Below are 46,097 nucleotides of genomic sequence, written 5' to 3' on the forward strand. Positions count from 1 at the left end.
GCCGCGCGGCGGAGAGGGTCGGGCCTCTGGGGCGACGTCGCGGGGACGGGTGCGCGGGAGGCTTGCGGCATGCCGATGAAGCTGAACGCCCTGCCCACCGTGCCCCGTTGGGCCGCCCTCGCCGCCCATGCCGTGCCGTTCGTCGTGCTGCCCGCCGGTCTGTGGCGGCTCGCCCTGGCGTTCGGGCTGCCGGTCGTCGAGAGCGGGTCGCGGTTCGCTGATCCGGGGCCCGGGCTGGTCGCGTACATCGTCGGACTGACGGTCGTCTCCGAGCTGCTCGCGTTCCTCACGCTCGGGCTCGTACGGAGCTGGGGCGAGGTGTTCCTCGGGCGGCGGGTGAACCCGCGGGCCGCCGCCGGCGCCGCGCTCGCCGGAGCGGTGGGGCTGTGCGCGCTGGGCGGCTGGTCGGCGTACGCCGAGTACGCGGACCTCGGCGACGGCATGGCGATGACCACGGGCCAGTCGGCGCTGTTCTACGGCTGCTATCTGCCCCTGCTCGCCTGGCCGCCGCTGCTCGCGGCGGTGGCCGTCGCGTACTACCGGCGGCGGACCGCCCCCGCCCCCGCCACGGGCACGGGCACGGGCAGGGGTTGAGGCACGGACAGAGGCAGGAGCTGGGGCTGGGGCACGGGCAGGGGCGCTCAGTAGGGCGCCGGGCGGCCCCTCGCGTCCTCGTGCGTGTAGAAGAGGTAGAACGCGGCGAGGAAGGTACAGCCGGCCACGATCAGACCGAGCATGGACGACGAGAAGACGCTGTGGTCGGAGAGGCTGAAGAGGAAGCCGATCGCGCAGCCCGCGAGGGCTCCCCAGGCTGCCGCGCGGAATTCGCGCCGGAGCACCCGGCCGTAGCGGCGGAGCGCGTAGACGGCGACCGCGAGGACGACGCCGCTGATGAGGCCGAGCCAGAACTGGCCCCAGCTCGGCTCGCCGCCGCGCCGGGCGTTGGTGGGGGCGTAGAACCCGTACGCGATGCCGAGGAGGACGGGCAGACCCCAGCCGTGCGTGCTCAGCTGCTGCCTCCGGGGCTGCCTCCGGGCGGGTCGTACCGCTGCGTGTGCGGCCATGGCGGAGACTCCTTTCCCGCGCCTGCGCCCCGCGCCCGGCTGCGCGCCCGGCGCCGGGCGTCCTGCACCCTCCAGGGCACACCCGGGCCGCGCGCCCCGCAAGTGGATCAGCCAGGAGGGCGGGGCGGACAGGGCCTCACCCGTACGGGCCAGCAGAAGGTCCGCGACCGGACACATCGCTCCCACGATGAGCCCATGAACCAGAACACCGCATCGCACGCCGTACGACTCGTCCGCCGCCAGCGCCCAGATGACGAAGACGGAAACGCCGGCGAAGAGGCGACGACGCGAGGTGGCGGCGTATGAGGCGCGCGCCCACTGCGGCCACGACACCCACTGCAGCCACCACGGCCGCGGCGGTCACGGCGGTCACGGCGGCCAAGGCGGTCGCGGCGGCGCTGCTCGCCGTCCTCGGTCTCCTCGCCCTCACCGGTTGCGAGCAGACGAAGGAGAAGGCGGGGAACATCGTCGCCTCCGCCACCGCCGCCGCGCAGGAGAAGATGAACCAGATCAAGAACGGGGTCGACGCGAAGGGCGACGTCAAGGCCGGGCCGACGTCCACGGACGGCGACCGGACCGTCGCCACGATCACCGCGACCAACCCGAAGGACTCGACCGCCGACTACACGATCTGGGTCAACTTCCGCGACAAGGACGGCAATCTGCTCGACGCGGTCGTCATGAACATCGACGACGTCGGCGCCAAGGCGGCCAAGACCGGTACGGCCCGGAGCAATCGCTCGCTGTCCGGCGCCACCAAGGCGGAGATCGTCCAGGCCGTCCGGCACTGAGCCGTCGGAACCGTTCGCGCTGTCCGCACCGTACGGGCCGTACGAGCCGCCCGCGCCGTACGAGCCGTACGAGCCGCCCGCGCCGTACGAGCCGTACGAGCCGCCCGCGCCGTACGAGCCGTACGGGCCGCCCGCGCCGTACGGGCCGTCCGACCGTACGGATTTCCCGAACTGCGCGCCGGGCGTCCATCGGCCACGCTGGAGGGCATGGACAACGACGAGATCCTCCAGAACATCGGCGCCCTCGTCGAGGAGGAGCGCGCCCTGCGGCAGCGCACGGGCGGCCTCCTCGACGAGGAGCGGTCCCGCCTCGCCGAGCTGGAGGTCCGGCTCGACCAGTGCTGGGACCTGCTGCGCCAGCGCCGCGCCAAGGCCGAGTTCGGCGAGGACCCGGACACTGCGGCCGTCCGCCCGCCGAGCGAGGTGGAGGGCTACCGCAGCTGATCCCGCTCGGCCGGGCTCGTAAGTTGGGCACATGGGGAAAACCGCCCGGACCGCACGGGCCAACCGGACCGCACGGACCGGCCGAACCGCACGGACCGGCCGAACCGCACGGGCCAACCGGACCGCCCGGACCGCAACGACCGCACGGCTCGCGCCACCCGCCTGGCTCACCGCCGGCCTCCGCCCGCAGCCCACCCCCGTGCCGTGGGCCGCCGTCCTCCGCGCCGCCGTCGCGCTCGCCGCGCCGCTCGCCGTCGGGATGGCCACTGGGCACACCGCCTACGGCGCGCTCGTGTCGATGGGCGCCCTGTCCGGCGTCATCGGCGACACGGCCGACGCCTACCGCATGCGGGTCTTCAACATCGCCGTACCGCAGCTGTTCGGCGCGCTCGGCGTCACCCTCGGCACCCTCGTGCATGGCGAGGGCTGGGCCGCGGTCGCCGCGCTCACGCTCGTCGCCCTCGTGTCCGGGATGATCTCGTCGATCGGCGCGGTCGCCTCCGTGTCCGGTCTCCTCCTGCTCCTCAACGCGGTCGTCGGCGCCGGCCTGCCCCTCCCCGAGCCCTGGTGGAAGGCGCCGCTGCTGCTCGCCCTCGGCGGTGTCGTCGTCCTCGTGCTCACGCTCCTCGGCTGGCCGTTCCGCGGCGGGCAGCCGGAGCGGGCGGCGGTGGCCGGCACGTACCGGGCGATCGCCGAGCTCCTGGAGGCGGCCGGCAGCGAGACGTACGACGAGAAGCGGCAGGCGGTGACGGCCTCGCTGAACCAGTCGTACGACCTCGTGCTCGCCCGCCGCGCCCGCCAGCACGGCCGCGCGCCCACTCTCGTACGGCTGCTCTCCCAGCTCAACGCCGTCATCCCGATCCTGGAGGCCGCGCCCGCCGCCCACTTCGCGGCCCGCCGCTTCCACCGCCCGCTGGCGCCGGCGATCCCGGCGGCGGTACGGGCGCTGGCCGACGCCGTCGAGGCCGCGAAACCGCGCAAGCACGCGCCGCCCCTGGACCTGCCCGAGGCCCGCCGCCCCTCCGAGAAGGCCGTGGACGCCGCCGTACGGCACGCCGCCACCGTCGTGCACCAGGCCGAGCCGCGCCCGTACAACGTGGACGACCGGCTCGGCCGCCCCGCCGCACTGCGGGTACGGGTGCGGCGCGCCGCGCGCGGGGTGCTGCTGTCCGGGGCGTCGTGGCGCTACGGCCTGCGGCTCGCCCTGTGCATCGGGCTCGCGCAGGCGCTCGTCTCGCTGATCGCCGTACCCCGCTCGTACTGGGTCGCGCTCACCGTCACCTTCGTCATGAAGCCCGACTTCGGCTCGGTGTTCTCGCGGGCGGTGCTGCGCGCGCTCGGCACGGCCGGCGGGCTGCTGATCGCCGCGCCGGTGCTCGCGGCGGTGCCGCGCGGGTGGTGGGACGTGCCGGTGATGATGGTGCTCGCGGCGCTGATCCCGGCGTTCTCGGCGAAGGGGTACGCCTTCCAGACGGCGGCCATCACCCCGGTCATCCTGCTCCTCTCCGACCTCCTCAACCGCCAGGGCTTCCACCTCGTCCTGCCCCGCCTCTACGACTCGCTCATCGGCTGCGGCATCGCGCTCGTCGCCGGCTATCTGCTGTGGCCGGAGTCCTGGCACACCCGGGTCGCCGACCGGCTCGCGGACGCGGTCGAGGACACGGCCTCGTACGTGCGCCTGGCGTTCATGGACGCGGACAGGGACGGGGACAGGGACGGGGACAGGGAGGCGGACGGGGCCACGGCCACGGACAGGAACAGGGCCAGGGACGCGGAAAGGAACAGGGCCAGGGACCAGGGCGACACCGCGGCCCGGCACCGGGCCCGCCGCAAGCTGTACCGGGACATGTCGGCCGTGCGCTCGGAGTTCCAGCGCGCGCTGACCGAGCCGCCGCCGGCCGGTGACCTGGCCGCCGCCTGGTGGCCGCTGGCCATCGCCGTGGAGCGGATCGTGGACGCGACGACCGCCGCCCGGATCCGTGTCGACCACGGCGCGCCCGCGCCCGACCCGGCCGAGGTCGCCGCCGTGGAACGGCAGTTGCGGGAGCTGGCGGACGGACTGCGGTCCAGCGATGTCCTGGAGGAGGTACGGGCGGACCTCGGCGGAGACGAGGACGGGGCGCTCGAACCGCTGCGCCAGGAGGTACGGGCGGCTCGCGCCATCGCGACCCCGGGCGCGCGCGAATAGGCCCGCCCGGTAAATAAACGCGACCAAAGGGGCGTACGGAAGCGGTTACCGGCGGTTGCGGAACCGAACCCTCCCACTGCCGTTACCGAAACTCACAGGTACGACTACGATGCGCTCGAATTCACCGTGATCCACGACCCTTTCCAGCCACAAGCCTCCCCCCAAACGTCCCCGTGGCACGGTCACTTCACCCTGCGTTCCCCCCTCCCCCCTCTCTCCCCCCTCCCCCCACGCGCCCCGAGGACTCACCGCATGCGCACACCGTCCGGCAAAGGCACCGGCAAAGGTCCCGGCAGAGACACCGGCAGAGACACCAGCAGAGGCACCGGCAAAGGTCCCGGCAGAGGCCCCGGCAGAGGTCTCCAGCCCAACGCCCTCGGCACGTTCGACACCATCACGATGGCCGTGGCCGGCAGCGCCCCCGCGTACTCGCTCGCCGCGACGACCGCCGTGCTCTTCGGCGCGGTCGGCCTCGCCGGACCCGCCTCGCTGCTCTACTGCGCGATACCGATGCTCGGGATCGTCCTCGCGTACGCGCGCCTCGGCAGGCTCGACGTCAACGCGGGCGCCGCGTACTCCTGGGTGGGCCGCACCCTCCACCCGTGCCTCGGCTTCCTGTCCGGCTGGGCGCTGGTGTTCGCCGCGACCGTCTTCATGGTCGCGGGCTCGCTGCCGGCCGGCACCCTCACGCTCTCCCTCCTCGCGCCGCGGCACGCCGACAACACGGCGCTCTCGACCGCCGTCGGCGCCGGCTGGTTCCTGATGATGCTGCTCGTCGTCCTCGGCGGCGCGCGGCTGACCGTACGGGCGCAGCTGGTGCTCTCCGGCGTCGAGACGGCGATCCTGATCGTCTTCATCCTCGGCGCGCTGGCCCACCACGGGCACGCCACCGCCTTCGACTGGTCGTGGTTCGGCCTCGGCCACTTCGGCGGCGCCTCCGGCTTCGCGTCGGGTGCGCTGATCGCCGCGTTCTACTACTGGGGCTGGGACGTCACCAGCAACCTCAGCGAGGAGACGCGGGACAGCCGCCGCACGGCGGGGCTCTCCGCGCTGGTCGGCGTGGGCACGGTCTTCGTCCTCTTCGTGGCGTTCACCGTCGCCGTCAACGTGCTGCTGACCTCCGAGCAGATCGAGAAGGGCGGCGCGAACGTGCTCGCCGTCCTCGGCGAGGAGATCTGGCCCGGTGTCGGCGGCAAGATGCTGATCCTCGCCGTGCTCCTGTCGACCGTCGCCACCCTGGAGACCACCCTCATCCAGGTCACCCGCACGCTCTTCGCGATGGGCCGCGACCGCACCCTGCCGTCCGCGCTCGGCCTCGTACACCGCCGCTGGAACACGCCGTGGGTCGCCGTGCTCACCGTCGGCGCCGCCGCGCTCGTCCTCTTCGCCGCCTCGGCCGCCGCCGACTCGGTGCAGGAGGTGCTCGGCGACGCGGTGAAGGCGATCGGCCTCCAGATCGCGTTCTACTACGCGCTCGCCGGCATCGCCGCCGTCCTCGCGTACAAGAAGCTGCTGCTCGCGTCCGTGAAGGACTTCGTCCTGGGCGGGCTGTGGCCGCTGCTCGGCTCCGCGTTCATGATGTGGGCGTTCGTCGAGTCGCTGAGCGAACTCTCCGTGAGCGCGCTCGTCATCGGACTGGGCGGGCTGGTCGCCGGAGTCGTACCGCTGCTCGTGTACCGGCGGAAGGGCAGCGCCTTCTACCGTCCGGCCCGGCTCGACGCGGGCGCCGCGCTCGCCGCCGCCGAGGCGTTCACGTCTCCGCACTCGCCGCGCGCCCGCCGCGCGGACGAGTCACTCGCCACCGACTTCTGACGGACAGGCCGACGATCGGCCCGTAGACCTGTCCGCCGGCCTGTTGTTCTCTCCATCCATCCGTCCGTCTATCTATCTATCTGTCTGTCTGTCTGTCTCTCCGTCCGTCGGTCTTCGTTCGAGAGGGGGTACCGGGATGGCCGCTCTGCGCCGCCGCTCGGCCCGGCAGGGCCGGGGGTTCGTACCGGACTTCGACCCGGACTTCGGCGACCGGGCGCTCACCGAGGCCCGGCACGACATGGTCATCGGGCGCTGGCAGGGCGTGCGCGACCTGCTGGCCGCCACCGGCGACGACTGGGCGCGCCGCACCCACCGGCTCCGCCTGCTCTCCCACGCCGCCGCCGGCAGCTCCACCGTCGAGACCTGGCGGGCCGCCGAGGCGGGCAACCCGGACGCCGCCGTACTGCGCGCCGCCACCGAGGTCGTCCGCGTCTTCGACACCGCCATCGCCGCGGGCCGCGGCGCCACCGTCGACCGCGGCCGCATCGACGCCGCCGTCGACACCTGCCTCGCGGCCGCCGAGGCCGCGCCGCCCGACCCCATGCCCTGGGTGTCGCTGCTCTCCGTCGCCCGGCTGTACGAGGGCGGGGTGCCGCGCCGCGAACTGCGCCGCTGGTTCGACGAACTGCGCCGCCGCGACCCGTACAACCTCGAGGGCCACACCCAGGTGCTGCGCTACTGGTCGGCCCGCTGGCACGGCACCCACGGCGCCATGTACGACTTCGCCCGCGACGCCGCCGGCGTCGCCCCGCCCGGCTCCCCGCTCCCCGTCCTCGTCCAGATCGCCCGCGTCGAGGAGTACCGCTACATCGTCGACGGCGCCCTCGGCCGCGGTCCCGTCCGCGGCTTCGACCAGCACTGGAAGCACGAGCTGGCGGTCACCGAGCTGCGCAGGACCCACGCCCGCTGGATCGGCGGCCGCGGCCCCGGTGCGCCGGTCGCCCCGGAGGAGGTCGCCGAACTCAACTACCTGGCACACGCGGCCTGTTACGCGGGCCAGGTGGAGATCGCCCGGGAACTGCTCGGCCTGCTCGGGGCCCGGGCGGCGTGGGTGCCGTGGGTGTATACGGGGGAGCCGGCCGAGCAGTTCGTACGCTTCCGGGAGGGCCTGGGGGTGGGGCCCGGAACCGGCCAGGGAGTTGGCCCGGGGGCGGGCTGATGAACACTGGGCGACTGGGGCCGCCCGGGTCGTAGGGGCCGGAGAGGGCGGCCGCTAACCTTACGTGTCCGCCCTGGCCAGGGATGAAGGACACATACCGCACCCAACCCAACCCAACTCATGCGAAGGGGTTCGCCCATGGGTATCCGGAGCTTGCTGCGCAAGGTTTTCGGCCGCGACCGCACGACGACCGCGACCACCCTCGAACCCCCGACCGCAACCGCCTCGGTTCCGGCCCAGGGCACCGCGCCGGCGACGCCGGAGGCGGAGGCGGAGGCGGAGCCCGTGGAGGTGGCGGCTGCGGCTGCGGCTGGGACCACGACCGCGGCCGCGGAGCCGGCGCTGCCGTCCCAGTCGGCGGCCGAGCGCGCGGCCGAGGACCTGGTGGCGGCGGCGTTCGACAACCCGCAGATCCCGCAGGCACGGCGGGCGGAGTCGGAGGCGGGGCCGGAGTCGGCTGAGGCGGAAGTGGCCGAGGCGACGGAGCCGGCGGAGACCACGGTCACGGCTGAGGCGGAGGCGACCGTCACGACTGAAGCTGAAGCTGAGGGTGTGGCTGAGACGGCGTCCGACGCCAAGGCGGAGCCGGAGGAAGCCGAGGCCACCGTCGTGGCCGAGGCCGACGCCGAGGCAGAGGCGTCGGTGACGGAAACCGACACGGAGCCGGAGCCGGAGCCGGCTGGTACGCAGCCGACTGCGGACGTCGCCGAGTCGGACGCGGCTGTCGAGGCGGAGGCAGCGCCGACGGCCGAGGCCACGGACGAGGCCGAGGCCGCCGCCGGCGCCGACGCCGAGGCGAGCGCGGAGCCGACGGTCGTCGAGTCGGACGCGGACGAGGCGGCGACTGCGGACGTGGCGGAGACGGAAGCCGTCGCCGAGACTGCCGCCGACCCGGCCGCCGCCGCTGACGGGGAGGCCCCCGTTGCCGAGCCGACGGCGGACGCCCCGGAGGCAGCGGCCGAGGCAGCCGTCCAGGCCGCCGTGGACCCCGCCGAGTCCGATGACGAGACGCCGGCCGCGGCCGAGGCCACGGCGGAGCCGGAGGCCGAGCCCGTCGCCGCATCGAGCGACGAGACCGCCGCGGACGCCGCTGTGTCCGAGGAGCCCGCCGCGTCGCAGGCGGCCACGGCGTCCGGGGCCCCCGACGCCGCGGAGACCACGGCAGAGGCGGAGGCAGAGGCGGAGGCCGAGCCCGTCACCGCGGCGGACACCGCCGCGTCCGAGGACGCGCCCGCTGAGGAGCCGCCGGCCGCCGACGACGTCGAGGCAGCCGCCGACGCCCCCGCGTCGGAGGAGCCCGCGGAGCCGCAGCCGCAGGCGGAAGCCCTCGTCGCGGCAGCCGCCGAGCCGGCCGCCACCCCCGCCCAGCCGGAGGCCCAGCCCATCGCCGAGGCCCCCGCCCAGCCGGACGCCGAGCCCATCGCCCCGGCGCAGCCGGAAACCGAGACCCCGGCCGACGCCCCCGCCCCCGCGCTCTCCCTCGCCCGCGTCAAGGCCGTCGCGCCCCACCTCGTCGACGCCTACAAGGCCGCCGGCGCGGTTCTCAAGAAGCAGGGGCTGAGCGGGGCGCGTGCCGCCGTCTACCTCGTGGTGGACCGGTCCGGGTCGATGCGGGCGTACTTCAAGGACGGGTCGGTCCAGCGCCTGGCCGAGCAGACCGTGGCGCTCGCCGCGCACCTCGACGAGGACGCCGCCGTCACCACCGTGTTCTTCTCGACGGAGATCGACGGCACCGCCGTCCTCCGCCCCGCGGACCTCACCCCCACCCGCATCGAGGAGATCAACGCGACGCTGCCCCGGATGGGCCGCACCAACTACGACCGCGCGATCGAGGAGGTCCTCGCCCTCCACGAGAAGAGCGAGGACCCGGGCCGCCCGGCGCTCGTCGTGTTCCAGACGGACGGCGCGCCGGAGTCGAAGACGGCCGCGACGCAGGCGCTGACGGAGGCGGCGGACCGGCCGTACGCGACGCACTGGCGGTTCACGGTGTGGGGCGAGGAGGAGACGAAGGCGTTCGACTACCTCCGTAAGCTCGCCACCCCCCGTACGGCTGTGCACTTCGCCGGCCCGACGCCGGTCGAGACCCCGCACGCCGCGTTCTACGGCGCCGTGCTCGCCGACTGGTCTCTCTGAGCGGCGCTGACCACCCTGATCAGCCTCAGCAACGCTGACCAGCACTGATCATCCGGACCCGGGGCGGGGCCGAGGGGAGCGCCCCTCGGCCCCGCCCCGGGTTTATCCGTGTGAGAGGGACTCGCCCCGGCCGTTAAAATTCGCACCATGGCGGCCACTGGATCCGAGAAGCAGGGCTCGAAGGCGTTCTACGTCACGACCCCCATCTACTACGTCAACGACGCTCCTCACCTGGGCCACGCCTACACGACCGTCGCAGGCGACGTGCTCACCCGCTGGCACCGCCAGCGCGGTGAGAAGGTGTGGTACCTCACCGGCACGGACGAGCACGGTCAGAAGATCATGCGCACCGCGGAGGCGAACAACGTCACGCCCCAGGAGTGGTGCGACAAGCTCGTCGAGGAGGCGTGGAAGCCCCTCTGGGAGCACCTGAACATCGCGAACGACGACTTCATCCGCACCACGCAGAAGCGTCACACCGACCGCGTGCAGGAGTTCGTGCAGGACCTGTACGACAAGGGCGAGATCTACAAGGGCGGCTACGAGGGCCCGTACTGCGTGGGCTGCGAGGAGTACAAGCTCCCGGGCGATCTCATCGAGGCCGAGGACGGCACGAAGCTGTGCCCGATCCACAAGAAGCCGGTGGAGATCCTCAAGGAGGAGAACTACTTCTTCAAGCTGTCCGAGTACGGCCCGAAGCTGCTCGAGTTCTACGAGGCGAACCCGGGCTTCATCCAGCCCGAGTCGGCTCGCAACGAGGTCGTGAACTTCGTCAAGCAGGGCCTGCAGGACCTGTCGATCTCCCGCTCGACCTTCGACTGGGGCATCCCGATCCCGTGGGACGACAAGCACGTCATCTACGTGTGGGTCGACGCGCTCCTGAACTACGCGACGGCGGTCGGCTACAACGAGAACCCGGCGAAGTTCGAGGAGACCTTCCCGGCCAACACCCACCTGGTCGGCAAGGACATCCTGCGCTTCCACGCGGTGATCTGGCCGGCGATGCTGATGGCGCAGGGCCTGCCGGTCCCGGGCCGGGTGGCGGCCAACGGCTGGCTGATGGTCGGCGGCGAGAAGATGTCGAAGTCGAACCTGACCGGCATCAAGCCGCAGGACCTGACCTCGCACTTCGGCGTGGACGCGTACCGCTGGTACTTCCTGCGCGCGATCGCGTTCGGCAGCGACGGCTCGTTCTCGTGGGAGGACTTCTCCGCCCGCTACACCTCCGAGCTGGCCAACGACTACGGCAACCTCGCCTCGCGCGTGGCGGCGATGGTCGGCAAGTACTTCGGCGGCGAGCTGCCGGCCTCGACGGCCGACGGCGACGCGGAGAAGGCGATCCAGGAGGGCCTGGCGAAGGCCGTGGCCGTCGCGGACGAGAAGATCGGCGAGGAGCTGGACTTCCAGGGCGGCATCCTGGCGATCTTCGACTTCGTGAAGCAGGTCAACGGCTACATCACCGAGCAGGAGCCCTGGAAGGTCGCGAAGGACGAGTCCGAGGAGGGCCGCGCCCGCCTGGCGACGATCCTCTACACGGCCGCGGAGTCCCTCCGCGCCGTCGCCGTCCTGCTCAACCCGATCATGCCCGAGACCTCCCAGAAGCTCTGGGACTCCCTCGGCGCCGAGGCGTCCCTGGGCGCCCTCGCCGCCCAGCCGGTCCAGGACGCGGCCACGTGGGGCAAGCTCCCGGCCGGCGCGACGGTGACGAAGGGCGCGGTCCTCTTCCCGCGCCTGGAGGACCCGAAGAAGGACTGACGCCGCAGCGCGTATTCGTACGAAGGCTGCCGCCCCACGCAGGGACGGCGGCCTTCGCCGTGCCGGAGGCCGCCGGCCCCGGGTGGCCGAACCCCGCCGCTCCGCCTCACGCCCGCCCTACGGTGCGCCCCATGTCGATTCCGCAGCCGCCCCCGGGCCCGCAGCCCCCTCCGCACCCCGCGTACGGCCCCGGCCCCGCCCCCGCGCATCCGCCGTACCCGAATCCGAATCCGAATCCGCACCCCAACCAGGCCCCGAACCCGTACCCGCACCAGGCCCCGTACCCGTACGCGTACCCCTATCCGCCCCCGCAGAAGAAGCACCGGACCGGTCTGACCCTGGGGATCGTCGCCGCGTCCATCGTCGGAGTCGGGCTGCTCTCCTGGATCGGCAACGGCGGGCTCCGCGACACCGCGGGCTCCGGCTCGCGGTCCGGCTCCGCCGCCCCGGCCGCGACGCATCGGCTCGTCCTGCCGAAGACCCTGCTCGACGGCCGGTACACCCTCACCGACGACCGCTCCGAGCAGACCACCGCCGAGCTCGCGGGCGCGAGCGAGGCCGTCATCGAGGATCCGAAGGGCGTGCTGGGCCAGTACACGACCGCCGGCGAGAACGGCGCCGGCGTCCTGATCGTCTCCGGGCTGTACGGCCGCATCAAGGACCCGGACCTGGCCAGGGAGAAGATGCTCAAGGGCGCCCACGAGGCGGCCGGCACCACGGTCCGAGTCCCCCCGAAGGACGTCACTCCGCCGGGCGCGGACACCACCGTGACCTGCCAGGTCCTCTCCACCGAGCAGTCCGGCGGCGGCCGCGCGACCTACCCCATGTGCGCCTGGGCGGACGACAACACCAACGCCTCCGTCGTCGAGACGACCAGCCGCACGGCCGGCCTGGACCCCGACTCGATCGACCTGACGGCTGCCGCCCGGACCGCCCTCAAGGTCCGCGAGGAGACCCGGCGCCCGCTGAACTGACGTACCCGTCGAACAGTTTCAGCCAAGGCGATTGCAGTCGGGAAGTACGGCGTGTGAAGATCGCGCAGGCGTGCGAAGGGGAGGGTTCGTGACACGGAGCGAGTTCGCGGCGCTGCTCGGTGAATTCCGGCGTACGGCGGTGCTGGTTCCCATCGATCCGTACGGGAGCCCGTGGACGGCCGAGCAGGGCGGGGTGCGCTGGATCTGCGCGTTCTCGAACGAGTCGGCGCTGGCCCGCTTCGCGTACGCACAGCAGGACGCGGCCCGCGAGTGGGAGTACCGGACGATCCTCGGCGCCCGGTTGCTCGACGTCCTCGTGCCGAGGCTGGCGGAGGCGGGCGTCCCGGCAGGCGTGGCTCTGGACGCGGGGAGCGAGGACGGGATGCTGTTCCCGCCGGTCGAGGGTGTCGTGCCGGAGGCGGCGGTGGCCCGATGACGGATCCGGATCTGAAGGCGTCCGGCGAGGCGCTGAAGCTGATCGCCCAGGGCATCGACAAGGCGCACGGCGAGCTGAAGGACCTGTCGGTCGGGCAGCAGGCGATCACCGGCCGCGGTTTCGAGCGGCTCGCGCTGACCGGCGTTCAGCTGGGGCACCAGGGCCTTGCCGAGCAGTTCGAGACGTTCTGCGACCGGTGGGGCTGGGGCGTGCGGGACCTCATGCAGAAGGCGAACGTCTTCGCGGCGTCGCTTGGGCTGACCGCCGGGGCGTTCGCCGAGCAGGAGGAGTACATCAAGGGCACGTTCAAGATCGTCACGAACGCGGTCAACGGCAACCCGCACCTCTCCGAGGACGAGGTCAAGGAGAAGAGCTGGGCCGAGATCCGCGACCAGTCGCCGTACGACGGGGCCGACTGGAGCCCGGAGTCGTTCCGCGACGCCCAGGGCCGGGTCGAGCAGACCTGGCGGGACACCACGTACGACGTCGGGGACGGGGTCATGGACTCCGCGCGGAACGCGGGACTGATGGACCCCGGGGCACGCGAGCGGGTGGACGCGCGGATGCGTGAGCAGCTGGAGCCCACGGAAGAAGCGGTCCGCCGGGCGCAGGAACCGAACTGGGGGGATCGCTGAGCCGTGGCCGGCTGGGGGGAGCTGTTCGACAAGGGCGCCGACATCGTCGGCGACGGCATCGACTGGGGCAAGCGGAAGGTCGGCGAGGGCGTCGACAAGGCGACCGACGCGGTCGGCTGGGGCCTGGAGCAGGTGGGCGCCGACGGCTGGGCGGACAAGGTCGAGGACTGGGGTGACGGGGCGGCGTCGTGGCTCGGCGCGGAGGTCGGCGAGGCACAGCTCGGCCAGACCGACGAGCCGGACGAGCTCGTCCACGGCAAGACCGGCGACATCACGGCCGCGGTGACCAACCTCCGCGACTTCCAGTCCGCCTTCGACAGCGTTGGCAACGGCCTCAAGGGCCTGGAGGCGACCGACCGCTGGAAGGGCGAGGCCGCGCGGGCCTTCCAGGAGAAGTTCCGGGCGCTGCCGCCGGACTGGCTGCGCGCGGCGGACGCCTTCGGCGCCGCGGCCGGCGCCCTGGAGACGTACGCGCACACGGTGACCTGGGCGCAGGGCAAGGCGCGCGAGGCGATCGAGCTCCACCAGCAGGGCGAGGCCACCTCCAGGGCGGCCGTCGACGCGTACAACAAGAAGGTCGACGCCTACAACGCGGCCCGTACCGGCGAGAACCCGTTGCCGAAGCCCGGCGAGTTCACCGACCCCGGCGAGGCCCAGCGCGCCCGCGCCCGCGAGATCCTCGCGGATGCCCGCCGCCAGCGCGACGAGGCCGCCGAACGGGCGAAGGGCGCGATCTCCGCCGCCCTCGCCCACGCCCCGGCCGAGCCGTCGGCCGCGGACCGGCTCCGCATCGACGCCATGGACTACGCCGTGGGCCAGGGCACGGAGCTGCTGCACGTCACGGGCGGCGCGGTGAAGGGCGTCGTCGGCCTCGCCAACTTCGTCCGGTCGGTCAACCCCCTGGACTCGTACAACATCACGCACCCGGCCGCCTACTACGAGAACGTCAGCATGACGCTGGCCGGGATCGCGTCGACGGCGGCGCACCCGGACCGGGCGCTGAAGAACTCGTGGGAGGCGTTGAAGAGCGACCCGAGCGAGTTCTTCGGCCGACTGCTGCCGGAGCTGATCGGGACGAAGGGCCTGGGCGGGCTGAAGTCGCTGAGCCGCCTGAAGCAGGCGGAACGGCTGGAGGAGCTGAAGCCGGGCGGGAAGGGCACGGCGTCGGCGGAGCACGCGAAAAACCCGGAAGCCGCCGGCCAGCCGCGCAAGGATCTGAAGTGCGAAGGCGACCCGGTCGACATGGCCACCGGCCGGGTGGTCCTGCCCCAGACGGATCTCGCACTCCCGGGAGCTCTGCCCCTGCTGTTCACCCGGCACTACGAATCCTCCCGCCGCACGGGCCGCTGGTTCGGCCCCACCTGGGCGAGCACGCTCGACCAGCGCCTGGAGATCGACGCGGAGGGCGTCGTCCTGCTCTGCGAGGACGGCAGCATCCTCGCCTTCCCGCACCCGGCGCCGGGGGTGCCGGTGCTGCCGACGCACGGCACGCGCCGCTGGACCCTTGACCGGGACGCGTCGGGCGACACGTACACCGTCACGGCCCCGGAGACCGGCGTCGTCCGCCATTTCGCTGTTGTCGGCGAGGGGGACGAAGCGACGCTGGTCCAGCTCGACGACCGCAACGGCAACTGGATCAGCTTCGGGTACGACGCGGAGGGCGCGCCCACGGAGGTCGTCCACCACGGCGGCTACCGGCTCCGCCTGACCACCGACGGACCACGTGTGACCGCGCTGCACCTGGGCGACCAGGAGGTCCGGCGCTACGGCTACGACGCGGACGGCCATCTGACCTCCGTCGCGGACTCCACCGGCCTGCCCACGCTCTTCGGCTACGACGAGCACGGCCGGATGACGTCGTGGACCGACACCAACGGCTATCGCTACGACTACGAGTACGACGAGCGCGACCGCTGCGTCTGGCAGTCGGGCCGGGACGGCGTGATGGCCGGACGTTTCACGTGGAACATCGGTGAATCCGGCAACGGCGAGACCACGTACACGGACGCCCTCGGCCGTTCGACCCGCTTCGAGGTGGACGAGCGGGCCCGGATCACGGCGGAGACCGGCCCGGACGGGGCGGTCACCCGGTTCACGCACGACGGCCGGGGCCGGGTCCTGTCCCGTACCGACCCGCTCGGGCACACCACCCTCTTCGCGTACGACGAGGAGGGACGGCTCGCCTCCGTGACCCGCCCCGACGGCCGGACCATGTCGGCGGAGTACGACGGGCTCGGCCTGCCGGTGAAGGTAACGCGCGCGGACGGGACCAGGATCCGGCAGACGTACGACGAACGCGGCAACCGCACCTCGGTGACGGACCCTTCGGGCGCGCGGACCGAGTTCACGTACGACGACCGTGGCCGGCTGGTGGCCGTGACGGACCCGCTGGGCGCCGTCACCCGGTTCCGTACGGACGCGACGGGCCTTCCGGTCTCGGTCACGGACCCGCTGGGTGCGACGACGACGTACGAGCGCGACGTCTTCGGCCGTACGGTCGGCATCACGGACGCGACGGGCGCGCGGACGAGGCTGGAATGGACGCCCGAGGGCCGTCTGGCCCGCCGGGTCGCCCCGGACGGGTCCGCCGAATGCTGGACGTACGACGGCGAGGGCAACTGCCTGACCCACACGGACGCCGTCGGCGGGACCACCACCTTCACCTACGGCGATTTCGACGTCCTCGCCTCCCGCACCGACCCGGACGGCACGCGCCACACCTTCACCCACGACGCGGCGCTCCAGCTGACGCAGGTCAGCAACCCACAGGGCTTGTCCTGGAGTTACGCATACGACGAAGCGGGCCGCACGGTCGCGGAGACGGACTTCGACGGGCGGACGCTGTCTTACGCGTACGATCCGGCGGGCCGGCTGGCCTCCCGTACGAACGCGCTCGGCCAGACGGTCACCTTCGACCGGAACGCTCTCGGCCAGGTCGTCCGTAAGGACACGGACGGCGCGGTCACGACGTACGAGTACGACATCTTCGACGAGCTGGCGTTGGCGGCGGGCCCGGATGTCACGCTGACGCGCCTGCGGAACCGGCACGGGCGCCTGATCTCGGAGACGGTCAACGGCCGCACGATCTCCTTCACTTACGACGCGGCGGGGCGGCGGACCGGCCGGAGGACGCCGGGCGGTGCGGTCAGCGCGTGGTCGTACGACGCTACGGGCAGGCGGTCGGACCTGACGACGTCGGGTCGGTCGTTGACGTTCACGCACGACGAGCTGGGCCGCGAAGTGTCCCGGACCGTAGGCGACTTCGCGCACCTCACCACCACCTTCGACGGGGTGGGGAGGCTGACGTCGCACGAGGTGAGGGGCCGGGGCGGCCGCCTCCAGCACCGGGCGTACCACTACCGCCCCGACGGCGGCCTCGTCGGCATCGACGACCAGCTGGCCGGCCCGCGCCGCTTCGACCTCGACGCGGCGGGCCGCGTGACGCGGGTGTCTGCCGACCGGTGGACCGAGCGGTACGCCTACGACGAGGCCGGCAACCAGACCGACGCGTCCTGGCCCGGCCCGGGCACCGAGGCGGCGGGCCCGCGCGCCTACTCGGGCACCCGCATCACCCACGCGGGCACGGTCCGCTACGAACACGACGCGCAGGGCCGCGTCGTCCTTCGCCAGAAGACCCGCCTCTCCCGGAAGCCGGACACCTGGCGCTACACGTGGGACGCGGAAGACCGGCTGACCTCCGTCACCACCCCCGACGGCACGGAATGGCGCTACGTCTACGACCCTCTGGGCCGCCGCGTCGCCAAACACTCCCCCACGGAGACCGTCCACTTCACCTGGGACGGCACCACCCTCTGCGAGCAGTCCACCGATACCCTCACCCTGACCTGGGACCACGCGGGCCTGCGCCCCCTCGCCCAGACGGAACACCGCCGCGACACCGACGAGACCCGCTTCTTCGCCATCATCACGGACCTGATCGGCACCCCGACGGAACTCGTCGACGAGTCCGGCGCCCTCGCCTGGCGCGCCCGCACCACGCTCTGGGGCACCACCACCTGGACCCGCGACGCGACGGCCTACACCCCCCTCCGCTTCCCCGGCCAGTACTACGACCCGGAATCAGGCCTCCACTACAACTACTTCCGCTACTACGACCCCGAACCGGGCCGCTACCTCTCCCAGGACCCCCTGGGCCTCGCCCCGGCCCCGAACCCGGCGACGTACGTCCACAACCCGCACACGTGGAGCGACCCGCTGGGGCTGACGCCGTGCGAGCAGCCGACTCACAAACGTCTGCCAAGCCGGAGCGCCGCATTCAGGGAGGCCAAACGAGACCTGGGGCTGCCTATGTCCCAGCAGCCATACGAGATACGCAAGGTCCCCATGACCACGCGCAACGGCCAGCAGATCATGACGGACGATCACCGTCCGGTGATCACACGCGAGTACCTCTTCAAGCGGGAGGACGGCAGTCGCGTCATCATCCAGGACCACTCCTTCGGCCACTACTACGACGAAGGCGGGGTGGGGGATCAAGGTCCACACCTCAACGTGCGACCCTTTGAGGACCCGCGCAACGGGCATGTGCCGGGCACAGCGCTCCACTACGAGTACTGACAGGTGACTGCGATGACCTGGATTTCTCTGCTCGCGGATGCGGGCGGCCTCGACCACATCTACAAGGGGCACCCTCCTACGCTCACCTCGGTCCGGCTGCACGCCGTAGAGATCAGCCGCGAAGGACCGTCTTTGAGCTTGCGGTTCGATCTCAGCGCGTATCCGGAAAATCCGCCGGCCAAATGGGCTGCGCAGGGATACAACACCGTGCAGGTGACGTTCGTTATGGGAGGGCTGCGAGATGTATTGCTGGACGGCTTCGCAACCGATCCGGTTGTCGACATCACCCTCGATGGCGCCGACGGGGTGACGCTGGAAATCCACGCGGACGTGGTCCGATTGCGCGCGGTAGCGGACGCGGCTTACGTCAGCCACATCTCCGCCTATTGCGCCCACCACCATTGACGAGCACGTCAATCTGGCCGGGTCGTGTCGCAGTCTCGAACGACTCGGCACCCCGCGACCTCCCCTCTGCCCTTGAGGCACTGCGGAGCGTTGCGAATGGGGAGGTTCAGCCTGCGGCCAAGGTCCCTTGGATCACGCGAAGGCCCTCCCGGAGGTCGACCGTCATTGGCACGCCCGCGCTGAGCGACGTCGTCAGAGGCCGTGCCGGCGCTTCCCACCTCCGTCGCTGTGCACCGCGAACCCTCGACCCGCCGACACCGCCGCGCCAGTCCGGACAACAGTGGACAAGCTCCGGGCAGTCGCCCTTCCCACCGAAGCTCAACCGCTTGGGCTTCGGTGGTTCGGGTGGTCCCAACTACCAAGGACGACAGGTGAAATGACCCCCACCAAACCCACCCTTTCCCGCCCGCTGCGGGGTGATCACTCCCTCGGGTGAAATATGCCAACGGGACTGGCGGGAGGGCAGGTTGGTTGATCTACGCTCAGCGCACACAGGCAGCACATGCCCCAGACACAAGTCGGCCCCCGCCGGGACTAGCGATCCCAGTGCGAGGGCCTGACCAACGAGGAAGCAGTACCTTCCCGATGGATAGCCAGAACACTAGCGTGCGCCCGCACGCCCCGTCCCGTCGCGCGCGGAAAAACCACCCTCCGGTGGAGGCGTGGTCCACGACAACACCCGGCACTCCAGCCGCTTCACGGTCGTCGGCAACCATCTCGCCCAGCACGCCGAGCTCTCGCTCGTCGCGATCGGGCTGGCCACGCACATCCAGTCGCTGCCGACCGGTGCGGCCGTCGACATCAAGAGTCTCGCCGGGCGCTTCCCGGAGGGCACGACCCGGATCGCCGCCGCGCTGCGGGAGTTGGAGGCCCACGGCTATCTGCGGCGAACCCGGGAGCGTACGGCGAGCGGGCGGATGATCACGCGCACGGTCTCCTGCAACCAGCCGGGTCGGAGCAGCAACGACACGCGCGGCGAACCGCCGCCCGAGCCAAGGCCCCGCCGACACCAGCCGAAGGAGCCGCGGCGCCGCGCCCTGCCCGCCGTACCGCAGCCGGCATGGCCGGCTCCCGACCTGATCGAGACCGCGCACGCCGTCCTCGGCTGCCTCCGCCTCCAAGACCGCCGGCTGCTGCTCTCCGCCGCCGACACCGAACACCTCATCCCCGGCGTCGTGTCCTGGCTGGAACGGGACGTCTCCTCCGAGGCCGTCCACCACGCCCTGACCTCCGACCTCCCACGCGAGCCCCTGCGCCGCCCCGCCGCCCTCCTGGCCCACCGCCTCGCCGACCGCCTCCCGCCCGCGCCGCCCTTCCGCGCCCCGGAGCCGCCCCCGCCCGTCCGCCACCCGCTGCAGAACTGCGACCGCTGCGACCGGGCCTTCCGCGGCCCGACCCCCGGCGAATGCCGCCCCTGCAAGAACAGGAAAGAGCATGGTCAGCTCACCCCATGAAGCGATGCACCGCATCTTCCAGCACGATCCTCACCTCTTCAGCCGTCTGTCGGACGTGCTCGGGGTTCCCCTCCCGACCACCGTCGAAGCGGTCGTCCTGACCACCGACGTCACCGAGACCCGTCCTGCCGAGCGCCGCGTGGACACACTCCTGCGGCTCAACAGCACACGAGAAGGGTCGCTTCTCCTCGCCATCGAGGCGCAACGGAAGAAGGACCCGGCCAAGCCGGCGACCTGGGCGTACTACACCGCGTATCTGTGGACGAAGTACGGATTGCCGACTGCCCTGCTGGTCGTGTGCCAGGACCGGGCCACGGCCGAGTGGGCTGGACAGGCCGTGGCCGCCGGGCCGTCCTACATGCCCACCCTCACCGTCCGGCCGCTGGTCGTGGGCCCGCACAACATGCCCGTCATCACCGACCCGGCCCAGGCTCGTGCGGACCTGGTACTGGCCACACTGTCGGCGATCACGCACGCGGGCGATCCGGACATCGGTGCCATACTGGAGGCACTGTCCACCGCGCTGCGGGACGTTCCTGAGAACGTCGCCGACCCGATCGTCGAATTCACCGCACAGGGTCTGGGCAATCGCCCGGCCATGGAAATCTGGAGGAATCTGGTGGCCGCGGACCTCTCCTTCTACAAGTCGTACCTGTCCGAAGAGATCCGGGACGAAGGCCGGACGGAAGGGCGGGCGGAAGGCAAGGCGGAAGGCAAGGCGGAAGGCCTGGCCCAGGGCAGCGTCGACGCCATACTGATCATCCTGGAGCAGCGCGGCCTCGACGTCCCCGACGACGTCCGCGAACGCGTCACGGGCTGCGACGACCCGGAGGTGCTGCGCCGCTGGGTCGCGCGCGCCGTCACCGTCTCGTCCGCCGAGGAGATCTTCGAGGACAAGGACGAGTAGTCCCTCCCGCGCGTACGAAAGGGGCCCGGGCCATACGTTCACACGTACGGCCCGGGCCCCTTTACATCCGAATGCTCAGACGCGTCAGCCGCGCGCCGCGTCCGGGTGCACCGCCTCCGTCACCGGGCGGCCGCCCTCCACGACCTTCGCCTCGGCCGGCTTGCGCAGGGCGATGTGGAGCTCGCGCAGGCGGGCCTCGTCGAGCTCGGTCGGGGCGCCCATCATGAGGTCCTGGGCGTTGCCGTTGAGCGGGAAGGCGATCGTCTCGCGGATGTTGGGCTCGTCGGCGAGGAGCATGACGATGCGGTCGACGCCCGGGGCGATGCCGCCGTGCGGCGGGGCGCCGAACTGGAAGGCGCGGAGCATGCCGGCGAACTCGGTCTCGACGACCTCGCGCGGGTAGCCGGCGATCTCGAACGCCTTGAACATGATGTCGGGCTCGTGGTTCCGGATGGCGCCGGAGGACAGCTCGATGCCGTTGCAGACGATGTCGTACTGCCAGCCGAGGATGTCCAGCGGGTCCTGGGTCTCCAGGGCCTCAAGGCCGCCCTGCGGCATCGAGAAGGGGTTGTGCGAGAAGTCGATCTTGCCGGTCTCCTCGTCCTTCTCGTACATCGGGAAGTCGACGATCCACGCGAAGCGGAAGACGTTCTCCTCGAACTGGCCGGCGCGCTTGGCGGCCTCGACCCGGACCGGGCCCATGATCTTGGAGACCTCGTCGAACTCGCCGGCGCCGAAGAACACGGCGTGGCCCTCGGCCAGGCCGAGGCGCTCGGTGAGGACCTTGACGTTCTCCTCGGTGAGGAACTTGGCGATGGGGCCGGTGAGGGCGCCGCCCTCACCGACGCGCACCCAGGCCAGGCCCTTGGCGCCGAGGGAGACGGCGAAGTCGCCGAGGCCGTCGAAGAACTTGCGCGGCTGGTCACCGGTGTTCGGGACGGCGAGCGCGCGGACGTGCTTGCCGGCGAACGCCTTGAACTCCGACTTCTCGAAGACGTCGGTGATGTCGACGAGTTCGAGGGAGGTGCGCAGGTCGGGCTTGTCGTTGCCGTACTTCAGCATCGACTCGCGGAACGGGATCCGCGGGAACGGCGAGGTGACGTGACGGCCGCCGCCGAACTCCTCGAAGAGCTCGGTCATGAGCTTCTCGATGGGCTGGAAGACGTCCTCCTGCTCGACGAAGCTCATCTCGACGTCGAGCTGGTAGAACTCGCCCGGCGAGCGGTCGGCGCGGGCGTCCTCGTCGCGGAAGCAGGGCGCGATCTGGAAGTAGCGGTCGAAGCCCGAGATCATCAGCAGCTGCTTGAACTGCTGCGGGGCCTGCGGCAGCGCGTAGAACTTGCCGGGGTTCAGGCGGGACGGGACGACGAAGTCACGGGCGCCCTCGGGGGAGGTCGCGGTGAGGATCGGGGTCGCCATCTCGTTGAAGCCGAGCGCCACCATCTTGGAGCGGATGGAGGCGATGACGGCGGAGCGCAGCATGATGTTCCGGTGCATGCGCTCGCGGCGCAGGTCGAGGAAGCGGTACTCGAGCCGCCGCTCCTCGTTCACGCCGTCGTCGGTGTTGATGGTGAACGGGATCTGCTGCGCCGCGCCGAGCACCTCGACCTCGGCGGCCTCGATCTCGATCTCGCCGGTGGCCAGGTCCGGGTTGACGTTCTCGGCGCCGCGGGAGACGACCTTGCCGTCGACGCGGACGACGGTCTCCTTGGTCAGCTTGTCGAGGACCTCGGCCGCGGCGGTGCCGGGGCGGGCGACCAGCTGGGTGATGCCGTAGTGGTCGCGCAGATCGATGAAGAGGATGCCGCCCAGGTCGCGCCGATTGTGCAGCCAGCCGCTCAGCCGGACGTCGGTGCCGACGTCAGAGGCGCGGAGCTCGCCGCAGGTGTGGGACCTGTACCGATGCATCGTCGTTCATCCAGTTCTTCGGGATCCTTGGTGGACGCCGGACAGCACACGTCCAGCCGTCCCAGGGTACCGGGACACCCAAGATCGCGATTCGAATACTCTCGGTGTCAAGAGTTCGCGACCTGTGGCGACTCGCTGTCCGATATTCATAAAGTAGGGCAATGCGCACCGAGGACGTCCTGGCGGCCATCGCGACCGGCCTGTGGCGCTGGGACAACGCCTCCGGGACCGTCACGCTCGACGCCGAGGCGGCCCGGCTGCTCGGGCTGCCCGCCGAGCCCGTGCGGCTCAGCGAGGCGGCGGTGCGGTCGCGTTTCCATCCGGTCGACTGGAACGAGATCGACGGGGTCGTCGCCCTCGCCGTCGCCGAGGGGACCCTGGCCGAGGCCCGGCTGCGGATCATGGACGAGCACGGGCGGGTGATCCGTACCGTACGGAGCAGGTCCAAGCCGCTGATCGAGGGACCCGACTACGCGCTGATCGGCACCCTCCAGGAGGTCGCCGAGCCGCAGCCCGGCACCGCCGGCCCGCACACCCCCATCACCGGCGACTGGCGCCGCTCCCGCGAGGCCTTCCTGCTCGACGCGGGCCGGGCGCTCGCCGAGGCGCGGTCGACGGCCGAGGTGCTGCGGGTGGCGGCCTCGCTCTCCATGCCCGGTTTCTCGCCGGACGGGCTCGCGGTCTTCGGGATGTCGGGCGACCGGCTGACGGTGATCGGCCACCACGGGCACGGCGACGGCGACGAGGGGCCGTTCACCTCGATGACGCTCGACACCGACTACCCGGCGGCCGAGGTGGTGCGGACGGGGCGGGCGATCTATCTGCCGACGCCGGAGGAGTACGCCCGCCGCTTCCCCATGACCTGGCCGCTCGCCCAGCGCTTCAGCCGCCGCTCCTGGGCCTTCGTGCCGCTGGTCGTCGCCGGCCGGACGATGGGCGCGTGGATGGCCGCCTTCAAGCACCCGGTGGCCTTCACCCCCGACGAGCGCTCCGTCCTCACCACCGTCGCCCGGATGCTGGCGCAGGCCCTCGCCCGCGCCGGGGTCGCCGAGTCCGAGCGGGAGCTGTCGCTGGGCCTCCAGCGCACGATGATGCCGGTCCTCGGGCCGGGCATCCCCGGCATCCAGGTGGCCGCGCGGTACGTGCCCACGGGCGGCGGGCTGCAGGTCGGCGGCGACTGGTACGACATGATCCGGTTGCCCGACGGGCCCGGCGGCGGCCGGATCGCCCTGGTCATCGGCGACGTGCAGGGCCACGACGTCCGGGCGGCCGGGCTCATGGGCCAGCTGCGGATCGCGCTGCGCGCGTACGCCTCCGAGGGGCACCGGCCCGACGCCGTGCTCTCCCGCGCCTCCCGCTTCCTGTACGGGATCAACGACGGGGTGGACGAAGGGGGCGGCGCGGGCGGCGACGACGGGCGGCCGGGCGGCGGGCCGCGCTTCGCGACCTGCCTCTACCTGGAGGTCGACCTGGAGAGCGGGACCGTCGACATCGCCCGGGCCGGCCACCCGGACCCGGCGGTGCGGATGACCGACGGAACGGTTCTCCTCCGGCACACCGCCGGCGGTCTGCCCCTCGGCATCGACCCCGACACCGACTACCCCACCACCCGGCTCACCCTGGCCGCCGGCGAGACCCTGATGATCTGCACCGACGGGCTCCTGGAGACCGGCGGCCACGACCTCGACAGCGGCTGGGACCGGATCCGCAAGCTCCTGGAGGACCACCGGGGCGACGACCTGGAGGCCCTCGCCGACCAGCTCGTCGAGGCCGTCCACGGGCCCGGCTCGCACCACACCACCGGCCCGCTCGCCGACCGCCGCGAGGACGACATCGCCGTCCTGCTGCTCTCCCGCCAGCCCGGCACCGGAGTACGGGAGGCCCCGCGCCGCGCGATGATGACCATCGCCCAGGCCGACCCGCATCGCATCGCCACGGCCCGCGGGAGCGTCCGCCAGCTGCTCCACGACTGGTCGGATCCCGACCAGGTCGACTCGGCGGTCCTGATGGTCTCCGAGATGGTCACCAACGTCCTCGTCCACACGGACGGCGACGCCCTGCTCGTCGCCGAGGTCGTCTGCCTCCCGGACGCGCGCCGGCTGCGCGTCGAGGTCGCCGACGCGAGCGACGAACTGCCGCACAAGCGGCACCCGGGCGAGCTGGCGTCCAACGGGCGCGGGCTGCTGCTCATGGAGATGCTCGCGGACTCGTGGGGCGTGGACCCGCGCGGCGAGGGCAAGGCGATCTGGTTCGAGCTGCACGAGCCGGAGTCGGAGAAGGGCTGCTGACCCCGGCGGGTGCTGGGCCGGCCGGGTGCTGACCCCGACGGGTGCTGGGCCCGGCCGGGTGCTGACCCCGACGGGTGCTGGGCCCGGCCGGCTGCTGACCCCGACGGGTGCTGAGTCCGGCGGCTGCCCGGACGGGTGCTGAGCCCCACCGGCTGCTGACCGACGGGGTGCTGAGCCCGGCGGCTGCCCGGACGGGTGCTGAGCCTCACCGGCTGCCGCGCCCCGCGCGCCCCGGCCCACCCCTTCCGCGCACCCGCCGCGCCACGCCATGCCCGCCCCGTCCGCGCCGCGCCCCGCGCGTACGACGCGCGGCACCCGGTCGGGCGGCGGAGACTGGTGTCGTACGGCCGCCGGGGGGACCACGGAGCCCGCCATGGACACGCACAAGGTCGGCAGCGACACCACCGTCATCGGCGACAGCCTGGAAGTCCCGGGGATCGGCCACATCCCCGTCAACGCCTACGTCCTCACCTCCCGCGAACCGGTCGTCGTCGACACCGGCCTGTCCGTCGCCGACCGCGACTTCGTGGCGACGCTCGGGACGGTCATCGACCCGGCCGACGTGCGCTGGATCTGGCTCACCCACCCCGACCGCGACCACACCGGCGGGATCTTCGACCTGCTGGTGGCGGCCCCGCGGGCGCGGGTCGTGACCACCTTCATCGGCGCCGGGATCATGACCACCGAGCGCCCGCTGCCCATGGACCGGGTGTACTTCCTCAACCCCGGCCAGTCCCTCGACGTCGGCGACCGCCGCCTGCGGGGCTTCCGGCCGCCGCTCTTCGACAACCCGGCCACCGTGGGCTTCTACGACGAGAAGACCCGCATCTGCTTCAGCTCCGACTGCTTCGGCGGCCCCATGCCCACGGCCGAACTCGCCGAGAGCGGGCACGCCAACGACCTGAAGCCGGAGGAGCTGCGGGCCGCGCAGCTGCTGTGGGCGACGGTGGACAGCCCGTGGGTGCACGTCGTCGACCGGGCGAAGTTCCGGGCGTCGATCGAGCCGGTGCGGGAGATGAGCCCGGAGATCGTGCTGTGCACGCACCTGCCGCCGGCGGTCCGGATGACCACCCGCCTGATCGAGACGATCACCATGGCGCCGGACGCGGACCCGTTCGTGGGCCCGGACCAGGCCGCCCTGGAACAGATGCTGAGGGCGTTCGAGCCGGGAAGCACCCCGGCGGCGGCAACCTAGGGCGCCGGCTCCCCGTACCGGGTGCGCAGTTCACCGACGACTCCGAAGAAGGCGGCGGTCAGCGGTACGGCGAGCAGCATGCCCAGGACGCCGGCGACGGACGCACCGGCGGTGATCGCCAGCATGACCACGGCCGGGTGCATCTGCACGGTGCGGGACTGCACCATCGGCTGGAGCACGTAGCCCTCGATCATCTGGACGGCGAGCACGACGCCGAGCGTCCACAGCGCGATGACGAACCCGCGGTCGGCGAGGGCGACGAGGACGGCGACGGCGCCGGAGAGGAAGGCGCCGAGGTAGGGGATGTAGGCGGTGATGAAGACGAGCGCGGCGAGGCCGATCGCGCCCGGCACCCGCAGGACGAGCAGCCCGACGCCGATGAGCAGGGCGTCGACGAGCGCCACGAAGGTCGTTCCGCGCATGAAGCCCTCGACCGCCTCGAAGGCGCGCCGCCCCATCGCCTCCATGACGTCGCCGGTCGAGCGGGGGGCGAGCGAGCGCAGCACGTCCGCCGCCCGGTCGGAGTCGCGCAGGAAGAAGAAGATGAGCAGGAGGGCGAGGGCGGCGGTGGCGAGCATCTGGGCGCCCGTGCTGAGCCCGGAGATCACCCCGGAGGCCGCCGTCCCGCCGAACTTCTCCAGGAGCCGCTTGGCGTTCCTGGCGACGTCGTCGAGCGAGGTGCCGGCCACGCCGAAGTGCTTCGTGATGTCCTGGGCGGCCTGCCGCAGCGAGTCGACGATCTGGGCGCCGGAGTCGACGAGGGCGGCGACGACGACATAGGCGGCGCCGCCGACGACCGCGACCACGGCGAGCACGGTCAGCCCCGCGGCCAGGGACTTCCGCACCTTCATCCGCAGCAGCCGCCGGTAGAGCGGGCCGAGCAGCGCGGTGCCGAGGAGGGCGAGCAGGGCGGGCGTGACGGCCGTCTTGAAGACCACGCACAGCCAGATGAAGACGGCGGCGACCCCGGCGACGAGCAGCGCCACCGCGCACCAGGCGGCGGTGCGGCGGGCGGCTTCGGGAAGCAGCGGGCGCTCGGCGGCTGGGCGTTCGGCGGGCATGGACCCACCGGACCACGGCGCCCGGCGTCCCGTCGCGCGCTGCCGGGCCGTACGGGTGACGAGGCGTCAGACGCGAGACGGGGCGGAGGCAAGGGGACGGGGCCAGGTGCAGGAGGACGGGGCCAGGGGCAGGGGTACGGGGACGGGGGCCGCGCCCTCGTCCCCGTACCGGAGTTCCGTACGAGACGAGACCTGCTCGCACCCGTACCGGAGCCCCCTACGAGACCTGTCCGGCCTACTCGCCCATGCCGTGCACGGCCGGGATCGTGCCGAGCCGGCCCGCCTGGAAGTCCTCGAACGCCTGGCGGAGTTCGGCCTGGGTGTTCATGACGAACGGGCCGTAGTGAGCCATCGGCTCGCGGATCGGCTGCCCGCCCAGGAGCACGACCTCCAGGTCCGGGGCGTTGCCGTCCTGCTTCTCGTCGGCCCGCACGGTCAGCGCACCGCCCTTGCCGAAGACGGCGGTCTGGCCCATGTGGACGGGCCGCCGCTCGGCGCCGACGGTGCCGCGGCCGGCCAGCACGTACGCGAGGCCGTTGAAGTCCTCGCGCCACGGCAGGTTGATCTCGGCGCCGGGCCGGAGGGTGGCGTGGATCATCGTGATCGGGGTGTGGGTGATGCCGGGGCCCTGGTGGCCGTCGAGCTCGCCCGCGATGACGCGGAGCAGCGCGCCGCCGTCGGGGGAGGTGAGCAGCTGGACCTGGCCGCCGCGGATGTCCTGGTAGCGGGGGGCCATCATCTTGTCGGACGCGGGCAGGTTCACCCAGAGCTGGAGGCCGTGGAAGAGGCCGCCGCTGACGACGAGCTGCTCCGGCGGGGCCTCGATGTGGAGCAGGCCGGAGCCGGCGGTCATCCACTGGGTGTCGCCGTTGGTGATGGTGCCGCCACCGCCGTTGGAGTCCTGGTGGTCGAAGATCCCGTCGATGATGTAGGTGACGGTCTCGAAGCCGCGGTGGGGGTGCCACGGGGTGCCCTTGGGCTCGCCCGGGGCGTACTCCACCTCGCCCATCTGGTCCATCATGATGAACGGGTCGAGGTACTGGTAGTTGATGCCGGCGAACGCGCGGCGCACCGGGAAGCCCTCGCCCTCGAAGCCCTGGGGGGCCGTGGTGACGGCGAGCACCGGGCGGGCGGCGGCGTCGGCGGACGCGGCGACACGGGGCAGGGTCAGCGGGTTCTCGACAGTCACGGCGGGCATGGCGGGGCCTCCTCGTACGTCCATCTCGATCTTGATTGAACGTTGTACGTCCAGGTTAGTTGAATCCTGAACTTTCTGCCACCCAGAACACAGAACGCCCGGGAGGAATTCCTCCCGGGCGTCCCCGTGCACTTCCAGCTTCCGTCAGCCGTACATCCGCCGCATCGCGAAGTCGACCATCTGCTCCACGGCCTTCGCGTCGAAGACCATCCGGTGGTCGCCCTCCATGTCGAGCACGAAGCCGTAGCCGGTCGGCAGCAGGTCGATCACCTCCGCACCCGTGATCACGAAGTACTTCGACTCCTTGCCCGCGTACCGCCGCAGTTCCTTGAGCGACGTGAACATCGGGATCACCGGCTGCTGGGTGTTGTGCAGCGCCAGGAAGCCCGGATTGTCGCCGCGCGGGCAGTAGACCTTGGAGGTGGCGAAGATCTGCTGGAAGTCCTCGGCCGCCATCTGCCCGGTCGTGAAGGCCCGCACCGCGTCCGCGAGCGACGGCGGCGACGGCTCCGGGTAGAGCGGGGGCTGCTGGGCGTAGCCACCCTGCATTCCGCCCTGCATTCCGCCCTGCATTCCGCCCTGCATTCCGCCCCCCTGCATCCCGCCCTGCGGCGCGTACTGCTGCTGAGGCGGCTGCTGGGGCGGCGCGTACTGCTGAGCACCCGGGTTCTGGTCGTAGCCGTACATGACAGCAAGCCTATCGAGCGGCGCCTGCCGGGTGCGGCCCCCGTCACAGATGTCCGGAAAGGGGTTGCCGTTATTACCGGTGGGTAGCATCATCGTAGAGAGCGTGAGCTACTCACGGGTAGTACGTGTACGAGGACCTTCCCTCCCCGAGCCTTTACGGAGCCGTCGCCATGGGGCACTACAAGTCGAATCTCCGCGACATCGAGTTCAACCTCTTCGAGGTCCTCGGCCGCGACAAGGTGTACGGCACCGGTCCGTTCGAGGAGATGGACGTCGAGACCGCCAAGAGCATCCTCGACGAGATCCGCCGCCTCGCGGAGAACGAGCTCGCGGAGTCCTTCGCCGACGCCGACCGCAACCCGCCGGTCTTCGACCCGGAGACCAACACGGCCCCGGTCCCGGCCTCCTTCAAGAACTCGTACAACGCCTTCATGGAGTCCGAGTACTGGCGTCTCGGCATCCCCGAGGAGATCGGCGGCACCGTCTCCCCGCGCTCCCTCATCTGGGCCTACGCGGAGCTGCTGCTCGGCTCCAACCCGGCCATCTGGATGTACTCCTCCGGCCCGGCCTTCGCCGGCATCCTCTTCAACGAGGGCAACGAGGCGCAGAAGAAGATCGCCAAGATCGCCGTCGACCGCCGCTGGGGCTCCACCATGGTGCTCACCGAGCCCGACGCGGGCTCCGACGTCGGCGCGGGCCGCACCAAGGCCATCCAGCAGGAGGACGGCTCCTGGCACATCGAGGGCGTCAAGCGCTTCATCACGTCCGGTGAGCACGACATGGAGGAGAACATCCTCCACTACGTCCTCGCCCGCCCCGAGGGTGCCGGCCCCGGCACCAAGGGCCTCTCCCTCTTTCTCGTCCCGAAGTACGAGTTCGACTGGGAGACCGGCGAGCTCGGCGCCCGCAACGGCGTCTACGCCACCAACGTCGAGCACAAGATGGGCCTCAAGGCGTCCAACACCTGCGAGATGACCTTCGGCGACAAGCACCCCGCCAAGGGCTGGCTCATCGGCGACAAGCACGACGGCATCCGCCAGATGTTCCTCATCATCGAGTTCGCCCGCATGATGGTCGGCACGAAGGCGATCTCCACCCTCTCCACGGGCTACCTCAACGCCCTGGAGTACGCCAAGGAGCGCGTCCAGGGCACCGACCTGGCCAACTTCATGGACAAGAACGCGCCCAAGGTCACCATCACCCACCACCCCGACGTGCGCCGCTCGCTGATGACGCAGAAGGCGTACGCCGAGGGCATGCGCTCCCTCGTCCTCTACACGGCCTCCGTGCAGGACGCCATCCAGGAGAAGGAAGCCGCCGGCGAGGACGCCAAGGCGCTCCACGGCCTCAACGACCTCCTGCTCCCGATCGTCAAGGGCTACGGCTCCGAGAAGGGCTACGAGCAGCTCGCCCAGTCGCTGCAGACCTTCGGCGGCTCCGGCTTCCTGCAGGAGTACCCGATCGAGCAGTACATCCGCGACTCGAAGATCGACACCCTGTACGAGGGCACCACCGCGATCCAGGGCCAGGACTTCTTCTTCCGGAAGATCGTCCGCGACCAGGGCGCGTCCCTGAACGCCCTCGCCGAGGAGATCAAGAAGTTCCTCGCCGTCGGCACCGGCGGCGACGAGCTCGCCGGCGCCCGCGACTCCCTCGCCAAGGCCGCCGTCGACCTCGAGGCCATCGTCGGCACGATGATCACCGACCTCACCGCCACCGGCGAGGACGTCAAGAACATCTACAAGGTCGGCCTCAACTCCACCCGCCTGCTGCTGGCCGCCGGTGACGTCGTCGTCGGCTACCTGCTGCTGCGCGGTGCCGCCGTCGCCGCCGAGAAGCTCGCCGCCGGCGCCGCGGGCAAGGACGTCGCCTTCTACCAGGGCAAGATCGCCGCCGCGAAGTTCTTCGCCGCGAACATCCTGCCGGGCGTCTCCACCGAGCGCCTGATCGCCGAGGGCGTCACCAACGAGATCATGGACCTGGACGAGGCCGCGTTCTAACGCACAGGCACGCGCCTGAGTCCGCACACAGGAACGGCTCGCTCCCGGGGAGGGGAGCGGGCCGTTCCCCTTGTTTTCCGGCTCGCTTCGCCTCCGGGGCGCTTGAGCCGGGCTCCTTCGGCTCACTCGCCTTCACGTTCGTCGGGAGGCAGCCACGGGTTCGTCGAGGCCGGCCCCCGATCCGTCGGGGGCGGCCCAGGGGGCCCTTGGTCCGGGCCGGGTCCACATGTCGAGACCCCCGTAAGGTGAACGTCATGAGTAGCGCACCCGCCCGCTTCGACCGCGGCCACACCGATGACCTCATGTCCTTCCTCGCGGCCTCGCCGTCGCCGTACCACGTGGTGGCCAACACGGCCGAGCGGCTGGAGAAGGCGGGTTTCCGCAAGGTCGAGGAGACCGACGCCTGGGAGGGGACGACGGGCGGGAAGTACGTGATCCGCGGCGGGGCGATCATCGCCTGGTACGTGCCCGAGGGCGCCGCCGCGCACACGCCGTTCCGGATCGTCGGCGCGCACACCGACTCGCCGAACCTGCGCGTCAAGCCGCAGCCGGACTTCGGGCGGGAGGGCTGGCGGCAGGTGGCCGTCGAGATCTACGGCGGGCCGCTGCTCAACAGCTGGCTCGACCGGGACCTGGGCCTCGCCGGCCGGCTGACGCTGCGGGACGGCAGCCACCGGCTCGTGAACGTGGACCGGCCGCTGCTGCGCGTACCCCAGCTCGCCATCCACCTGGACCGGCAGGTCAACGAGGGCATGAAGCTGGAGCGCCAGCGCCACATGCAGCCGATCTGGGGCCTGGGCGACGTCCACGAGGGCGACCTGGTCGACTTCGTCGCCGGGGAGGCGGGCGTCGACGCCGAGGATGTGGCCGGCTGGGACCTGATGGTGCACGCCCTGGAGGCGCCCGCCTACCTGGGCCGGGACCGCGAGCTGCTCGCCGGGCCGCGGATGGACAACCTGATCTCCGTGCACGCCTGCGCCGCCGCGCTCGCCGCCGTCGCCGCGCACGGCGCCGACCTGCCGTACATCCCGGTCTTCGCCGCCTTCGACCACGAGGAGAACGGCTCCGAGGCCGACACCGGCGCCCAGGGCCCGCTGCTCGGCAACGTCCTGGAGCGCTCGGTGTACGCGCGCGGCGGCAGCTTCGAGGACAAGGCGCGCGCCCTCGCGGGCTCCGTCTGCCTCTCCTCCGACGTCGGCCACGCCGTGCACCCGAACTACGGCGAGCGCCACGACCCGACGCACCACCCGCGCCCCAACGGCGGCCCCATCCTCAAGGTCAACGTCAACCAGCGCTACGCCACCGACGGCAGCGGCCGCGCGGTGTTCGCCGCCGCGTGCGAGAAGGCGGGCGTGCCGTGGCAGTCGTTCGTCTCCAACAACGACATGCCGTGCGGCACGACGATCGGCCCCATCACCGCCGCCCGCCACGGCATCTCGACCGTCGACATCGGCGTCGCCTGCCTGTCGATGCACAGCGCCCGTGAGCTGTGCGGCGCGGAGGACCCGCACCACCTGGCGAACGCGCTCGTGGCCTTCCTGGAGGGCTGACCGGGCTGACCGGGCTGACCGGGCTGACCGGGCTGACCGGGCTGACCGGGCCCACGGACACGGATTCGGCCCCTGCCACACGGCAGGGGCCGAACCGTTCCCGGGCGAAAACCGGGGAGGGTCAGGCGTCCAGGCCGGCGAGGATCAGCGGCAGCCGGGCCGTGCCCGCGTCCGTGATCCGCACCGGGACGCCCCAGTCCTGCTGGTGGACGTGGCAGGCCGGGTACTCGTTCTCCGGGTCGTCGTCGCAGGACGCGGCCATCGCCGAGACGTGCAGGACGCCCTCGGTGAGCGCCGGGTTCAGCTCCAGGTCGCGGAAGAGGTCCGTGCCCTTGCCCTCGCCGGCGAGCAGCAGCTCGGGCGGCGTGGCGGAGACGAGGAGGCGGGTCGAGGGGCCGTAGCGGTCGTCGAGCTTCTGGCCCTTGGGGGCCTGGAAGACGACGTCGAGGCGGAGGCCGCCGGGGGCGATCTCGGTGGCCTCGCGCTGCGTGCGGTGGGCGACCGACTCGACCTGGACGGCCTCCTCGGGCAGCCGCAGCCGGGTGAGCCGGTGCCGGGCCGACTCGACGACCACGACGTCCTCGCCGACGACGACCGCGTCGCTGGGCTCGCGCAGGTCCGTGGCGAGCGTGGTGACCTCGCCGGTCGCCGGGTCGAAGCGGCGCAGGGCGTGGTTGTACGTGTCGGAGACGGCGACCGAGCCGTCGGGCAGCGCGGTCACGCCGAGCGGGTGCTGGAACAGCGCCTGGTCGGCGGCGCCGTCGCGGTGCCCGAAGTCGAACAGCCCGGTGCCGACGGCCGTGTGGACCGTGTACCCCTCGCCGTCCTTCTCGACGTACCGCAGCGCGCTGGTCTCGGAGTCGGCGATCCACAGCCGGTCGGCGGTCGCGGCGAGCCCGGACGGCTGCGCGAACCAGGCCTCGGCGGCCGGCCCGTCGACCAGGCCCTCGTTGGTCGTGCCGGCCGCGACCTGGACGGTCCCGGTCTCCGGGTCGTACGTCCAGATCTGGTGCACACCGGCCATCGCGATCCACACCTTGCCCTGCCACCAGGCCACGTCCCACGGCGAGGAGAGGTCGACGTCGAGGGCGGGTCCGGAGGTCGGGGAGCCCTGCCACCACTGGCGGCCCGTGCCGGCGACGCGCTCGACCGACCCGCTCTCCGGATCGAAGACCTTCAGGGCGTGGTTGACCGTGTCGGCGACCACGACCTTCCCGTCGGGCAGCAGCGCGAGGCCCTGCGGCTCGCGGAACCCACCGTCGTCACCGATGCGCCGGACGACGGTCTCGCCGTCCTCGGCCAGCTCGACCAGCTGGTGCCGGGTGGTGTCGGAGACGAGCAGGTTCCCGGACGGCAGCAGGACCGCCTTGCCGGGGAAGCGCAGATCGGTCGCGACCGGCTCCGGCGCCACGTACGGCCCGTCGCCGCGCCGCAGCGTGCCCTTCGCCTCGTGCTCCGCCTCCAGCTCCTCGACGAGCGCGCGCAGCGCGTTGGCGTGGCCCTCGCCCGCGTGCTGGGCGACGACATACCCCTCGGGGTCGATGACGACGAGCGTCGGCCAGGCCCGTACCGCGTACTGCTTCCAGGTCGCGAGCTCCGGGTCGTCGAGCACCGGGTGGTGCACCTCGTAGCGCTCGACGGCGTCGACGACGGCCTGGTGCTCGGCCTCGTGCACGAACTTCGGCGAGTGCACGCCGACGATCACGAGCGTGTCGCGGTGCTTCTCCTCCAGCTCGCGCAGCTCGTCGAGGACGTGCAGGCAGTTGATGCAGCAGAAGGTCCAGAAGTCGAGCACGACGATCTTGCCCCGCAGGTCGGCGAGGGTCAGATCGTCTCCGCCGGTGTTGAGCCAGCCGCCCTTGCCGATGAGCTCGGGGGCGCGGACACGAGCGCGAGCGCGCGGAGAGACGTCGTTCATGGCTCAACTGTGCCGCACGGATCGCCGGACGGGTGAATGCGGGGTCCGGGTGGAGTGGGTGCGGCGTGTCTTGACGGGCGGGGGCGGGGGCGGCGCAGCCAGCATGACGTAGCGGAACGATCATCCGACTATTCGGCCGGGAGGGGTCATGCGGGTCATACAGGTCCTGCGGGCACGGCACGCGCCGCCGGCAGCGCCGGCACCACCGGCACGGCTGACGCTGTTGGCACTGCTGACGCTGCTCCTCGCGGTCGTGCCGCAGGACGCGCGCGCGGGCGGCGCCGGGGAGAACGTCCTCGCCATGACCGTCACCGTCGACGCCCGGCCCGGGACGGCCGGCGTGGACGTGCGGGCCGGCGCGGCCGTGGTGAAGCGGTACCGGCTGGTCAACCGGGGCGAGGCCGATCTGTACGGGGTGGGCGTCGGCGATCCCGGCGTACCCGGCGCGCGGGTGAGCTGTCCCCGGCGCACCCTGAACGCGCTCCGCTCGATGGTCTGCACGGCCCGCTTCCGCGCCCTGCCCGGAATCCGGGTCGCGACCGCCCGGGCCGGCGGCGAGATCCCCTCGCTCGGGCGGCGGGTCACCGCCACCGCGCGTTCCGGGTACGAGGGGGTGGCCGGCGCCCTCGGCCTGACGGAGGCGGTACGGGTCACCGGCGGCCGGGCGGTCGTGACGTACACCGTCACCAACCGCGGCAACCGGCCGGTGTACGGGCTCCGGCTCACCGACCCGCTCCTCGGCCCCGTCCCCTGCGCGGCGGAGCTCGCGCCCGGTGTCTCGGCCGGGTGCGCGGCGACCGTACGGCGGCCCCCGGGCACCTACCGCAGCGCCGGGCTCGTCTCGGGCAGCGACCGGGTCACGACCGTGGACGAGCACGGCGGACGCGTCCCCGCCCCGCCGCTCACCGCCCGCGCCACCGCCGCCTTCCGGATCCCCGCGCCGCCGCCCCCGACACCGACGCCGACCTCGACGCCTCCCACGGCCACGACGCCGACGCCGGCCCCGACGCGAGCGGGTACGCCGCCCGGGGCGCCCCCCGGTTCGCCGTCGGTTCCGCCGTCGGTGCGGGCCCGGCCGCCCGCGACGGGCACCGCGCCCGGCGCCGCCCCGGGAGCACCCGGAACGCTCGCGGCGCCCGCTGCCCCCGGAGCCGTGTCCCCCGCCGCAGCCACCGCTGCGGCTGCCGCTGCCGCCGAAGCCCTCGGTGAGGCCGCCGCCGCCGCTGCCGCCGAGGCGCTGGCCGCGCCCGGAGCCGTACCCACGGAAGCGGCGCCCGCGGAAGCGGCGGGAGCGGCTCCGGGGGAGGCGGCCCCCGGGGAAGCGGCGCCGGGGGGAGCGGTGCCGCCCGAAGCCGCTCGGCCGCCCGGGGCCGCCGCTCGGCAACCGCCCGCGGCCACCGCACCCGTGCCCCGGCCGCCCGCCACCCGGCCTCCCGTCGCCGCCGGCGAGGAGGGAATCCTGCCGCGGCTGCACCGCCGGGCCCGTGAACTGCCGCATCTCGGCATGACCGTGATCCTGCTTCTCCTGCTCGTCCCCGCCGCCGCAGCCGCCGCCCTGCTCGGGTCGCGCCGCTCCTGAGAGACGTCCTGGGAGATCCGATGGCCCTGCTCGAAACCCTCGTCGTCGTCTTCGGCGTCGCCTTCCTCGCCTCGCTCGCCGTCTACGCCAAGACCCGGCTGTTCCCGATGCGACCGGGCGAGGAACCACGCGAGGACGTGGCCGAGTACATCTCGATGATGGTGTCGGTCTTCTACGCCCTCGTGCTCGGCCTGTGCCTCGTCTCCGTCTGGGACAACCGCACGACCGCCGACGACCGGGTCCAGGCCGAGGCGAGCGCCCTGCACCAGACGTATCTGCTCGCCGACTCCCTGCCGGCCGCCCAGCAGCAGCCGGTACGGGACGCGGCCCGCTCGTACGCCGCCCATGTCGTGGACGTCGAATGGCCCCGGATGGCCGAGCGCGAGCCCCTGGGGCCGGAGGGCTGGGCGATGCTCGACCGGCTGCGCGCGGCCGGGCAGCTGCACGGCTCCGGCACCGCCACCACCGGCCAGCAGATCGCCGCCCAGGAGATGCTGGCCCAGATCGGCTACGTGGACGACGCCCGGCGCGGCCGGGAGGCGGCGGCCCAGGAGCGCCTCTCCGTGGTCCTGTGGGCCGGTCTCGTCATCGGTGGCGTGCTGACCGTGTCCTTCATGTTCCTCTTCGGCATCAACCGCAGCGCCACCCACATCATCCTGGTCATGGGCCTGTCCGGCTTCATCGCCTTCACCGTCGTGCTCATCAGCCAGCTCGACGCGCCCTTCGGCACCTCGCTCGGCGTGGCCCCGGACGCGTTCACCCGCTATTTCCCGGCCTGAGCGGGAAGGCATTCCGTCATGAAATACCTGGTACGGGACAAGATCCTCGCCATCGGCGACGACTACTGGATCGAGGACGAGCAGGGCCGCCACGCCTTCCTCGTCGACGGCAAGGCGCTGCGGCTGCGCGACACGCTCGAACTCAAGGACCCCGACGGGCAGGTCCTGGTCACCCTGCGGCAGAAGATGTTCAGCCTGCGCGACGCGATGACGATCGAGCGCGACGACCGCCCGCTCGCCACGATCCGCCGCAAGCGCCTGTCGCTGCTGCGCAACCACTTCCGGGTCACCCTCGTCGACGGCACCGGACTCGACGTCAGCGGCCGGATCCTGGACCGGGAGTTCATCGTCGAGTACGACGGCGAACTCCTGGCCCACATCTCCCGCCAGTGGTTCCACGTCCGCGAGACCTACGCCGTGAACGTGGTCCGCGAGGACGCCGATCCGTCGCTGCTCATCGCGGTCGCGGTGTGCGTGATCCGGATGGCGGAGCGGGAACGGGAGGACTGAGCCCCGGAGCCCTAGAGAGCCTTCGCGAGGGCCTGTTCCAGGTCCGTCCACAGGTCCTCGACGTGCTCGATGCCCACCGACAGCCGGACCGTCCCCGGCCCGATGCCGGCGGCCGCGAGCGCCTGCCCGTCGAGCTGCCGGTGGGAGGTCGAGGCCGGGTGCATGACCAGCGTCTTCACGTCGCCGAGGGAGACGCTGAGCGAGGCCACCCGGACGGCCTCCACGAACGCCTTGCCGGCTTCGCGCCCGCCCGCGAGGTCGAGCGAGACGACCCCGCCGCCGCCCCGCGGGAGGAGCCGCGCAGCGACCGCGTGGTCCGGGTGCCCGGCCAGGGCGGGGTGCCGGACCTCGGCCACCGCCGGGTGGGCGGCGAGCCGGGCCGCGAGCTCGGCCGCGCTCGCGCTCTGCCGCTCGATGCGCAGCGGCAGGGTCTGCAGGCCGCGCAGGGTCAGCCAGGCGGCGAACGGGTCGGTGACCGCGCCCTGTTCGACCGCGTGGTGCCGGACCGCGCGGTGCAGCTCGCGGTCCTTGAAGACGGCGATGCCGCCGAGGACGTCGGCGTGGCCCGCGAGGTACTTGGTCGCCGAGTGCACGACGACATCGGCCCCGTACGCGATCGGCCGGCACAGCAGCGGCGAGGCGAAGGTGTTGTCGACGCAGGACGGCACCCCGGCCTCGTGCGCGGCGGCGATCAGGGCGGGCAGGTCCGAGACGCGGGTGGTGGGGTTGGCGATGGTCTCCAGGTAGAGCAGCCGCGTCTCGGGGCGGATCGCGGCGCGCACCTCGTCGGCGTCGGTGCCGGAGACGTACGTGACCTCGACGCCCCAGCGCGCGGCGAGGTCGGTGAGGACGGCGTAGGTGCCGCCGTACAGGCAGCGCTGGGCGACGACATGGCCGCCGGTGGAGAGCAGCGCGAGCAGCACGCCGTTGATGGCGCCCATGCCGGAGGCGTACGAGAGGGCGTCGGCGCCGCCCTCCAGGCGGGCGACGGCGGTCTCCAGGGCGCGGACGGTCGGGTTGCCCATGCGGCTGTAGAGGAAGGCGTCGGGCGACTCGAAGGCGGCGGCGAGGGAGTCGGCGCTCTCGAAGGCGAAGACGTGGCCCTGGTGGATGGGCACGCCGAGCGGCCTGCTGCCGCGGATCTCCGGCTGCGGGGCGTGCACGGCCAAGGTCTCGGGACGGGACGAGTCGGGAAGGTGGGTGTCCGGGAGGAAGTCGGCGCTCATGTCGTTCAGTCTGTGGACGGGGGGCTTGCCGCCACAGGACCAATCCCGGCAGATTGGTCCGCCGATGGATCCAATGGCACCCTCCCTGAGGGAACTGGTCGCCTGGCTCGGCCGCTGGTCGGCCGGGCGCGGCCCGCTCTATCTGCTCCTCGCCGCGCGGATGCGCCAGTTGATGGACGAGGGCCTGCTGGCGCCCGGCGCCCCGCTGCCGCCGGACCGGCGGCTCGCCGCGGCGCTCGCGGTGGGGCGGACGACGGTGGTGACGGCGTACGAGACGCTGCGGCGGGAGGGGCGTCTGGTGCGGCGTCAGGGCAGCGGTACGCGGGTCGCGCCGGCCGTACTGGCTTCGCCCGGCGTGCCGCGGGTCGCGGAGACGTCGAACCCGATGTTCCTCAACCTCCTCGAACCCGTCGACGGCGTCATCCTGTTGAGCTGCGCGGCCCCGCCGGCAGCGCCGCCCGCCCTCGCCGAGGCGTACGCCGGTCTCGTCCTTCCCGGTGACGACCTCGGCTACCACCCGGCCGGCCTGCCCGCCCTGCGCCGGGCGATCGCGCGCCGCTACGCCGAACGGGGCGTGCCCACCGAGCCCGACCGGCTCCTGGTCACCACCGGCGCCCAGCAGGCCGTCGCCCTGCTCACCCGGCTGCTCCTCGCGCCCGGCGACGGCGTCCTCGTGGAGGCGCCGACCTACCCGGGCGCGCTCGACCTGTTCCGGGAGGCGGCGGCTGTGCCGTACCCGGTGGCGGTGGGCCCGGACGGCCTCGACGTGACGGAGGCCATCCGGGTGATGGAACGTCACCGGCCCTCCCTGGCCTATGTCATCCCGCGCTTCCACAACCCGACCGGCACGGTCCTGCCGCCGCTGCTCGGGCGGCGCCTGGTGGAGGCGGCGGAGGCGTACGGGGTGCCGCTGGTCGACGACGAGGTGCTCGGCGAGCTGGACTTCGGCGCGCACGGGGCCGCCGGGGCGCCGCCGCTGTCCTCGTACGGTACGGAGGTCATCGCCGTCGGCTCGCTCAGCAAGGCGGTCTGGGGCGGCCTGCGGATCGGCTGGGTGCGCGGCCCGGCCGCGCTGATCGCCCGCCTGGCCCGGCTCAAGGCCCTGCACGACCTGGGGAGCGACGTCCCCTCACAGCTCGTCGCGGCCCGGCTCCTGGACGGTTTCGACTCGCTGGTCCGGGAGCGGATCCGGCAGCTGCGGGCCGGTCACGACCGGCTGCGCGCCGAGCTCGCGCGCCGGCTGCCCTCCTGGTCCTGCCCAGCGGCGGCCGGCGGCCAGACGCTGTGGGTCGGCCTGCCCCACGGCGACGGCGTCTCCTTCGCCCAGGTGGCGCTGCGCCACGGCGTCGCCGTGCTGCCCGGCTCGACCATGGACGCCCTGGGCGGCAGCGACCGCATGCTGCGGCTGCACTTCCTGCTGCCGCCCGACACGCTGACGGAGGCGGTACGGAGACTGGCGACGGCCTGGGCGGAGTACGCGGGCGGGGCGACCGGCGCCGTGGCCCGCGTCGTGGCCCAGCCGGTAGCCCCCTGGGAAGGGTCTTTCTAGAGCACCCGGTCCTTCAGGGCCGGGAACTGCTCCCTCGTCGTCGTCACCTTCGCCGGGTCGAGCTCGACGCGCAGGGTCTCCTCGTCGGGCCCGGCCTCCGCCAGGACCTCGCCCCACGGGTCGACGACGATCGAGTGGCCGGCCTGTTCGACGCCGGCGTGGGTCCCGGCGGTGCCGCAGGCGAGGACGTACGCCTGGTTCTCGACGGCGCGGGCCCGGGCGAGCAGCGTCCAGTGGGCGAGCCGGCGGGCGGGCCAGCCGGCCGGGACGACGAACGCCTGCGCGCCGGCGTCGACCAGGCCGCGGAAGAGCTCGGGGAAGCGCAGGTCGTAGCAGGTGGCGACGCCGACGGTGAGCTGCGGCAGGTCGACGGTGACGAGGTCCTCGCCGGCCGCCATCAGCACGGCCTCGCCCTTGTCGAAGCCGAAGCGGTGGATCTTCCGATAGGAGGCGGCGAGTTCCCCGTCGGGGGAGAAGACGAGGGAGGTGTTGTAGAGGACGGCCCCGGAGGCCCCGCCGGACGCCGCCTCCACGACGGAGCCCGCGTGCAGCCAGACCTCGGCGTCCCGCGCGGCCGCCGCCATCGCCTCGTACGTCGGGCCCTTCAGCGGCTCGGCCTCCGCCGCGAACTCCTCGTACGCGAAGGCCCCCATGGGCCACAGCTCGGGCAGCACGACGAGCTCGGCGCGGCCCCGCTCCTCCCGGACCAGGCGCGCCACGCGCGCCCGCCTGCTCTCGACCGGTTCGTCCGGGTCTACCGCAATCTGGATCAGCGAGGCGCGCACACTACCACCGTCCTGGCTCGGGAGCCGTCAACACCGGCCTACGATCGTCACACGAAAGCACTGCCGGGGTGCCTTCGGGCAGCGTAACTTAGCGTCCGAGCCTCCCAAGCAGTCATGTTTTCAGCCCGCCAGCCAGAAACAGTTCCAGCCCGCCCGCCGCTTGAAGACCGCGCCGCACCGCAGAACCGCCGAGGGGTCCCGTGACGCTCCATCCCAGCCTCCAGAACTACGCCGATGCCTGGACCCACTCCGTGGAAGCGATATTCGAGCTGGTGCAGCCGCTCGTCGAGGGTGAGTGGAACCGCGCCACGCCGTGCCCGGGCTGGTCGGTCCGCGACATCGTCTCCCATGTCATCGGCATGGAGAGCGAGATGCTCGGCGACCCGCGCCCGATCCACTCGCTGCCCCGCGATCTCTACCACGTGCGCTCGGACTTCGCCCGCTACATGGAGATGCAGGTCGACGTGCGGCGGCACCACACCGCGCCGGAGATGACGGCCGAGTTCGACTACGTGCTGATCCGCCGGGCCCGTCAGCTGCGCAACGAGAGCCGCGACCCCGGCACCCTGATGCGCGCGCCGCTCGGCGCCGAGCAGACGCTGGAACTGGCCTACCGGATGCGCGCCTTCGACTGCTGGGTGCACGAGCAGGACCTGCGCGCCTCGCTCGGCGCCCCCGGCAACCTCGACTCCCCCGGCGCGTACGTCACCCGTGACGTGCTCCTCGAAGCGCTGCCGAAGGTCGTCGCCGACGACGCGGGCGCGCCGGCCGGTTCGGCGGTGGTCTTCGACATCACCGGCCCGGTGGAGTTCCTGCGGACGGTCCGGGTGAACGCGGAGGGCCGCGGCTCGATCGACGGCGCGCCCTCGCTCGGCCCGGCGGTCACGCTGGCGACGGACTGGGAGACGTACGTCCGCCTCGCCTGCGGCCGGGTCCGGCCGGCCGACGTGGCCGACCGGATCAAGACCGAGGGCGACGAGGCGCTGGCGCAGGCGATCCTGGCGAACTTCGCGGTGACGCCGAACTAGAGCGGTCCGGGGTGTCACGCGGGTACGTGGACGGCCTCGACCCGGCTCGCGACCAGGCGCTCCCGCTCACGGCGGGCGCTGGCGGACTTGAGGCGGAGGATCTGCGTGATGCCGAACGCCTGGAGCACGAAGACGGAGGAGAACGCGATCCGGTAGTCGTCGCCGGTCGCGTCGAGCAGCACACCGACGGCGAGCAGCGTCGTCATGGAGGCGACGAAGCCGCCCATGTTGACGATGCCGGAGGCGGTGCCCTGGCGCTCGGGCGGGTTGGCGGGCCGGGCGAAGTCGAAGCCGATCATCGACGCGGGGCCGCAGGCGCCGAGCACCGCGCACAGGGTGATCAGCAGCCACATCGGGGCGTGGTCGCCGGGGTACGCGAGGGTGGCGGCCCACAGCAGGGCGGTGGCGGCGACGGTGCCGAGCGCGAGCGGGGCGCGGGCGGCGTGGTGCCGGGCGATGATCTGCCCGTACGCGAGCCCGACGGCCATGTTGGACAGCACGACGAGCGTCAGGAGCTCCCCGGCTGTCCCCCGGTCGAGTCCCTGGTCCTGGACGAGGAACGGCAGGCCCCAGAGCAGCAGGAACACCATCGCGGGGAACTGCGTGGTGAAGTGCACCCACATGCCGAGCCGGGTGCCGGGCTCGCGCCAGGACTCGGCGATCTGGCGGCGGACGAACGCGGCGCCGGCGTGTGCGGCCGGCTCGGGCTCGTACCCCTCGGGATGGTCCTTGAGGAACAGCAGCAGGAGCGCCAGCACCAGCACCCCCGCCGCCGCACTCCCGACGAAGGTGGTGGTCCAGCCGAGGCCGTGCAGGGCGCGGGACAGGAAGATCGTCGAGACGAGGTTGCCGGCCATCCCGAACAGCGCGGCGACCTGGGCGATCAGCGGGCCGCGGCGGGCCGGGAACCAGCGGGAGCCGAGCCGCAGCACGCTGATGAAGGTCATCGCGTCACCGCAGCCGAGAAGCGCGCGGGAGGCCAGCGCCATGGCGTACGAGGGGGAGAGCGCGAAGCCGAGCTGCCCGAGGGTGAAGAGCACGACGCCGATGGTCAGCACCTTCTTGGTGCCGAGGCGGTCGACCATGAGGCCGACGGGTATCTGCATGCCCGCGTACACGAGCAACTGGAGTATGGAGAACGTCGACAGCGCGGAGGCGTTGACGTGGAAGCGGTCGGCGGCGTCGAGCCCGGCGACACCCAGCGAGGTCCGGAAGATGACGGCGACAAAATAAACAGCGACGCCGACGCCCCAGACGAGCGCGGCGCGCTTTCCGCCGGGCGGCTCGCCCGGCAGGCCGACCCGGCTCATCGGGCCTCTCCCCGGACCAGGACCTTCACCCAGCTCAGGTGCTGCCGCACGCAGTGCGCGGCTCCCTCGACATCCCCGTCCTTGATCCGCTCCAGGATCTCGGCGTGCTCGGCGATGTTCTTGGCGATCCGGTCGGGCTGCGACTGCATGACGGCCACCCCCATCCGTAGCTGCCGGTCGCGCAGCTGGTCGTAGAGCCGCGCCAGGATCTGGTTTCCCGCGTGCTTCACGATCTCGGCGTGGAAGCACCGATCGGTCACGGCCACCTCCGCGAGATCCCCGGCCGCGGCCCTGCGCTTCTGCTCCTCCAGCAGTTCCTCCAGGCGCGCAACGAGCGCCGGCGGCGCCGGCACGGCCCGCCGCACCGCGAACTCCTCGACGAGCAGCCGCGTCTCGACGACGTCCGCGATCTCCTGCGCGGACACGGCGAGCACCAGCGCGCCCTTCTTCGGATAGAGCTTGAGCAGCCCCTCCATCTCCAGCTTGAGCAGCGCCTCCCGCACGGGCGTCCGCGACACCCCGACGGCCAGCGCCAGCTCGCCCTCGGTGAGGAGGGTGCCGCCCTCGTAACGACGGTCGAGGACGGCCTGCTTGACGTGCGTGTAGACGCGGTCTGCGGCTGGGGGTGCGGAAGCCATGGACACAGCATAGATACATGGGGTGTGCAACAGACAGGCCCGTCCGCATCGCGGACGGGCCTGTCTGTTGTCAGCCGGTCTTCTTCGGACAGATGGCGTTGCCCGAGCCCCGGACACAGCCGAGTGAGGTCGCTTCCATGTACAGCCCGACCTTGTCCTTGCTGGGCACGAGCAGCACCTTGAACTCGGCCTCCTTCGGCGTGCGGAATCCGAGATAGACGTCGTAGGTCTTCTTCGGATCCAGCGAGAGCTTGAACTGCTCCATGGCATCCGCCGAGAACGGCGGATCGGTCGGTCGGATCGCCACGTTCCCGTCCTTGACCTCGCCTCCCGGCCACGCGAGCCGGACGTCAAGATCGACGCCGTGAGTCTTCAGGTACTGCTCGGCACAGGGGCGGGACACGGCGAAGCTCATAGCCAGGTGGATGTCCGATGAGTCCGTCGACCCCGAGAACGTCATGTCCTCCGTCGAGCACTGAGGAAGCTCCAGCGCGAACTCCCTGAGGACCTCTTCCTGACTCTGGCCGGCACAGCCCGCGAGAACGGGCATCGACAACACGGACAGGGCAAGAGCCGCCCAGAACTTCGCGGGGCGACAACCCCTCCCGCTGGGCACCTTCATACAGCCCCTCTCCTCATCGCTTCACAGACCTGTTTCTCACAACGTCCGGTCATGGAACGGTGAAGTCGATGTCTTGGCTGGGGCTTCCCTGAACGACATAGTCCCGCGCATAGCCGTACCTGTGCAGCTCTGCGAAGATCCCCAGGTCGATCCCCGCGATCGTTTCACCGTAGTCGAAGTTGTGGTCCTTGAAGATGTCAGTACGGATCTTCCCCGTGACCCGAACTCCGGCGGACCGGGAGACCTCACAATGACTCGTCTCGCGGACAGCCGACATAGACGGACCCGGCCTTGGTCACGGCGTCGGTCGCCGTCTTCGCGGCCTCGACCGCTGCCGCCGTACGGGCGTGCAGACGTACACAACGGAAACGCTCGGTTGGGGACGGTGCCGTCCCCAACCGAGCGTTTCACGTGAAACAACCCAACCGGGCTACGCCCAGGTGATCAGCCGCTTCGGCTCCTCCAGGATCGCGGCGACGTCGGCGAGGAACTTGGAGCCGAGTTCGCCGTCGACCAGGCGGTGGTCGAAGGAGAGGGCCAGGGTGGTGACGTGACGCGGCTTCACCTTGCCCTTGTGGACCCAGGGCTGGAGCTTGATCGCGCCGACCGCGAGGATCGCGGACTCGCCCGGGTTGAGGATGGGCGTACCGGTGTCGACGCCGAAGACGCCGACGTTGGTGATGGTGAAGGTGCCGCCCTGCATGGCCGCCGGGGTGGTCTTGCCCTCGCGGGCGGTGGCGACCAGCTCGCTCAGGGACTTCGACAGTTCCGGCAGCGTCTGGGCGTGCGCGTCCTTGATGTTCGGCACGATCAGACCGCGCGGGGTGGCGGCGGCGATGCCCAGGTTGACGTAGTGCTTGAGCACGATCTCCTGGTTGGCCTCGTCCCAGGCCGCGTTGATGTCCGGGTTGCGCTTGACGGCGACCAGGACGGCCTTGGCGACGAGCAGGAGCGGGTTGACCCGCAGGCCCGCCATGTCCTTGTCGGACTTGAGCTCCTCGACCAGCTTCATCGTGCGCGTGATGTCGAAGGTGATGAACTCGGTGACGTGCGGGGCCGTGAAGGCCGAGCCGACCATCGCCGCGGCCGTGGCCTTCCGTACGCCCTTGATGGGGATACGGGTTTCACGGGCGTCCGTGGACACCGCCACCGGGGCCGGGGCAGCCGGAGCCACCGGGGCGGGAGCCGGGGCCGAAGTCGGAGCCTCGGTCACCGGAGCGGCCGGCGCCGGGGCCGCCGCGCGGTGCACGTCCTCGCGGGTGACGATGCCGTCCGGGCCGGTCGGGGTGACCGTCGCCAGGTCGACGCCGAGGTCCTTGGCGAGCTTGCGCACCGGCGGCTTGGCCAGCGGGCGGTCGGCGACGGCGGGGCCGTGGCCGTTCAGCTGCTCGGGGACCACGACCGCCGGAGCCGCGGGGGCCGCCGCCGTCGCCGTCTTGCGCGCGCGGCGCTTGGTGGACGACGCGGACACGCCGTAGCCGACCAGGACCGGCTGACGGCCCTCGGCCGCCGGCTCCTCGGCGGCCGGCTC

At 72.2% G+C, this 46,097-nt stretch carries 35 protein-coding genes and 1 pseudogene; 24 read left to right on the forward strand and 12 right to left on the reverse strand.

What is annotated here, in order from left to right:
* Nucleotides 1-69: 69 nt before the first annotated feature.
* Nucleotides 70-594 carry a hypothetical protein gene (locus ACWEJX_RS24875; protein WP_451609616.1) on the forward strand — a complete coding sequence of 175 codons (525 nt, stop codon included), beginning with the start codon at nucleotides 70-72 and terminating at the stop codon, nucleotides 592-594.
* Nucleotides 595-641: 47 nt separating this feature from the next.
* On the opposite strand, the gene ACWEJX_RS24880 is transcribed toward ACWEJX_RS24875, so the two are convergent.
* Nucleotides 642-1,064 (reverse strand): hypothetical protein, encoded by a 423-nt coding sequence (locus ACWEJX_RS24880; protein ID WP_451609617.1) that lies wholly within the window; start codon nucleotides 1,062-1,064, stop codon nucleotides 642-644.
* A 302-nt stretch (nucleotides 1,065-1,366) separates the two neighbouring features.
* Here ACWEJX_RS24880 and ACWEJX_RS24885 point away from each other — a divergent pair, with 302 nt between their 5' ends.
* From ACWEJX_RS24885 to ACWEJX_RS24950, 14 genes and pseudogenes are all read left to right on the forward strand, one after another.
* On the forward strand, nucleotides 1,367-1,855 hold the full coding sequence (locus ACWEJX_RS24885) for a hypothetical protein (protein WP_451609618.1): 489 nt from the start codon (nucleotides 1,367-1,369) through the stop codon (nucleotides 1,853-1,855).
* 207 nt (nucleotides 1,856-2,062) lie between these two features.
* Nucleotides 2,063-2,299: a DUF2630 family protein gene (locus tag ACWEJX_RS24890; RefSeq protein ID WP_451609619.1), complete on the forward strand. Its 237-nt coding sequence runs from the start codon at nucleotides 2,063-2,065 to the stop codon at nucleotides 2,297-2,299.
* 199 nt (nucleotides 2,300-2,498) lie between these two features.
* Complete coding sequence (locus tag ACWEJX_RS24895) at nucleotides 2,499-4,487, forward strand: FUSC family protein (RefSeq protein WP_451609620.1); 1,989 nt, start codon at nucleotides 2,499-2,501, stop codon at nucleotides 4,485-4,487.
* 351 nt (nucleotides 4,488-4,838) lie between these two features.
* Nucleotides 4,839-6,299 (forward strand): annotated as a pseudogene (locus ACWEJX_RS24900) (APC family permease); the annotation flags it as partial.
* 136 nt (nucleotides 6,300-6,435) lie between these two features.
* A complete protein-coding gene (locus tag ACWEJX_RS24905) occupies nucleotides 6,436-7,458 on the forward strand; it encodes a hypothetical protein (RefSeq protein WP_451609621.1) in 1,023 nt (340 codons plus the stop codon).
* 138 nt (nucleotides 7,459-7,596) lie between these two features.
* The gene (locus tag ACWEJX_RS24910) at nucleotides 7,597-9,591 is read left to right on the forward strand and encodes a VWA domain-containing protein (RefSeq protein ID WP_451609622.1); all 1,995 of its coding nucleotides are present in this window, start codon (nucleotides 7,597-7,599) and stop codon (nucleotides 9,589-9,591) included.
* Nucleotides 9,592-9,738: 147 nt separating this feature from the next.
* A complete protein-coding gene (gene metG / locus ACWEJX_RS24915) occupies nucleotides 9,739-11,346 on the forward strand; it encodes a methionine--tRNA ligase (protein WP_451609623.1) in 1,608 nt (535 codons plus the stop codon).
* A gap of 131 nt (nucleotides 11,347-11,477) precedes the next feature.
* Entirely contained in the window at nucleotides 11,478-12,320 is an 843-nt protein-coding gene (locus ACWEJX_RS24920) for a hypothetical protein (protein WP_451609624.1), read from the forward strand.
* Between the two features lie 70 nt (nucleotides 12,321-12,390).
* Nucleotides 12,391-12,756: an SseB family protein gene (locus tag ACWEJX_RS24925; RefSeq protein WP_451609625.1), complete on the forward strand. Its 366-nt coding sequence runs from the start codon at nucleotides 12,391-12,393 to the stop codon at nucleotides 12,754-12,756.
* Entirely contained in the window at nucleotides 12,753-13,391 is a 639-nt protein-coding gene (locus ACWEJX_RS24930) for a hypothetical protein (protein ID WP_451609626.1), read from the forward strand. Before ACWEJX_RS24925 ends, ACWEJX_RS24930 begins: the two co-directional genes overlap by 4 nt.
* A gap of 3 nt (nucleotides 13,392-13,394) precedes the next feature.
* The gene (locus tag ACWEJX_RS24935; RefSeq protein ID WP_451609627.1) at nucleotides 13,395-17,969 is read left to right on the forward strand and encodes a putative T7SS-secreted protein; all 4,575 of its coding nucleotides are present in this window, start codon (nucleotides 13,395-13,397) and stop codon (nucleotides 17,967-17,969) included.
* Nucleotides 17,970-17,981: 12 nt separating this feature from the next.
* Nucleotides 17,982-18,374 carry an Imm50 family immunity protein gene (locus ACWEJX_RS24940; RefSeq protein WP_451609628.1) on the forward strand — a complete coding sequence of 131 codons (393 nt, stop codon included), beginning with the start codon at nucleotides 17,982-17,984 and terminating at the stop codon, nucleotides 18,372-18,374.
* Nucleotides 18,375-19,036: 662 nt separating this feature from the next.
* Nucleotides 19,037-19,828 carry a helix-turn-helix domain-containing protein gene (locus ACWEJX_RS24945; RefSeq protein WP_451609629.1) on the forward strand — a complete coding sequence of 264 codons (792 nt, stop codon included), beginning with the start codon at nucleotides 19,037-19,039 and terminating at the stop codon, nucleotides 19,826-19,828.
* A complete protein-coding gene (locus tag ACWEJX_RS24950) occupies nucleotides 19,809-20,735 on the forward strand; it encodes a hypothetical protein (protein WP_451609630.1) in 927 nt (308 codons plus the stop codon). Before ACWEJX_RS24945 ends, ACWEJX_RS24950 begins: the two co-directional genes overlap by 20 nt.
* Before the next feature lie 84 nt (nucleotides 20,736-20,819).
* Here the strand turns inward: ACWEJX_RS24950 and aspS are convergent, their stop codons facing one another.
* Nucleotides 20,820-22,643, reverse strand: a complete 1,824-nt coding sequence (gene aspS, locus ACWEJX_RS24955) for an aspartate--tRNA ligase (protein ID WP_451609631.1) — start codon at nucleotides 22,641-22,643, stop codon at nucleotides 20,820-20,822.
* A gap of 161 nt (nucleotides 22,644-22,804) precedes the next feature.
* On the opposite strand from aspS, the gene ACWEJX_RS24960 reads away from it, so the two are divergent.
* Nucleotides 22,805-24,931 (forward strand): ATP-binding SpoIIE family protein phosphatase, encoded by a 2,127-nt coding sequence (locus ACWEJX_RS24960; protein ID WP_451609632.1) that lies wholly within the window; start codon nucleotides 22,805-22,807, stop codon nucleotides 24,929-24,931.
* A 373-nt stretch (nucleotides 24,932-25,304) separates the two neighbouring features.
* Nucleotides 25,305-26,126: an MBL fold metallo-hydrolase gene (locus tag ACWEJX_RS24965; protein ID WP_451609633.1), complete on the forward strand. Its 822-nt coding sequence runs from the start codon at nucleotides 25,305-25,307 to the stop codon at nucleotides 26,124-26,126.
* Here ACWEJX_RS24965 and ACWEJX_RS24970 read toward each other — a convergent pair.
* The 3 genes from ACWEJX_RS24970 to ACWEJX_RS24980 form a co-directional block, all read right to left on the reverse strand.
* A complete protein-coding gene (locus tag ACWEJX_RS24970; RefSeq protein WP_451609634.1) occupies nucleotides 26,123-27,187 on the reverse strand; it encodes an AI-2E family transporter in 1,065 nt (354 codons plus the stop codon). The two genes, ACWEJX_RS24965 and ACWEJX_RS24970, sit on opposite strands and share 4 nt — an antisense overlap.
* 235 nt (nucleotides 27,188-27,422) lie before the next feature.
* A complete protein-coding gene (locus ACWEJX_RS24975) occupies nucleotides 27,423-28,385 on the reverse strand; it encodes a pirin family protein (RefSeq protein WP_451609635.1) in 963 nt (320 codons plus the stop codon).
* A 144-nt stretch (nucleotides 28,386-28,529) separates the two neighbouring features.
* The gene (locus ACWEJX_RS24980; protein WP_451609636.1) at nucleotides 28,530-29,072 is read right to left on the reverse strand and encodes an SseB family protein; all 543 of its coding nucleotides are present in this window, start codon (nucleotides 29,070-29,072) and stop codon (nucleotides 28,530-28,532) included.
* A gap of 170 nt (nucleotides 29,073-29,242) precedes the next feature.
* Between ACWEJX_RS24980 and ACWEJX_RS24985 the strand changes: the two genes are divergently transcribed.
* Both ACWEJX_RS24985 and ACWEJX_RS24990 read left to right on the forward strand, forming a co-directional pair.
* Complete coding sequence (locus ACWEJX_RS24985; protein ID WP_451609637.1) at nucleotides 29,243-31,072, forward strand: acyl-CoA dehydrogenase; 1,830 nt, start codon at nucleotides 29,243-29,245, stop codon at nucleotides 31,070-31,072.
* A gap of 254 nt (nucleotides 31,073-31,326) precedes the next feature.
* Nucleotides 31,327-32,622, forward strand: coding sequence for a M18 family aminopeptidase (locus ACWEJX_RS24990; RefSeq protein WP_451609638.1), 1,296 nt, complete (start codon nucleotides 31,327-31,329; stop codon nucleotides 32,620-32,622).
* 121 nt (nucleotides 32,623-32,743) lie between these two features.
* Here the strand turns inward: ACWEJX_RS24990 and ACWEJX_RS24995 are convergent, their stop codons facing one another.
* Nucleotides 32,744-34,540, reverse strand: coding sequence for a thioredoxin-like domain-containing protein (locus ACWEJX_RS24995; RefSeq protein ID WP_451609639.1), 1,797 nt, complete (start codon nucleotides 34,538-34,540; stop codon nucleotides 32,744-32,746).
* Between the two features lie 148 nt (nucleotides 34,541-34,688).
* Here ACWEJX_RS24995 and ACWEJX_RS25000 point away from each other — a divergent pair, with 148 nt between their 5' ends.
* The 3 genes from ACWEJX_RS25000 to ACWEJX_RS25010 are packed head-to-tail and all read left to right on the forward strand — an operon-like array spanning nucleotide 34,689 to nucleotide 37,408.
* Nucleotides 34,689-36,119, forward strand: coding sequence for a hypothetical protein (locus tag ACWEJX_RS25000; protein WP_451609640.1), 1,431 nt, complete (start codon nucleotides 34,689-34,691; stop codon nucleotides 36,117-36,119).
* 20 nt (nucleotides 36,120-36,139) lie between these two features.
* Nucleotides 36,140-36,898, forward strand: coding sequence for a bestrophin-like domain (locus ACWEJX_RS25005; protein ID WP_451609641.1), 759 nt, complete (start codon nucleotides 36,140-36,142; stop codon nucleotides 36,896-36,898).
* A gap of 18 nt (nucleotides 36,899-36,916) precedes the next feature.
* Nucleotides 36,917-37,408 (forward strand): LURP-one-related/scramblase family protein, encoded by a 492-nt coding sequence (locus ACWEJX_RS25010; RefSeq protein ID WP_451609642.1) that lies wholly within the window; start codon nucleotides 36,917-36,919, stop codon nucleotides 37,406-37,408.
* An 11-nt stretch (nucleotides 37,409-37,419) separates the two neighbouring features.
* On the opposite strand, the gene ACWEJX_RS25015 is transcribed toward ACWEJX_RS25010, so the two are convergent.
* A complete protein-coding gene (locus ACWEJX_RS25015) occupies nucleotides 37,420-38,634 on the reverse strand; it encodes a trans-sulfuration enzyme family protein (protein WP_451609643.1) in 1,215 nt (404 codons plus the stop codon).
* 73 nt (nucleotides 38,635-38,707) lie between these two features.
* On the opposite strand from ACWEJX_RS25015, the gene ACWEJX_RS25020 reads away from it, so the two are divergent.
* Complete coding sequence (locus tag ACWEJX_RS25020) at nucleotides 38,708-40,183, forward strand: aminotransferase-like domain-containing protein (protein WP_451609644.1); 1,476 nt, start codon at nucleotides 38,708-38,710, stop codon at nucleotides 40,181-40,183.
* Here ACWEJX_RS25020 and ACWEJX_RS25025 read toward each other — a convergent pair.
* On the reverse strand, nucleotides 40,180-40,968 hold the full coding sequence (locus ACWEJX_RS25025) for a carbon-nitrogen family hydrolase (RefSeq protein ID WP_451609645.1): 789 nt from the start codon (nucleotides 40,966-40,968) through the stop codon (nucleotides 40,180-40,182). The genes ACWEJX_RS25020 and ACWEJX_RS25025 overlap by 4 nt on opposite strands.
* 200 nt (nucleotides 40,969-41,168) lie before the next feature.
* Between ACWEJX_RS25025 and ACWEJX_RS25030 the strand changes: the two genes are divergently transcribed.
* The gene (locus ACWEJX_RS25030; protein ID WP_451609646.1) at nucleotides 41,169-41,996 is read left to right on the forward strand and encodes a maleylpyruvate isomerase family mycothiol-dependent enzyme; all 828 of its coding nucleotides are present in this window, start codon (nucleotides 41,169-41,171) and stop codon (nucleotides 41,994-41,996) included.
* Between the two features lie 14 nt (nucleotides 41,997-42,010).
* Here the strand turns inward: ACWEJX_RS25030 and ACWEJX_RS25035 are convergent, their stop codons facing one another.
* The 4 genes from ACWEJX_RS25035 to ACWEJX_RS25050 all read right to left on the reverse strand — a co-directional run.
* Complete coding sequence (locus tag ACWEJX_RS25035; protein ID WP_451609647.1) at nucleotides 42,011-43,306, reverse strand: MFS transporter; 1,296 nt, start codon at nucleotides 43,304-43,306, stop codon at nucleotides 42,011-42,013.
* A complete protein-coding gene (locus ACWEJX_RS25040) occupies nucleotides 43,303-43,944 on the reverse strand; it encodes a GntR family transcriptional regulator (RefSeq protein WP_451609648.1) in 642 nt (213 codons plus the stop codon). Before ACWEJX_RS25040 ends, ACWEJX_RS25035 begins: the two co-directional genes overlap by 4 nt.
* 70 nt (nucleotides 43,945-44,014) lie before the next feature.
* The gene (locus tag ACWEJX_RS25045) at nucleotides 44,015-44,566 is read right to left on the reverse strand and encodes a hypothetical protein (protein ID WP_451609649.1); all 552 of its coding nucleotides are present in this window, start codon (nucleotides 44,564-44,566) and stop codon (nucleotides 44,015-44,017) included.
* A gap of 430 nt (nucleotides 44,567-44,996) precedes the next feature.
* On the reverse strand, nucleotides 44,997-46,097 hold a 1,101-nt coding region (locus ACWEJX_RS25050), incomplete at its 5' end, for a dihydrolipoamide acetyltransferase family protein (RefSeq protein ID WP_451609650.1).

It is taken from the genome of Streptomyces sp. NPDC004788 (assembly GCF_053601115.1).

Coding starts and splice junctions, on each gene's coding strand:
- ACWEJX_RS24875 (WP_451609616.1), top strand. CDS start 70: ATGCCGATGAAGCTGAACGCCCTGCCCACCGTGCCCCGTTGGGCCGCC.
- ACWEJX_RS24880 (WP_451609617.1), bottom strand. CDS start 1,064: ATGGCCGCACACGCAGCGGTACGACCCGCCCGGAGGCAGCCCCGGAGG.
- ACWEJX_RS24885 (WP_451609618.1), top strand. CDS start 1,367: ATGAGGCGCGCGCCCACTGCGGCCACGACACCCACTGCAGCCACCACG.
- ACWEJX_RS24890 (WP_451609619.1), top strand. CDS start 2,063: ATGGACAACGACGAGATCCTCCAGAACATCGGCGCCCTCGTCGAGGAG.
- ACWEJX_RS24905 (WP_451609621.1), top strand. CDS start 6,436: ATGGCCGCTCTGCGCCGCCGCTCGGCCCGGCAGGGCCGGGGGTTCGTA.
- ACWEJX_RS24910 (WP_451609622.1), top strand. CDS start 7,597: ATGGGTATCCGGAGCTTGCTGCGCAAGGTTTTCGGCCGCGACCGCACG.
- metG (WP_451609623.1), top strand. CDS start 9,739: ATGGCGGCCACTGGATCCGAGAAGCAGGGCTCGAAGGCGTTCTACGTC.
- ACWEJX_RS24920 (WP_451609624.1), top strand. CDS start 11,478: ATGTCGATTCCGCAGCCGCCCCCGGGCCCGCAGCCCCCTCCGCACCCC.
- ACWEJX_RS24930 (WP_451609626.1), top strand. CDS start 12,753: ATGACGGATCCGGATCTGAAGGCGTCCGGCGAGGCGCTGAAGCTGATC.
- ACWEJX_RS24940 (WP_451609628.1), top strand. CDS start 17,982: ATGACCTGGATTTCTCTGCTCGCGGATGCGGGCGGCCTCGACCACATC.
- ACWEJX_RS24950 (WP_451609630.1), top strand. CDS start 19,809: ATGGTCAGCTCACCCCATGAAGCGATGCACCGCATCTTCCAGCACGAT.
- aspS (WP_451609631.1), bottom strand. CDS start 22,643: ATGCATCGGTACAGGTCCCACACCTGCGGCGAGCTCCGCGCCTCTGAC.
- ACWEJX_RS24960 (WP_451609632.1), top strand. CDS start 22,805: ATGCGCACCGAGGACGTCCTGGCGGCCATCGCGACCGGCCTGTGGCGC.
- ACWEJX_RS24965 (WP_451609633.1), top strand. CDS start 25,305: ATGGACACGCACAAGGTCGGCAGCGACACCACCGTCATCGGCGACAGC.
- ACWEJX_RS24970 (WP_451609634.1), bottom strand. CDS start 27,187: ATGCCCGCCGAACGCCCAGCCGCCGAGCGCCCGCTGCTTCCCGAAGCC.
- ACWEJX_RS24975 (WP_451609635.1), bottom strand. CDS start 28,385: ATGCCCGCCGTGACTGTCGAGAACCCGCTGACCCTGCCCCGTGTCGCC.
- ACWEJX_RS24980 (WP_451609636.1), bottom strand. CDS start 29,072: ATGTACGGCTACGACCAGAACCCGGGTGCTCAGCAGTACGCGCCGCCC.
- ACWEJX_RS24985 (WP_451609637.1), top strand. CDS start 29,243: ATGGGGCACTACAAGTCGAATCTCCGCGACATCGAGTTCAACCTCTTC.
- ACWEJX_RS24990 (WP_451609638.1), top strand. CDS start 31,327: ATGAGTAGCGCACCCGCCCGCTTCGACCGCGGCCACACCGATGACCTC.
- ACWEJX_RS24995 (WP_451609639.1), bottom strand. CDS start 34,540: ATGAACGACGTCTCTCCGCGCGCTCGCGCTCGTGTCCGCGCCCCCGAG.
- ACWEJX_RS25000 (WP_451609640.1), top strand. CDS start 34,689: ATGCGGGTCATACAGGTCCTGCGGGCACGGCACGCGCCGCCGGCAGCG.
- ACWEJX_RS25005 (WP_451609641.1), top strand. CDS start 36,140: ATGGCCCTGCTCGAAACCCTCGTCGTCGTCTTCGGCGTCGCCTTCCTC.
- ACWEJX_RS25010 (WP_451609642.1), top strand. CDS start 36,917: ATGAAATACCTGGTACGGGACAAGATCCTCGCCATCGGCGACGACTAC.
- ACWEJX_RS25015 (WP_451609643.1), bottom strand. CDS start 38,634: ATGAGCGCCGACTTCCTCCCGGACACCCACCTTCCCGACTCGTCCCGT.
- ACWEJX_RS25020 (WP_451609644.1), top strand. CDS start 38,708: ATGGCACCCTCCCTGAGGGAACTGGTCGCCTGGCTCGGCCGCTGGTCG.
- ACWEJX_RS25035 (WP_451609647.1), bottom strand. CDS start 43,306: ATGAGCCGGGTCGGCCTGCCGGGCGAGCCGCCCGGCGGAAAGCGCGCC.
- ACWEJX_RS25040 (WP_451609648.1), bottom strand. CDS start 43,944: ATGGCTTCCGCACCCCCAGCCGCAGACCGCGTCTACACGCACGTCAAG.
- ACWEJX_RS25045 (WP_451609649.1), bottom strand. CDS start 44,566: ATGAAGGTGCCCAGCGGGAGGGGTTGTCGCCCCGCGAAGTTCTGGGCG.